Annotated in this window: 49 protein-coding genes and 1 riboswitch (1 of these 50 running past the window's edge); of the genes, 23 read left to right on the top strand and 26 right to left on the bottom strand. The window is 72.9% G+C overall.

Features of this window, described 5'->3' with window-relative positions; all coding sequences use genetic code 11:
- Positions 1–39 precede the first annotated feature (39 nt).
- Positions 40–2,019 (top strand): ricin-type beta-trefoil lectin domain protein, encoded by a 1,980-nt coding sequence (locus AAW13_RS25280; protein WP_046733407.1) that lies wholly within the window; start codon positions 40–42, stop codon positions 2,017–2,019.
- A gap of 73 nt (positions 2,020–2,092) precedes the next feature.
- Here AAW13_RS25280 and AAW13_RS25285 read toward each other — a convergent pair whose 3' ends face one another.
- From AAW13_RS25285 to AAW13_RS25290, 3 genes are all read right to left on the bottom strand, one after another.
- A complete protein-coding gene (locus AAW13_RS25285) occupies positions 2,093–2,941 on the bottom strand; it encodes a bifunctional 5,10-methylenetetrahydrofolate dehydrogenase/5,10-methenyltetrahydrofolate cyclohydrolase (protein WP_046733409.1) in 849 nt (282 codons plus the stop codon).
- A 35-nt stretch (positions 2,942–2,976) separates the two neighbouring features.
- A riboswitch (ZMP/ZTP riboswitch) is annotated at positions 2,977–3,059 on the bottom strand.
- Between the two features lie 17 nt (positions 3,060–3,076).
- Positions 3,077–3,244 carry a hypothetical protein gene (locus AAW13_RS46030; RefSeq protein WP_167391736.1) on the bottom strand — a complete coding sequence of 56 codons (168 nt, stop codon included), beginning with the start codon at positions 3,242–3,244 and terminating at the stop codon, positions 3,077–3,079.
- Complete coding sequence (locus AAW13_RS25290) at positions 3,232–3,597, bottom strand: nuclear transport factor 2 family protein (protein ID WP_046733406.1); 366 nt, start codon at positions 3,595–3,597, stop codon at positions 3,232–3,234. The genes AAW13_RS46030 and AAW13_RS25290 overlap by 13 nt, the downstream gene beginning before the upstream one ends.
- 172 nt (positions 3,598–3,769) lie before the next feature.
- Here AAW13_RS25290 and AAW13_RS25295 point away from each other — a divergent pair, with 172 nt between their 5' ends.
- Complete coding sequence (locus AAW13_RS25295; protein ID WP_046733405.1) at positions 3,770–4,066, top strand: hypothetical protein; 297 nt, start codon at positions 3,770–3,772, stop codon at positions 4,064–4,066.
- Positions 4,067–4,266: 200 nt separating this feature from the next.
- On the opposite strand, the gene AAW13_RS25300 is transcribed toward AAW13_RS25295, so the two are convergent.
- On the bottom strand, positions 4,267–6,036 hold the full coding sequence (locus AAW13_RS25300; protein WP_046733404.1) for an ABC transporter ATP-binding protein: 1,770 nt from the start codon (positions 6,034–6,036) through the stop codon (positions 4,267–4,269).
- Positions 6,037–6,251: 215 nt separating this feature from the next.
- Between AAW13_RS25300 and AAW13_RS25305 the strand changes: the two genes are divergently transcribed.
- Both AAW13_RS25305 and AAW13_RS25310 read left to right on the top strand, forming a co-directional pair.
- Positions 6,252–7,340, top strand: a complete 1,089-nt coding sequence (locus AAW13_RS25305) for an S-(hydroxymethyl)mycothiol dehydrogenase (RefSeq protein WP_046733403.1) — start codon at positions 6,252–6,254, stop codon at positions 7,338–7,340.
- Positions 7,340–7,969 carry an MBL fold metallo-hydrolase gene (locus AAW13_RS25310; protein WP_046733402.1) on the top strand — a complete coding sequence of 210 codons (630 nt, stop codon included), beginning with the start codon at positions 7,340–7,342 and terminating at the stop codon, positions 7,967–7,969. The genes AAW13_RS25305 and AAW13_RS25310 overlap by 1 nt, the downstream gene beginning before the upstream one ends.
- Positions 7,970–8,032: 63 nt before the next feature.
- Here the strand turns inward: AAW13_RS25310 and AAW13_RS25315 are convergent, their stop codons facing one another.
- Positions 8,033–8,569, bottom strand: coding sequence for a hypothetical protein (locus AAW13_RS25315; protein WP_046733401.1), 537 nt, complete (start codon positions 8,567–8,569; stop codon positions 8,033–8,035).
- Between the two features lie 50 nt (positions 8,570–8,619).
- Between AAW13_RS25315 and AAW13_RS25320 the strand changes: the two genes are divergently transcribed.
- Positions 8,620–9,438 (top strand): SDR family NAD(P)-dependent oxidoreductase, encoded by an 819-nt coding sequence (locus tag AAW13_RS25320; protein WP_046733400.1) that lies wholly within the window; start codon positions 8,620–8,622, stop codon positions 9,436–9,438.
- On the opposite strand, the gene AAW13_RS25325 is transcribed toward AAW13_RS25320, so the two are convergent.
- Entirely contained in the window at positions 9,424–10,821 is a 1,398-nt protein-coding gene (locus AAW13_RS25325) for a pyridoxal phosphate-dependent decarboxylase family protein (RefSeq protein WP_046733399.1), read from the bottom strand. The two genes, AAW13_RS25320 and AAW13_RS25325, sit on opposite strands and share 15 nt — an antisense overlap.
- 193 nt (positions 10,822–11,014) lie before the next feature.
- Between AAW13_RS25325 and AAW13_RS25330 the strand changes: the two genes are divergently transcribed.
- Complete coding sequence (locus AAW13_RS25330) at positions 11,015–11,710, top strand: L,D-transpeptidase (protein ID WP_046733398.1); 696 nt, start codon at positions 11,015–11,017, stop codon at positions 11,708–11,710.
- Between the two features lie 32 nt (positions 11,711–11,742).
- On the opposite strand, the gene AAW13_RS25335 is transcribed toward AAW13_RS25330, so the two are convergent.
- Entirely contained in the window at positions 11,743–12,945 is a 1,203-nt protein-coding gene (locus AAW13_RS25335) for a Gfo/Idh/MocA family protein (protein WP_046733397.1), read from the bottom strand.
- Between the two features lie 140 nt (positions 12,946–13,085).
- Between AAW13_RS25335 and AAW13_RS25340 the strand changes: the two genes are divergently transcribed.
- Both AAW13_RS25340 and AAW13_RS46035 read left to right on the top strand, forming a co-directional pair.
- Positions 13,086–14,234, top strand: a complete 1,149-nt coding sequence (locus AAW13_RS25340; RefSeq protein ID WP_046733396.1) for an ROK family transcriptional regulator — start codon at positions 13,086–13,088, stop codon at positions 14,232–14,234.
- Between the two features lie 99 nt (positions 14,235–14,333).
- Positions 14,334–14,522, top strand: a complete 189-nt coding sequence (locus AAW13_RS46035) for a hypothetical protein (RefSeq protein WP_046733395.1) — start codon at positions 14,334–14,336, stop codon at positions 14,520–14,522.
- 12 nt (positions 14,523–14,534) lie between these two features.
- Here the strand turns inward: AAW13_RS46035 and AAW13_RS25350 are convergent, their stop codons facing one another.
- Complete coding sequence (locus AAW13_RS25350) at positions 14,535–15,908, bottom strand: S1 family peptidase (protein ID WP_046733394.1); 1,374 nt, start codon at positions 15,906–15,908, stop codon at positions 14,535–14,537.
- A 190-nt stretch (positions 15,909–16,098) separates the two neighbouring features.
- On the opposite strand from AAW13_RS25350, the gene AAW13_RS25355 reads away from it, so the two are divergent.
- Positions 16,099–17,271: a MalY/PatB family protein gene (locus tag AAW13_RS25355; RefSeq protein WP_046733393.1), complete on the top strand. Its 1,173-nt coding sequence runs from the start codon at positions 16,099–16,101 to the stop codon at positions 17,269–17,271.
- Positions 17,272–17,321: 50 nt separating this feature from the next.
- Positions 17,322–17,717 carry a PPOX class F420-dependent oxidoreductase gene (locus tag AAW13_RS25360; RefSeq protein WP_046733392.1) on the top strand — a complete coding sequence of 132 codons (396 nt, stop codon included), beginning with the start codon at positions 17,322–17,324 and terminating at the stop codon, positions 17,715–17,717.
- 31 nt (positions 17,718–17,748) lie between these two features.
- Here AAW13_RS25360 and AAW13_RS25365 read toward each other — a convergent pair whose 3' ends face one another.
- From AAW13_RS25365 to AAW13_RS25375, 3 genes are all read right to left on the bottom strand, one after another.
- On the bottom strand, positions 17,749–20,511 hold the full coding sequence (locus AAW13_RS25365; protein WP_046733391.1) for an alpha/beta hydrolase: 2,763 nt from the start codon (positions 20,509–20,511) through the stop codon (positions 17,749–17,751).
- A gap of 152 nt (positions 20,512–20,663) precedes the next feature.
- Positions 20,664–21,083 (bottom strand): Zn-ribbon domain-containing OB-fold protein, encoded by a 420-nt coding sequence (locus AAW13_RS25370; RefSeq protein WP_046733390.1) that lies wholly within the window; start codon positions 21,081–21,083, stop codon positions 20,664–20,666.
- Positions 21,084–21,273: 190 nt separating this feature from the next.
- Positions 21,274–22,059 (bottom strand): TetR family transcriptional regulator, encoded by a 786-nt coding sequence (locus tag AAW13_RS25375; RefSeq protein WP_046733389.1) that lies wholly within the window; start codon positions 22,057–22,059, stop codon positions 21,274–21,276.
- A gap of 182 nt (positions 22,060–22,241) precedes the next feature.
- Between AAW13_RS25375 and AAW13_RS25380 the strand changes: the two genes are divergently transcribed.
- Entirely contained in the window at positions 22,242–22,997 is a 756-nt protein-coding gene (locus tag AAW13_RS25380; protein ID WP_046733388.1) for a peptidoglycan-binding protein, read from the top strand.
- A 19-nt stretch (positions 22,998–23,016) separates the two neighbouring features.
- On the opposite strand, the gene AAW13_RS25385 is transcribed toward AAW13_RS25380, so the two are convergent.
- From AAW13_RS25385 to AAW13_RS25415, 7 genes are all read right to left on the bottom strand, one after another.
- Positions 23,017–25,359, bottom strand: a complete 2,343-nt coding sequence (locus AAW13_RS25385; RefSeq protein ID WP_046733387.1) for a SpoIIE family protein phosphatase — start codon at positions 25,357–25,359, stop codon at positions 23,017–23,019.
- A gap of 108 nt (positions 25,360–25,467) precedes the next feature.
- Positions 25,468–25,851: a hypothetical protein gene (locus AAW13_RS25390; RefSeq protein WP_046733386.1), complete on the bottom strand. Its 384-nt coding sequence runs from the start codon at positions 25,849–25,851 to the stop codon at positions 25,468–25,470.
- A gap of 419 nt (positions 25,852–26,270) precedes the next feature.
- Positions 26,271–27,194 carry a MurR/RpiR family transcriptional regulator gene (locus tag AAW13_RS25395; protein ID WP_046733385.1) on the bottom strand — a complete coding sequence of 308 codons (924 nt, stop codon included), beginning with the start codon at positions 27,192–27,194 and terminating at the stop codon, positions 26,271–26,273.
- 131 nt (positions 27,195–27,325) lie between these two features.
- Positions 27,326–29,086 carry an ArnT family glycosyltransferase gene (locus AAW13_RS25400; protein ID WP_240528733.1) on the bottom strand — a complete coding sequence of 587 codons (1,761 nt, stop codon included), beginning with the start codon at positions 29,084–29,086 and terminating at the stop codon, positions 27,326–27,328.
- A gap of 36 nt (positions 29,087–29,122) precedes the next feature.
- On the bottom strand, positions 29,123–31,054 hold the full coding sequence (locus AAW13_RS25405; protein ID WP_046733383.1) for a phosphatase PAP2 family protein: 1,932 nt from the start codon (positions 31,052–31,054) through the stop codon (positions 29,123–29,125).
- 104 nt (positions 31,055–31,158) lie between these two features.
- Complete coding sequence (locus AAW13_RS25410; RefSeq protein WP_046733382.1) at positions 31,159–31,431, bottom strand: hypothetical protein; 273 nt, start codon at positions 31,429–31,431, stop codon at positions 31,159–31,161.
- A complete protein-coding gene (locus AAW13_RS25415) occupies positions 31,418–32,323 on the bottom strand; it encodes a BadF/BadG/BcrA/BcrD ATPase family protein (protein ID WP_046733381.1) in 906 nt (301 codons plus the stop codon). The genes AAW13_RS25410 and AAW13_RS25415 overlap by 14 nt, the downstream gene beginning before the upstream one ends.
- 568 nt (positions 32,324–32,891) lie before the next feature.
- Here AAW13_RS25415 and AAW13_RS25420 point away from each other — a divergent pair.
- The 6 genes from AAW13_RS25420 (at position 32,892) to AAW13_RS25445 (ending at position 41,162) form a co-directional block, all read left to right on the top strand.
- The gene (locus tag AAW13_RS25420) at positions 32,892–34,025 is read left to right on the top strand and encodes an ROK family transcriptional regulator (protein ID WP_240528734.1); all 1,134 of its coding nucleotides are present in this window, start codon (positions 32,892–32,894) and stop codon (positions 34,023–34,025) included.
- Between the two features lie 275 nt (positions 34,026–34,300).
- On the top strand, positions 34,301–35,623 hold the full coding sequence (locus AAW13_RS25425) for an extracellular solute-binding protein (RefSeq protein ID WP_046733379.1): 1,323 nt from the start codon (positions 34,301–34,303) through the stop codon (positions 35,621–35,623).
- A gap of 124 nt (positions 35,624–35,747) precedes the next feature.
- Entirely contained in the window at positions 35,748–36,662 is a 915-nt protein-coding gene (locus tag AAW13_RS25430) for a carbohydrate ABC transporter permease (RefSeq protein ID WP_046733378.1), read from the top strand.
- On the top strand, positions 36,659–37,561 hold the full coding sequence (locus tag AAW13_RS25435; protein ID WP_046733377.1) for a carbohydrate ABC transporter permease: 903 nt from the start codon (positions 36,659–36,661) through the stop codon (positions 37,559–37,561). The genes AAW13_RS25430 and AAW13_RS25435 overlap by 4 nt, the downstream gene beginning before the upstream one ends.
- Positions 37,562–37,563: 2 nt before the next feature.
- Positions 37,564–39,294, top strand: coding sequence for a hypothetical protein (locus tag AAW13_RS25440; RefSeq protein ID WP_046733376.1), 1,731 nt, complete (start codon positions 37,564–37,566; stop codon positions 39,292–39,294).
- Between the two features lie 50 nt (positions 39,295–39,344).
- On the top strand, positions 39,345–41,162 hold the full coding sequence (locus AAW13_RS25445; protein ID WP_046733375.1) for a hypothetical protein: 1,818 nt from the start codon (positions 39,345–39,347) through the stop codon (positions 41,160–41,162).
- Here AAW13_RS25445 and AAW13_RS25450 read toward each other — a convergent pair.
- The gene (locus AAW13_RS25450) at positions 41,159–41,527 is read right to left on the bottom strand and encodes an antibiotic biosynthesis monooxygenase family protein (protein WP_046733374.1); all 369 of its coding nucleotides are present in this window, start codon (positions 41,525–41,527) and stop codon (positions 41,159–41,161) included. The two genes, AAW13_RS25445 and AAW13_RS25450, sit on opposite strands and share 4 nt — an antisense overlap.
- 75 nt (positions 41,528–41,602) lie before the next feature.
- Positions 41,603–42,253 carry a nucleoside/nucleotide kinase family protein gene (locus AAW13_RS25455; RefSeq protein ID WP_046733373.1) on the bottom strand — a complete coding sequence of 217 codons (651 nt, stop codon included), beginning with the start codon at positions 42,251–42,253 and terminating at the stop codon, positions 41,603–41,605.
- Positions 42,254–42,330: 77 nt separating this feature from the next.
- Between AAW13_RS25455 and AAW13_RS25460 the strand changes: the two genes are divergently transcribed.
- Both AAW13_RS25460 and AAW13_RS25465 read left to right on the top strand, forming a co-directional pair.
- Complete coding sequence (locus AAW13_RS25460) at positions 42,331–43,065, top strand: beta-phosphoglucomutase family hydrolase (protein ID WP_046733408.1); 735 nt, start codon at positions 42,331–42,333, stop codon at positions 43,063–43,065.
- Complete coding sequence (locus AAW13_RS25465; RefSeq protein ID WP_046733372.1) at positions 43,062–45,407, top strand: glycoside hydrolase family 65 protein; 2,346 nt, start codon at positions 43,062–43,064, stop codon at positions 45,405–45,407. The genes AAW13_RS25460 and AAW13_RS25465 overlap by 4 nt, the downstream gene beginning before the upstream one ends.
- A gap of 160 nt (positions 45,408–45,567) precedes the next feature.
- On the opposite strand, the gene AAW13_RS25470 is transcribed toward AAW13_RS25465, so the two are convergent.
- Positions 45,568–46,461 (bottom strand): M48 family metalloprotease, encoded by an 894-nt coding sequence (locus AAW13_RS25470; protein WP_046733371.1) that lies wholly within the window; start codon positions 46,459–46,461, stop codon positions 45,568–45,570.
- Complete coding sequence (locus tag AAW13_RS25475) at positions 46,458–46,841, bottom strand: BlaI/MecI/CopY family transcriptional regulator (protein WP_046733370.1); 384 nt, start codon at positions 46,839–46,841, stop codon at positions 46,458–46,460. Before AAW13_RS25475 ends, AAW13_RS25470 begins: the two co-directional genes overlap by 4 nt.
- 260 nt (positions 46,842–47,101) lie before the next feature.
- Here AAW13_RS25475 and AAW13_RS25480 point away from each other — a divergent pair, with 260 nt between their 5' ends.
- Positions 47,102–48,052, top strand: a complete 951-nt coding sequence (locus AAW13_RS25480) for a lysylphosphatidylglycerol synthase domain-containing protein (RefSeq protein WP_071659682.1) — start codon at positions 47,102–47,104, stop codon at positions 48,050–48,052.
- A gap of 29 nt (positions 48,053–48,081) precedes the next feature.
- On the opposite strand, the gene AAW13_RS25485 is transcribed toward AAW13_RS25480, so the two are convergent.
- Entirely contained in the window at positions 48,082–48,783 is a 702-nt protein-coding gene (locus AAW13_RS25485) for a phosphatase PAP2 family protein (protein WP_046732186.1), read from the bottom strand.
- Positions 48,780–49,439 (bottom strand): DedA family protein, encoded by a 660-nt coding sequence (locus tag AAW13_RS25490; RefSeq protein ID WP_046732187.1) that lies wholly within the window; start codon positions 49,437–49,439, stop codon positions 48,780–48,782. Before AAW13_RS25490 ends, AAW13_RS25485 begins: the two co-directional genes overlap by 4 nt.
- A gap of 298 nt (positions 49,440–49,737) precedes the next feature.
- On the opposite strand from AAW13_RS25490, the gene efeU reads away from it, so the two are divergent.
- The 3 genes from efeU (at position 49,738) to nicT (ending at position 54,514) form a co-directional block, all read left to right on the top strand.
- Positions 49,738–51,885 carry an iron uptake transporter permease EfeU gene (gene efeU / locus AAW13_RS25495; RefSeq protein WP_046732188.1) on the top strand — a complete coding sequence of 716 codons (2,148 nt, stop codon included), beginning with the start codon at positions 49,738–49,740 and terminating at the stop codon, positions 51,883–51,885.
- Between the two features lie 59 nt (positions 51,886–51,944).
- Positions 51,945–53,216 carry an iron uptake transporter deferrochelatase/peroxidase subunit gene (efeB, locus tag AAW13_RS25500; RefSeq protein ID WP_046732221.1) on the top strand — a complete coding sequence of 424 codons (1,272 nt, stop codon included), beginning with the start codon at positions 51,945–51,947 and terminating at the stop codon, positions 53,214–53,216.
- A 140-nt stretch (positions 53,217–53,356) separates the two neighbouring features.
- Complete coding sequence (nicT, locus tag AAW13_RS25505; protein ID WP_206306280.1) at positions 53,357–54,514, top strand: Nickel transporter NicT; 1,158 nt, start codon at positions 53,357–53,359, stop codon at positions 54,512–54,514.
- 27 nt (positions 54,515–54,541) lie between these two features.
- On the opposite strand, the gene AAW13_RS25510 is transcribed toward nicT, so the two are convergent.
- Both AAW13_RS25510 and AAW13_RS25515 read right to left on the bottom strand, forming a co-directional pair.
- Positions 54,542–55,501: a hypothetical protein gene (locus tag AAW13_RS25510; RefSeq protein ID WP_046732189.1), complete on the bottom strand. Its 960-nt coding sequence runs from the start codon at positions 55,499–55,501 to the stop codon at positions 54,542–54,544.
- A gap of 12 nt (positions 55,502–55,513) precedes the next feature.
- On the bottom strand, positions 55,514–56,834 hold the 3' portion of the coding sequence (locus AAW13_RS25515) for an APC family permease (protein WP_046732190.1). It continues 152 nt past the right edge of the window; only the last 1,321 of its 1,473 coding nucleotides appear in the window; its start codon lies off the right edge, out of view; it ends in the stop codon at positions 55,514–55,516.

Here is a 56,834-nt window from a genome sequence, read left to right on the forward strand (position 1 = left end):
CCCCCCCGCACACCCCTGCACCCCCTGTGGAGGAGCCGCATGTACCCCCCGCCCCGATCGACCGGCAGCGGTCTCGTACGACACCTTCGGGCCGCTGTCGTACGCACCCTCGCCCTGGCCCTCGCAGCCGCCGCCGCGCTCCTCTTCGTCACGCCGGGTCCGGCTCGGGCGGCGACGGTCTCCCAGGTCCCGGTGCCCGCCGCCCCGATGGGCTGGGCCTCCTGGAACAGCTTCGCCGCGAAGATCGACTACGACGTCATCAAGGCGCAGGTCGACGCGTTCGTCGCGGCCGGACTGCCGGCCGCCGGCTACAAGTACATCAACATCGACGAGGGCTGGTGGCAGGGCACCCGCGACAGCGACGGCAACATCACCGTCGACACCGGCGAGTGGCCCGGCGGCATGAGCGCCATCGCCGACTACATCCACAGCAAGGGCCTGAAGGCCGGCATCTACACCGACGCCGGCTACAACGGCTGCGGCTACTACTACCCGACCGGCCGTCCCGCCGCCGCCGACACGGGCAGCGAGGGGCACTACGCCCAGGACATGCTCCAGTTCTCGAAGTGGGGCTTCGACTTCGTGAAGGTCGACTGGTGCGGCGGTGACGCCGAGGGCCTGGACGCGGCCACCACCTACAAGTCGATCAGCTCGGCCGTCACCACGGCCGCCGCCACCACCGGCCGCCCGCTGACCCTGTCCATCTGCAACTGGGGCTACCAGAACACCTGGAACTGGGCGACCGGCCTCGCCCCCATGTGGCGCACCAGCACGGACATCTACTACTACGGCGGTACGGCCTCCCAGTCCGCCGTACTGTCCAACTTCGACCAGGCCCTGCACCCGGCGGCGCAGCACACGGGCTACTACAACGACCCCGACATGCTGACCGTCGGCATGACCGGACTCACGGCGGCCCAGAACCGCACCCACATGGCCCTGTGGGCGATCTCCGGCGCCCCGCTGCTGGCCGGCAACGACCTCACCACCATGACCGGTGAGACCGCCGCCATCCTCAAGAACTCCGACGTCATCGCCGTCGACCAGGACGCGCGCGGCCTCCAGGGCGTGAAGGTCGCCGAGGACACCACCGGTCTCCAGGTCTACAGCAAGGTCCTCTCCGGCACCGGCAACCGCGCGGTCGTGCTGCTCAACCGCACCTCCTCGGCGGCGAACATCACCGCCCGCTGGTCCGACCTCGGCCTGACCAGCGCCTCCGCGACGGTCCGCGACCTGTGGGCGCAGTCCAACCTCGGCTCGTACGGCACCGGTTACACCGCGAGCGTCCCGGCCGGCGGCTCCGTGATGCTCAAGGTCAGCGGCGGCACCGAGGCGACGAGCACCGGCTACAGCGCCTCCTCCACCGGTAAGTACACCGGCGTGAGCGCCGCGAGTACCGGCCTGGACGTCGTCGACGTCGCCTACACCAACACCGGCTCCACCGCCGTCACCGGCACGCTCCAGGTGAACAGCCAGACCGCCACGACGGTCTCCTTCCCGCCGACCGGATCCTCGCAGGGCACCGTCTCGGTCCAGGTCGACCTGAGCAAGGGGTCGGCCAACTCCCTCACGTTCACCGGGAGTTCCCTCCCGACGCTCGGTTCGATCGCGGTGAGCCCGATACCCGGGACCAACGGCACCCTTCTCGTGGGCAAGGCGTCCAGCCGCTGCGCCGACGTCTACAACAACACCGTCACCAACGGCACCCAGGCGGAGATCTGGGACTGCAACGGCGGCCAGAACCAGGCCTGGACGTACACCTCCCGCAAGGAGTTCGTCGTGTACGGCAACAAGTGCCTGGACGCTTACGACAAGGGCACGACCAACGGCACCAAGGTCGTGATCTGGGACTGCAACAGCCAGACCAACCAGCAGTGGAACATCAACTCCGACGGGACGATCACCAACGTCAACGCCGGACTGTGCCTGGACGCGTACAACGCGGCCACCGGCAACGGCACCTCGCTGGTCCTGTGGACCTGCAACGGCGGGACCAACCAGCAGTGGAGCCGGAACTGAGCCGTCAGCCGGGCCCGGCCGAGAGCGGACCACAGCTCTCGGCCGGGGAGTTCGCACCCCTCGGCCCGTGAGGTCACACCCCGAGCTGCCGGGCGGCCGCCGTCACCGTCTGTTCCAGCAGTACGGCGATGGTCATCGGGCCGACGCCGCCCGGCACCGGCGTGATCAGCGAGGCCCGCTCCACGGCGGTGTCGAAGTCGACGTCACCGACGTTGCCCTCGTTGTAGCCGGCGTCGAGCACCACCGCGCCCGGCTTGATGTCCTGGCCCCGGATCAGCCGGGGCCGGCCGACCGCGGCGACCACGATGTCCGCCTCGCGCACGGCCGCCGACAGATCCCGGGTGCGGGAGTGGCAGTAGGTGACGGTGGCGTCCCGGGCGAGCAGCAGCATGCCGGCCGGCTTGCCCAGGATCGCGCTGCGGCCCACCACCACCGCGCGCTTCCCGGCCGGGTCGACGTCGTAGGCGTCGAGCAGGCGCAGGATGCCGCCGGGCGTGCAGGAGACGAAGCCCGGCAGGCCGAAGCTCATGGTCGCGAACGACGCGAAGGTCACGCCGTCCACGTCCTTCTCCGGGGCGATCGCCTCGAACGCGGCCCGCTCGTCGACGTGTTCGCCGACCGGGTGCTGGAGCAGGATGCCGTGCACCGCCGGATCCGCCGACAACTCCCGTAGCACGCCGACGAGTTCCGCGGTGGTCGTGGTGGCGGGCAGGGCCACGTGCCGGGAGGCGATGCCCGCCTTGCGGCTGCGGTTCTGCTTCATCCGGACGTAGGTGACGGACGCGGGGTCCTCGCCCACCAGCACCGTCGCCAGACACGGCGTGACACCGGTGCGTGCGGTGAGGCCGGCGGCCCGCCGCGCGGTCTCCTCGACGATCCGGCGGGCGACGGCGGTTCCGTCCATGAGACGGGCCTGGGCGATCTGGGTCATAGGGCACACTCCTGGGCTGCTGCGAGGTTCATCGCCCAGGCGCACGGCATCGACGGTACGGACCGCTCCCCGGTGGTGCTCCACCTCAGCGCCAGTCACGGCCCGCCCCCAGGGTAACCGAGGCCGTCAGCGCCGCCTGCGGCGACGGGCGGCCCGCAGGACGGCCCGCAGCAGCGCCGGTGACGGCCGCGGAGAGCTGCGGCGGGTGTGTCCCAGCCCCGCGTGCGCCGAGAAGGTCCAGGTCACGCGGGTGCTGACCTGGACCCTCCCGCCTCGGCCGACTACTCGTCCCATGCCTGGATCATGATCTGCTCGGCGATCTTGCCGTCGCGCAACGTGATCATCGACTCGGCGAGTACGCGAACGCCGTCTGCGTACTCGCAGGACTCGCTGTACGCGGCCCGGTCGCCCTGCACGACGCACCGGTCCAGCCTGTGCGTCATGTCCCGGCTGTAGACGTCGTCCAGCATCGCCGCGATGTCCGGGCGGCCGTGCAGGACCTTGGGATGGCTGGGCTGGGTGTTGCGGTCGACGATGCGGATCTCCGCGTCGTCCGCGTAGAGCGCGAGCAGCGAGTTCCCGGTGTTGCCCTCGATGGCCCGGCGCAGTGTGTCCGTGTCGAACGTGGAGCCTGTCGCGGTGCCCATGATGACCTCCTGCGGGGCCCGCGACCCGACGCGGAGCGGGCGGCGAGAGCCCCTCACTCCGAGGCTCCTCCGCCGCGCCCGGCTCGGCAAACGCAGGCCGGGCGCTCCTCCTGACGGGTGAGCGCGGTCCGCTGCCCGTGTCCGGGCCGCCGCCGGCGCCGTTGCTGAGGACATGATCTCAACACGACGTATCGTCGCCGCCGTCGGTCTGGCCGTCGGGGTCACCGGCCTCGCCGCGCCGCTGGCGAACGCGGCCGACACGAGCGCGCAGCACCCCGGGAAACTCACCGCGCTCGGCGTGCTCGACTCGGTCTCCAGCAGCAACATCCCCGCGGAGTACCAGGACCGGATGCCGAAGGTCTCGGAGCAGGTGCAGGGGCTCAACGGAGTCCACAAGCTCAGCGAACTGCACCAGGTCACCGACCTGGCCGCGCCCGCCACGGGACTGCTGCCGGGCATCGAGGCCTGACCCCACCGCACACCGAGGGCCGCCCCGGCAAGGGACGGCCCTCGCGGCTCTCACGGCCTCCGCGGCTCTCACGGCCTCCGCGGCTCTCACGGCCCCTGCGGCGCGGCTCTCACGGTCCCTGCGGCTTTCACTGCCCCTGCGGCTCCCGTGGTCCGTGCGGCCGGCGCGGCCCGCAGGGCTCTGCCCCGGCTTCTCCTGGCTCAGTGCTCCGAGGCCAGGAACTGGGTCGCCGCCAGCTCCGCGTACAGCGGGTCCGCCGCCACCAGCTCGCGGTGCGTGCCCACCGCGCGGACCCGGCCCGCGTCCATCACGACGATCCGGTCCGCCATCGTCACCGTGGACAGCCGGTGCGCGACCACCAGCACCGTGGTCGACCGTGCCACGTCGGCGACCGTGTCCCGGAGGGCCGCCTCGTTCACCGCGTCCAGCTGCGAGGTCGCCTCGTCCAGCAGGAGCAGCCGGGGCCGGCGCAGCAACGCCCGTGCGATCGCGACCCGTTGGCGCTCACCGCCGGACAGCTTGGTCCCGCGGTGCCCGACCAGGGTGTGCAGCCCCTGCGGCAGCCGGGCGACCAGACCATCCAGCCGGGTCGTCTTCACCACCCGCGCCACCGCGTCCTCGTCCGCCTCCGGATTGCCCAGCAGCAGGTTGTCCCGCAGCGACCCCGACAGCACCGGCGCGTCCTGCTCGACGTACCCGATGGCCGAGCGCAGCAGCGGCAGTTCCCACTCGTCCAGCGGGCGGCCGTCGACGGCGATCGTGCCGGACTCCGGGTCGTAGAACCGCTCGATCAGCGAGAACACGGTGGTCTTGCCCGCGCCGGACGGCCCGACGAACGCCGTCATGCCCTGTGCCGGAACGTCGAAGCTCACCCCGTGATGGACGTACGGCAGGTCGTCGGCGTAGCGGAAACGCACGTCCGTGAAGGTGACGGAGGCCGGTTCGGCGCCGGCCGACGGCAGCTCGGCGGGCGCGGACGGCGGTTCGGCGGGCAGCCGCAGCGCCTCCTGGATCCGGGCGAGCGCGCCGGCACCGGTCTGGTACTGCGTGATCGCCCCGACGACCTGCTGGATCGGCTGCATCAGGTAGAACACGTAGAGCAGGAACGCCACCAGCGTGCCCACCCCGATCGCGCCGGTCGCCACCCGTGCCCCGCCCACCGCCAGCACCGTGATGAACGCCAGCTGCATCGCGAGCCCCGCCGTGTTGCCCGCCGCCGCGGACCACTTGGCGGCCCGCACGCTCTGCCGCCAGGACTCCTCGGCCGCCGCGTGCAGGGACTGTTCCTCCCGGTGCTCGGCGCCCGACGCCTTCACCGTGCGCAACGCGCCCAGCACCCGTTCCAGCGAGGCCCCCATCACCCCGACCGCGTCCTGCGCCCGGCGGCTGGCCCGGTTGATCCGCGGCACGATCGTGCCCAGCACGGTGCCCGCGGCGGCGATCACCACGAGCGTGACGGCCAGCAGCACGGGGTCGACCACCCCCATCATCACCACGGTGGCGACCAGGGTGAGTCCGCCCGTACCCAGTGCCACCAGCGAGTCCGTGGTCACCTCGCGCAGCAGGGTGGTGTCCGAGGTGATCCGCGCCATCAGGTCACCGGGTTCGGTACGGTCCACCGCGGCGATCCGCAGCCGCAGCAGGTACGACGACAGGGTCCGCCGCGCCCCCAGCACCACCGACTCGGCGGTGCGCCTGAGCACGTAGGCGCCCAGCGCGCCCACTGCGGCGTTGGCCACCACCAGCGCCGCCATCGCCAGCAACTTCCCGGTGATGGAACGGTCGTGGGAGAGATCCTCGATCAACCCGCGGGCCACCAGCGGCAGCAGCAGCCCGGTCGCGCCCGTCACCAGCGAGAGCAGCGCGCCCGCCAGCAGGGCCCACCGATGCGGCCGTACGTAGGACAGGAGCAGCCGGAACACGGACGGACCGCTCCGGTCTGTCGGCGGAACTGCGGTTGCGGCGGTCACGGTGCTCCTCGTCCGGGCGGTGGGCGGCGCCCCACCGGCAGCCCCCAGGCTACGACGGCCCCTCCCGGTCCTGACGCCGGCTCGGCCCCCGGTGCGACCCGGTCGCGGCCGGGACGGAAAGATCAGGAAGGACGGACGTGCTCCGCGCCGTTACCGATCGGTCACGCGTAGGGTCGGAAGACAGCACGTCAGCAGAGCGACGAAAGGTCAGGACCATGGCGCAGGAAGTACGCGGCGTGATCGCACCGGGCAAGGACGAGCCGGTGCGGGTCGAGACGATCGTGGTGCCGGACCCCGGCCCGGGCGAAGCCGTCGTACAGGTGCAGGCCTGCGGGGTCTGTCACACCGACCTGCACTACAAGCAGGGCGGGATCAATGACGAGTTCCCCTTCCTGCTCGGCCACGAGGCCGCCGGTGTGGTGGAGGCGGTCGGCGAGGGCGTCACGGACGTGGCGCCCGGTGACTTCGTGATCCTCAACTGGCGTGCCGTGTGCGGGAACTGCCGGGCCTGTCTGCGCGGCCGCCCCTGGTACTGCTTCAACACCCACAACGCGAAGCAGCGGATGACCCTCGCCTCGACCGGGCAGGAGCTCTCCCCGGCGCTCGGCATCGGCGCCTTCGCCGAGAAGACGCTGGTCGCGGCCGGCCAGTGCACCAAGGTCGACCCGACCGTCTCCCCGGCCGTCGCCGGGCTGCTCGGCTGCGGGGTGATGGCGGGCATCGGAGCCGCGATCAACACCGGCAACGTCGGCCGGGGCGACTCGGTCGCCGTGATCGGCTGCGGCGGGGTCGGCGACGCGGCGATCGCCGGGTCGAACCTGGCGGGCGCCGCGAAGATCATCGCCGTCGACATCGACGACCGGAAGCTGGCGAAGGCCCGCACCCTGGGCGCCACCCACACGGTCAACTCCCGTGAGGGCGACCCGGTCGAGGCGATCCGCGAACTGACCGGCGGCTTCGGCGCCGACGTCGTGATCGAGGCCGTCGGGCGTCCGGAGACGTACCAGCAGGCCTTCTACGCCCGCGACCTCGCCGGCACCGTCGTCCTCGTCGGCGTGCCCACCCCCGAGATGAAGCTCGAACTCCCGCTCCTGGACGTCTTCGGCCGCGGCGGCGCCCTCAAGTCCAGCTGGTACGGCGACTGCCTGCCGTCCCGGGACTTCCCGATGCTCATCGACCTGCACCTCCAGGGCCGGCTGCCGCTGGACGCCTTCGTGACCGAGACCATCCAGCTCGACGAGGTGGAGAAGGCCTTCGAGCGGATGCACGGCGGCGACGTGCTGCGTTCGGTGGTGGTGCTGTGATGACCACGCGCATCGAACGACTCGTCACCTCAGGGCAGTTCACCCTCGACGGCGGCACCTGGGACGTCGACAACAACGTGTGGATCGTTGGCGACGAACGTGAGGTGATCGTCATCGACGCCGCCCACGACGCCGAGGCCATCGCCGAGGCGGTCGCCGACCGCACGCTGAAGGCGATCGTCTGCACCCACGCCCACAACGACCACATCGACGCCGCGCCCGCCCTCGCGGACCTCACCGGGGCCAAGATCTGGCTGCACCCCGACGACCTGCCGCTGTGGAAGTTCACCCACCCCCACCGCGACCCCGACAACCACCTGTCCGACGGGCTGGTCATCGAGGCCGCGGGCGCCGACCTGACCGTGCTGCACACCCCCGGTCACGCGCCCGGCGCCGTCTGCCTGTACGACCCCGCCCTGGGCGCCGTCTTCACCGGCGACACCCTCTTCCAGGGCGGCCCCGGCGCGACCGGGCGGTCGTACTCCCACTTCCCGACGATCATCGACTCCATCCGGGACAGGCTGCTCACCCTCCCGCCGGAGACGAAGGTCCTGACCGGCCACGGCGATCCGACCACCATCGGCGCCGAGGCGCCCCACCTGGAGGAGTGGATCGCCCGGGGCCACTGAGCCGCAGGTGACGCCGGCTTCCGCGGCGGGCCCGCCCCGGCCACCGCGGAACCGGCACGCCCCTCAGCCGTCGGACACCGGCCGGGTGGGCCAGAGCGCGGGGTGCCCCGGGGGCAGCGCGAGATCCTCGCGTACGGCGGTGTAGTAGCGCTCCCGGCAGGCCCGCTGCCGCGCCAGCAGATCCTGCCAGGCCTCGGGGTCGACCGTCCCGGAGCGCATGAACCGCTCCATGGCCATCACCGCGGTCACCCACTCCCGTGCCTGCTCCACCACCTCCCGGCTGCCCAGCATGATCAGCGCCTCCCCGGCCGGATCACGGCCGTCGGTGGCCGCCGCCAGCTGCGGCTCGGCCTCGGCCGGGGAGATCGGGTGCGGATGCGGGTCGTTGCCCAGATGGGCCGCGACGCGATAGGTGAGGTTCACCGTCCTCTTCAGCGCCCGCGCGTACTCGCTGTACACCGCCAGCCGCCGCTCCTCCCAGCGCGCCTCCTGCTCCCGCCGGAACCGCGCCCGGTCACCCCGCACCACGGCGAGATACGAACCGAGCGCGCCGATCACGACGCCTATCAGGGCCGGGAGTTGCTGCAAGAAGGCGGACATGTGCGCACGGTATCTGTCCTGTTGATCGTCGCGCCCGTACGGTCGTCGTCATGACCGGACTCAATCGCTTTGCGGGACACCGGATTCTCGTCACGGGCGCGGCCCGCGGCATCGGCGCGGCCGTCGCCCGGCGGCTGACCGAGGAAGGCGGCCGGGTGCTGCTGACCGACCGCGACCTGCCCGAGGCCGGGCGGACGGCGGCCGGGCTGCGCAACCAGGGCCTGGCCGCCGAGGCGTTCGCCTGCGACGTGGCCGACCGGGACTCGGTGGAGGCGGCCGTCGACCACGCCGTCGCCTCCTTCGGCGGACTCGACGTGCTGGTGAACTGCGCCGCGCACTGCACCCCCGACCTGCCGCTCTTCGAGGACCAGCCGGACGACGCGTGGGCCCTCGACCTGGACGTCACCCTCACCGGTGTGCACCGCTGCTGCCGCGCCGCCCTCCCGCACCTCGCCGCCTCCGGCCGCGGCGCGATCGTGAGCATCGGCTCCGTCAACGCCGAGGCCGACTTCGGCAACCACGCCTACAGCGCGGCCAAGGCGGGGCTGGTCTCGCTGACCCGCACCCTCGCCGGGCACGCGGCTGCCCGCGGGGTCCGGGTCAACCTGGTGGAGCCGGGCACGGTCCGCACCTCCGCCTGGGAGGGACGCGACGACGAGGTCGACGCCCTCACCGCGCTCTACCCCCTGGGCCGGGTCGGCGAGCCGGCCGACGTCGCCGCCGCCGTCGCCTTCCTGGCCTCCCGGGACGCCGCCTGGATCACCGGTACGACCCTGCGCGTCGACGGCGGCCTCACCGCGGTCCACGGCGGATTCCACGCGGCGCTGCGACCGCACCGGGAGGCCCGGCGCGCCTCAGAGGGCCGCTGACACCGTCGCGAGCGCGGCCAGCACCCGCCGGGTGTCGTCCTCGGTGGTCCGCCAGTTGCTGAAGGCCGCCCGCAGCGCGGGCACCCCGGCGTACACCGTGGGTGTGACGAACGCCTCCCCGGACGCGGCGACCGCCCCGGCGAGCGCCGCCAGCCGCTCGGGCGTGGGCCGCTCGGCGAGCGTGAAGCAGACCACGTTGAGCCGGACGGGCGCGAGCAGGCGCAGTCCCGGGAGCGCTTCGACGCCCGCGCCGAGGCGGCGGGCCTCGGCGACGTTGCGCTCGACGACCTCCCGGTGCCCCTCCAGGCCGTACGCCGTCAGTGAGAACCAGGCGGGCAGCGCCCGCAGCCGGCGGGAGTTCTCCGGGGTGAGGTGCAGGAAGTCGGGTTCGTCGGCGGGCGGGCCCAGATACGGGGACTCGTTGTGGAAGACGGCCACCTGGAGGTCGCGGCGGCGGGTGAACTGCACGGCCGCGTCGTAGGGGACGTTCAGCCACTTGTGCAGGTCGACGCAGACCGAGTCGGCCACGTCCAGGCCGGCGACCAGGTGGGCGTGGGCCGGGGAGAGGGCGGCGAAGGCGCCGAACGCGGCGTCCACGTGCAGCCAGAAGTCGTACCGCTCCCTGAGGGCGGCGATCGCCCGCAGGTCGTCGAAGTCGACGGTGTTCACGGTGCCCGCGTTGGCGACCACGATCGCCGGCCGCCCGTCGAGCGCGGCCAGCGCCGCGCCGAGCGCGGTCACGTCCACCGCCTCCCGGCCGTCCGGCAGCAGCGGCACCGGCCGCAGCCGGTCCCGGCCGATGCCGAGCACCGAGAGCGCCTTGCCGACACTGGAGTGCGGGCTGCCGGAGAGCACGTCGACGGGGCCGAGTGCGGCGGCGCCCGCCCGGGAGACGTCCACCCCGAGCCGTTCGCCGAGCCAGGCGCGGCCGATCGCCAGCCCGACCGTGTTCGACACCGTGGCCCCGGTCACGAAGGCCCCGCTGTGGGCCTCGCCGAGCCCGAACAGCTCACCCAGCCAGGACACGGTCTCGCGCTCCAGGGCGGCACCCCAGGAGCCGGCCGCCCCGGACAGGTTCTGGTCGTACGCCGAGGTCAGCCAGTCCCCGGCCAGGGAGGCGGGGGTCACACCGCCGGTGACGAAACCGAGGTAGCGTGGCCCGGCCGAGGCGGACATACCCGGCGCCCACCGCTCGGTGAACCGGGCCAGCGCGCCGGCCCCGCCCTCCCCCCGCTCGGGCAACGGCGCCCGCGCGGGAGCCGGCCCGAGTGCTACGACCGGCCGCTCGGCCGCTGCCCCGGACACCTCCCGGGCTGCCATGTCGCGTGCGGACCGGAGGAGTTCGGGAAACCGGGCGAGATCGTCGGCGAGTGCGGGGTGCATGCCCCGCACACTAGGTCGGCCACGACGCTGTGGCGCGGGCCACTTCCGGGTAGGTGGACCGATGCCGGCCAGGGCGGCCGAGGCGGGTAAGTTAACCGTTTCGTCACAGCCCGCCCCGGGCTACAACCAATGCCGCGCATCGGGCGGTCCAGTACGACGAGACCACAGCACAGGAAAAGGAGACGGACGTCATATGGGGGACATACGCAGACGAAGTGCCGTAGTGCTCGGTGTCACGGGCCTTGTGGCGCCGCTCACGCTCGCACTCACCTCCGCCCCGGCGCAGGCCGCGAGCTGCACCACGCAGGCCGGGCCGTACCAGAAGCAGGTCGAGAAGTTCCTCGGCCGGCCGGTCGACGGGAAGCAGTCCACCGCCGACTGCAAGGCGATCCAGGCGTTCCAGAACAAGCACGGGATCACGCCCGCCATCGGCTACGCCGGTTCCGTCACCTGGGGCGTGATGGACCTGATGAACAAGCAGAAGGCCGTCGGGAACACGCCCAACAAGGACGGCAAGTGCCCGACGAACAAGGGCCGTATCGCCTGTGTGAACCTGACCCTCCAGCTGAGCTGGATCCAGGACGGCAACAGGCTCGTCTACGGCCCCGTCCCGGTCCGCACCGGCCGCAAGGGGTTCGCGACCCGCACCGGCCTGAAGAAGATCTACTGGCGTGACATCGACCACGTGTCGTCCGTCTACAACGTGCCGATGCCCTACAGCCAGTTCTTCGACGGCGGCCAGGCCTTCCACTCGGTGAACCTCAGCATGTGGAACCCGCCGGGCTCGCACGGCTGCGTCAACATGACCCCCACCACCGCCAAGAAGTACTGGTCGCTGCTGAAGACCGGCGACGACGTCTACGTGTACGGCCGCAAGCCGGGCACCTGACGGCACCCGGCCCCGGCCTGCGGGCCCCCGGCTCAGCTCTCCGGGGCGTCCCCGAAGTCCGGGATCTCCAGCCTGGCCCCGCCCTGCCGCGCGGACTCGTGCGCGATGATGCCCGGCAGGGTGTAGCGGGCGGCCACCCAGGCGTTGACGGACGGCAGCGCGCGCGAGTTCACGGCCGTCACGAAGTCGTCGACCAGGAAGTGGTGGCTGCCCTCGTGTCCGTTGTGCAGGGTGTCGAACTCGCGCGGCAGCCGCTCCCGGTCGTGCACCGGCGCCGACCCGGAGGTGAAGGCCGCCCGCAGCTCGGGCGCGATGTGCTGGAGCGAGGGGTCGTCGGGGGACATGGTGGACTTGGGCTCCAGGAGCTCACTGATGTCCTGCACGCCCTTCTTGTCCTGCCACAGGGCCACCGTCGCCAGCTGCTCCATGCTGGCCTCGGTCCCGAAGAACCGGAACCGTGACTCACGGATGTGGGACGGGTAGCCCACCCGCCGGAACTCGTTGGTGCGGAACGACCCGCCGCCCGCGACCTCGAACAGCGCGGTGGCGTTGGACACGTCGTTGCCGAACTGGCTGACGTCCTTGTCGAAGACGCCGTCCCCGCGCTGGTCCACCACGCCGATCGCCGACACGCTGACCGCGTGCGTCTGCCAGGCGCCGAGCACCCCGCCCACCGCGTGCGTCGGGTACAGCAGCGGGGGATAGCTGGCGGTCGCCTTCCAGTTCTCGCCGCCGCTGTAGCGGTAGGCGTCGTAGAAGCCGAGGTCCATGTCGTGGACGTAGTCGCCCTCGGCGTAGAACAGCCGCCCGAAGGCGCCCTCGGCGATCTGGTTGCGGGCGTGCACGGTTGCCGGGTTGTACTGGCTGGTCTCGCCCATCATGTACGTCAGCCCGGTCGCCTTGACCGTGTCGATGATGGCCGCGATCTCCTCCGTCGTGATCGCCATCGGGACCGCGGAGTACACGTGCTTCCCGGCGTTCAGGCCCTGCACCACCAGCGGGCCGTGGGTCCAGCGCTGGGTGAAGATCGCGACCGCGTCGACGTCCGGCGACTCCAGCATGGCGTCGTACGACGGGAAGGTGCCCGCCAGGTTCTGGGCGGCGGCGAGCTGTTCCGCCCGCTCGGGCAGCAGGTCGGTGACGTACACGTCGCCGACGCCGGGATGGGCCTGGAACAGCGTGGCGAACTGGCCGGAGAACTGACCGGCTCCGACGATGCCGAGTGAGAAAGTCATGGGATTACTTTTGCGGCGGAAGAATCTCGGCGTCAAGGGGCGGAAGGAAGTAGGAAAGACATCAGCGGGGCGCTTCTGCGGCGCACCCGGCGCACAGTAGGGTGACCGGGTTACTTCAGTTCCGGAAGAAAAGGGATGCCGTGAGCGACTGGCTGCCGCTGAGCCCCGCGGAGCGCTCCGTGGCGATCGAGGTGCTGGTCCACGGCCCGCTCTCGCGGACCGAACTGGCCCGCCGGCTGGACCTCTCCCAGGGCAGCCTCACCCGCCTCACCAAGCCGCTCATCGAGTCCGGCCTGCTCGTCGAGGCCCCCTGGGCGGGTGCTCAGGCGGAGGCGCGCCAGGGCCGTCCCTCGCAGCCGCTCGACGTGGTCGCCGAATCCCGCTCCTTCCTGGGCTTCAAGATCACCGACGAGATGGTCTACGGCGTCGTCACCAGCCTCAGGAGCGACATCGTCGCCCGCCTCGACCGGCCCCTCACCGGCCACGACCCCGGGTACGTCGCCGATCTGGTGGCCGAGATGACCGCCGAACTGGCCGACCGGCACCCCACGGTCGCGGGCATCGGCATCGGTGTCGGCGGGTTCGTGCGCGCGCACGCGGTGGTCGGCGAGTCGCCGTACCTGCGCTGGCGCGACGTACCGCTGGCCCAGCTGGTCCGGGAGCGCACCGGCCTGCCGGTCGTCGTGGAGAACGACGTGGCGGCCCTGGTCGAGGCCGAGACCTGGTTCGGCGCCGGCCGCGGACTCGACCGCTTCGTGGTCCTGACCATCGGCGCCGGGATCGGCTACGGACTGGTGCTCGGCGGCCGCCGGGTCCCGTACGCCGAGGAGGACCGCGGCTTCGGGCTGCACTGGATCATCGACCCGCAGGGCCCGCTCACTCCGCAGGGCGAACGCGGCAGCGCCGTGTCGCTGCTCACCGTCCCCAGCATCCGCTACCAGGTCCGGGCCGCCACCGGCCGCGACGCGTCGTACGAGGAGATCCTCGCCGGTGCCGCGGCGGGTGAGCCGATGGCCGCGCGGGTGATCGGCGAGGCCGGGCGGGCGCTGGGCGTCCTGCTCGCCCAGATCGCCAACTTCGCCATGCCGCAGAAGATCCTGCTGGCCGGAGAGGGAGTCGGCCTGATGGACGTGGCGGGGGACGAGGTGTGGGACGCCGTCCGCTCCCACCGGCATCCGCTCGCCGCCCCGATCGGCCTGGAGACCAAGGTCTCCGACTTCCACGACTGGGCGCGCGGCGCCGCCGTGCTGGCGATCCAGGTACTGGTGCTCGGCGCCGCGGGCGGCTGAACTGCCGCTGTCGCCCGACGCATTGACGTGATGAGTAACACGGTCCGATATGTCCGTATCGGTCGTACTTACTCACGGCGCCTTCACGCCCATCGGCATATGCTTCACACCATGTCCACCACTGTTGAAGCCGTCACCGAGCGATCGGCCGACGAGGTCAACGAGGAGATCCGGGCCCTGTGGCTCCGGTCGGGCGGGACACTGACCACCGAGCAGCGCGAGGAGTACCAGCGGCTCGTCCTCGAGTGGGCGGCGGCGTCCCCGCACCAGCCGGACCGGGCGGCCTGACCACCTCTCCCGTCAGCCCCAGGTCGCCGAGTAGTAGCGCTGGTACGCCTTGCGGTCCTGCTCCGCGCGGATGAAGCGGGTCCCGACCAGGGCGATCAGACTGCCCCCGATCACCAGCAGACCCGGGCCCACGTTGCGGGTGTCCGTGAGCCGGGCGACCAGACTGGTGTCCTGCGAGGTGCCGACCGACGCGGCCGAGCCCGGCGAGGCCCCGTTCGGGGCGATCGCGCTGTGGGTGGCCGAGGTGGACGGCGCCGCCGAGGCACCCGTCCCCGTGGCGGCCTGCTTGGACACGATCAGCTGGACGTTCAGCGCGGCCATCGCGCGGGTCACCGGCTGGAAGAACGTCACCCCGCCCGCGGTGCAGTCACCGCTGCCGCCCGAGGTCACGCCCAGCGCGATGCCCTCGGAGAACAGCGGCCCGCCGCTGTCGCCCGGTTCGGCGCACACGTTCGTCTGGATGAGCCCGGTGACCGTGCCCTCCGGGTAGTTGACGGTCGCGTTGAGCGCGGTGACCGTGCCGTCGTGCAGACCACTGGTGCTGCCGCTGCGGAACACCTTCTGCCCGACCGTCGGATCGGCGGCCCCGGTGATGTGCACCCCCTGGCCGTTGCCGATCGCGACCACGTCGGCGTTGTCACCGGCCTTCCCGTTCGCGTACTGGATCAGCGAGAAGTCGTTGCCCGGGAACTGCGTGTTGATCGTGGTGCCCAACTGGGTGTTGCTGCCCTGGCCCTCGTCGAACCAGATGGTGTTCGCCGGACCGCAGTGACCGGCCGTGAGGATGAAGTCGGTCGTCCCGTTGGTGACGTTGAACCCCGCCGAACACCGGCCGCCCGTCGACAGGATGGGCTGCGCCCCGTTGAGCCGGGGAGTGAAGGTGCCCGAGGACCGCTGCATCCGCACGTAACTGCCGATGCCCGCCGCGACCCGGCTCAGGTCCGACCAGTGGGCGGCGGAGACCGTGCTGTCGGCCTCCACCATCACCCGGTTGGTCCGGTAGTCCACCGCCCACGCGGTACCGGCCACCCGGGGCGCGGCACGCAGCGTGGCGGTCGCCGCCTTCAGCTCGTTCATGCTGTGCGAGACCATCTTGGGCTCGGCACCCGCCTGCCGGACCGCCGCCGCGGCCCGCTCGTCGGTCACCGCGACCACCGGCTTGCCGTCCGCGCCGATCCAACTGCCCGCCGTCCGGGCCGTGCCGAGCTTCGCCACCAGCGCGGCACCGGTGTCACCGGCCGCCGAGGCCGAGCTGAACGGGACGGCGGACGTGCCGGGAGTCTCGCTCGCCATGGCCGTCGTGACCATCGCGCCTCCCAGAAGGAGTCCGCCGACCGCCGCCAGCTGTGTCCCCCGCCGGACGACCCGTCGTCGTGCGTGCCTCATCCATGGCTCCCGAAACCCCGAACGCGCGGTGCGGACACCGCGGGGCCCTCCGGTCGTCGAGCGCCCGGCTCTTCATACGAGGCCCGGCACAAGGGCGTTCACCAGGGTGGTGATCTTTACGATCCCGTGGCGGTACGACGTGACCGCCCGCCTCGTTCCCGGGTCCGTACCGGCCGCCTATCTTGAGGCCATGACCAGCACCCCGCAGGAGAACCCGGGCGAACCGAACCCGCTGCGCGCCCTCACCCTCGACCGGCTGCGACGTCGTACCAGCATGAAATGGCGCACCTACCCGCAGGACGTACTCCCGGTGTGGGTGGCCGAGATGGACGTGCCGCTCGCCCGAGCGGTGGTCCGCGCGGTGACCGACGCGATGGAACTCGGCGACACCGGCTACCCCGCGGGCACCGCCTACGCCGAGGCGCTCGCCGCGTTCGCCGCGAAACGCTGGGGCTGGGACGGGCTGGACGTGTCCCGCACCGCGATCGTCCCCGACGTGATGCTCGGGGTCGTCGAAATGCTCAGGCTGGTGACCGGGCCCGGCGACCCCGTCGTCGTCAACTCACCGGTGTACCCGCCGTTCTACCAGTTCGTCGGGAACCTGGACCGGAGGGTCGTGGAGGCCCCGCTCGGCGCCGACGGGCGTCTCGACCTCGGCGTCCTCGAGGACACCTTCCGCGGACTCGGCGGCGCCCGCGCCGCCCATCTGCTGTGCAGCCCGCACAACCCGACCGGCACCGTGCACACCGCCGGGGAGCTCACCGCCGTGACGGCCCTCGCCGAGCGGTACGGGGTGCGGGTCGTCGCCGACGAGATCCACGCCCCGCTGACCGCGCCCGGCGTCGGCTTCGTGCCGTACCTGAGCGTGCCGGGCGCGGAGCGCGGGCTGTCGCTGATGTCGGCGTCCAAGGCCTGGAACCTCGCCGGACTCAAGGCCGCCGTCGCCGTCGCCGGACCCGGGGCCGCCGCCGACCTCGCCCGGCTGCCGGAGGAGGTGAGCCACGGCCCGAGCCATGTCGGCGTCCTCGCCCACACGGCGGCGCTGACCGACGGCACCGCCTGGCTGGACGCGCTGCTCGCCGGCCTCGACGAGAACCGGCGGCTCCTCGCCGGCCTGCTCGACCGCCACCTGCCGGGCATCGGGTACCGGCCCTCCGAGGCGACCTACCTCGCCTGGCTCGACTGCCGCGCCCTCGGTCTCGGCGACGACCCGGCAGAGGTGTTCCTGGAGCGCGGCCGGGTCGCCGTCAACTCCGGGATCCCGTTCGGGACGGGCGGCGCCGGACACGTCCGGTTCAACCTGGCCACCTCGCCCGAGGTGATCACGGAGGCGGTACGGCGCATGGCGACGGCACTGGGCTGAGCCACCCCGGCCGGCCCGCCCGGACAGCCGGGGCCGCCTACACTTCCGGCATGGACGACACCTCCGGGACGGCGCTCGACCGGCTCGGCGCCGGCAAGTACCTGCTGATCACCAGCTACCGCAAGGACGGCACCCCCGTCCCGACCCCGGTGTGGGTGGTGCGGGACGGGGACGGCCTCGGCGTCTGGACGACCACCGACAGCTGGAAGGTCAAGCGCATCCGCCGCCGCGCCGACGTCCAGGTCGGCCCCTGCGACCTGCGCGGGCGCCCGACCGGTGAGCCGCTCCCGGCCACCGCCGAGATCGCCGACGCGGCCACCACCGCCCGCTACCGCGCCCTCATCGCCCGCAAGTACGGCGTCACCGGCCGCCTCACGCTCCTCGGCAGCAGGCTGCGGCGCGGCCTGGACGGCACCGTCGGCATCCGGGTGACGCTGACGCCCTGAGGAGGCCGCCGCCTCCCCAGGGCGAACGTGCCTACGGGGCGTCCAGCACCGTGCCGTTGAGCGCGAGCCCGTCCGGCAGCGGCCGGCCGTCGTCGCCGGTCTGCCGGAAACTCACCGACTCGGCCGGCTCCCCGACCCGGTCCCGGACGGTGGGCACGGCCACGTCCAGGGCCGTCTTCCCGGCGGGCACGTCCAGCCACAGATACAGGCCGTCCACCTTCGACAGCGGCCGCTCCGGGTCCGGTCGCGCCCCGGAGACCCCGGCCAGCCAGGCCGGGTCGACGTCCTTGGTGGACAGCTCCGCGCCGCCGTCGACCGGTACCGGCACGAACAGCGCGCCGATGTCCGTGTCGGCGGCCTCCGACAGCGAGATCCGCCACTTCAGGGCCGCGCCCTCGGTCACCCGGTCCGCGAGCGGGGTCACGGTGACCTTCGGCGCCGGGTCGTCGTCGTGCACGGTCACCCCGCCCCGGTAGGAGCCCACCACCGCCCCGTGCACCGCCTTGACCAGCACGTCGTGCGGCACGTCGAGGCCGTACCGGGTGTTGCCGGTCACCCGCACCGGCACGTCGACGTCATGGCCGCCGGGCCGCACGGTGACCAGACGGTCCTCGGCGGTGCCGGTCGCCGGGTCGACGACGTACACCCGGACCTGGCCGCTGCCCCGGCCGGACACCCGCACCGGGACCCGGTAGGTCCGTGCCCCGGAGTCGCCCTCGTCGACCGTGAGCCGGCCGACGTCCACGCGCGGCAGCTCGGCCGCCCGGACCGCCGGGGTGCCGGGCCGCCAGCCCCAGGCGTCCATCAGCCAGGCCTGACCGGACGCCGAACGCGGCGTCAGTTCGAGGGAGTCGACGGACCGCAGGTCCAGCCGGGCGCCGCGGGCGCCGGTCAGCGGCAGGCGCACCTCGCGCGCCCAGTAGGACGCGGTGCGGTCGCTGCCGGGCAGCCCGTCGACCGTGACCCGGCCCAGCCTCGCCCGCCGCCCGTGGCCGTCGGTGACGGACACGTCGAGCTGCGTGCCCCGGGAGTTCGGCGGCACGAAGACCCGCAGCGCGAGTGCCTTGGCACCGAGCAGGGAGACCGGCCGGGCCGGCCGCACCCGCGCCGGAGCACCGGCGGCCGTCCAGCGCAGCGCGATCGCGTGCCGTCCGGACTCGCGTGCCGTCTGCCACTGCGCGAAGTGCGGTGAGGCCCCCCGGGCCCCCTGGCCCAGGCAGGCCGCCGCCGGGTCGGGGTCGACCGCCGAGCACAGCCGGCCGCCGGTCACGGTCACCCCGCCGTCCGGCAGGAACCCGGCGCCGCGGTTCGCGCCGACCGCGTGACTGAGCACCCGCGCCGGATCCGCCGACGGCGCCCGCCGCCCCGAACCGTCCAGCAGCGGACGCACCCTGTCGTCCCCGGCGACGAACAGCCGGGCCGCGGCGGCGATGTAGGCCGATCCGGCGCGGTGCTGGCGGTCGGCGGTCAGCCGGGTCGCCGTACCGGGGGAGCACACCGGGTCCCGGTGGTCCGGGTCGTCGTAGAAGTCGTCCTCCGCGGGTGCCTGCGCCTGCCCCGGCGTCCACTCCGTGTTGAAGAAGTTGTGGTCGGCGCCGATCACGTACACCGCGCTGTGCAGGGCCCGCCCGGTGCTGACGGCGCGTGTGCCGTCGACGTACACCTCGCCCTGGAGGTCGGAGACGTCGCCGTCACAGCCCGGCAGGATCGTGAGCGAGGGCACGTCCGGTACCGGGTTCTGGCCGAAGACGGTCGGACCGATCAGCACGGTCCCGCTGATGTGCCAGCGCACCGCGCCGTGGTAGCCGTCCTGTGCGGCAGGCGGCGGGTAGAGGCTGTCCAGCGCGGCCCGGTTCACCCCCTCGCCGCCCCGCGAGTGACCCACCAGCAGCACCCGGGAGAGGTCGGCGCGGGGTGCCTCGCGTACGATCCGCGGTGCCTGCCGGGGGTGCCGCGCCCAGTCCGCCCAGTGCGCCAGGTGCAGTCGCACCAAGGACGAACGGGCCTGGGCGCCGCCGTCCTCGGCCTGCCAGTCCTGGCCGTTGATCCCGTTCGCCGAGACGGACACGGTCACATAGCCCTGGGAGGCCAGCAGCCGCTGGTCGCGGAGGTAACCCCGGTGGCTGGGGATCGGGAGCGTGCCGGCCGGGCACGGCCAGGCGCCCGAGACGCCGTCGGCGCCGCCGTGCGGGGTGTAACAGGTGGCGTGCCGGCCGTGCAGGAACAGCGCGAGCGGACGGGCGCCGGGTGCCCCGGCCGGTGCGACCACCACGGCGCGCATCTCGACCGGCACGGAGAATCCGGGCAGCCGCACCGACGTGAGCCGGTACGAGCCGCTGACCGTGCGATAGGGGCCGGGTCTGCCAGGATCCACCGGGCCCGCGGGCAGCGGTGCGGGGAGCGGGGCCGCCCCCGCCCCGGGTGCGGCGGTGGCCTGGTGACGGTCCAGCCGCCGTCCGCCGGACCACACTTGAAGACCTCTCAGCGCGCCGGCTCGCGTGCCCGCCAGCCCCAGCCGGAAGGTGCGGCCGTCCCGTTCCGGCTTCGGCACCCCCAACAGGCGCCCGTCAGCACGGAACTCCACCCGCGCGTCCCCCATGGGCACCCGGCTGCCCGACCGCCACACCAGCTCGGGCGCCGACCGCCCGTCGTCGAGGCGCCAGCCCGGTGGCAGCTGTCCGCCGGACACCGCTGTGGCCGGGGCCTGTTCGGCGTGCGCGGTGGTGCCGGACACTCCTCCCGCGAGCGCGAGCACCGTCGCCACGGTGACCCATATTCGCCCGGTACGGACCAATGTTCCCCTCCTCGAAAGGCGAGCACGCCCACCCCGGCCGTCCCGGGAGGCCCTCGCGTCCCGGAGGACGGAGCCGGCAGTCTGTGGGTTGCCTGTGAGGAAGGGGGGATCGGGTCAACGGGGCGAAGGGAGGGGGCCGTCCGCCCCGGCCGTCAGCTCCAGGCGCGGTACGGCTCGTCGAGGAGCTGGAAGACCGGCTCGCCCCGTACCGGGTCCTTGGCGGTGGAGAGCCGCACCCGGTCGCCGCTGTGGATGCCGATCGGCGGGCCCATGACCCGGCCGCGTACGACGAAGCCCTCGGCCATCTCGATGAGGGAGACGTTGCGCGCGGCGGGCGTGTTGCGGTGCACCACCGTCGAGTGGCGGACCGTGCCCACCCCTTCGCTGCGCTCCGCGCGCAGGTCGCTGCCCTGGCACACCGGACACAGCAGGCGGTGGTACATCGCGGTGCCGCACCAGGTGCAGCGCTGGAAGGTGATGGCGTCCTTGGGGTGGTCCGCGGGCCTGGGGTCGAGAACGCTCGTCGCGAATCCGACCGCCGACTGTGCGGCGCTCGCCGAGTGGTGGTACACGCTGGTCAACTCCCTGCGCTCGCCCGGAATCCGGAATCGCGCACCGGGCCCGGCCGGGCGCGCGTGTGCCCGGTTCGCCGTGCCACCGTGCACGCCGACAGAGTATGGCACTCAGTGCCAGTCGTAAAGGTACTGGGTGCCCTGAAATTGAGCGTGCCGATCGGCCACGCCGGGCGCGGCGGTGCCTCCGTCAGGCGCGGCCGAACGCGGTCTCGATCTCCTGCACCACCCGCCACAGCGGGGCGTCCCGCCGGGAGACCAGTACGACGACGTCCTCCGGGTGCTCCGCGGTCCCGCCGAACAGCGCGGCCGACGGCGCCCCGCCGGGAGCGACGAGGGCTTGCCGGGGGCCGTCCGGGGGCTCCTCCCGGATCCCGCCCTGCTCGGTGCCGAACGCGGCCTGCACATAGCCGAGGGCGTGGTCGACCGCCTCGCCCGCGTCGCCCTGTCCGTCCGAACGCAGCCATGAGCGGAGCGCGTTGTTGTGCGCCGCGACCACCGCCGCCGCCACCACGTCCGCGCGCAGCGTCCCGTCCGGCCGGCCGGCGTAGCGGCCGCGCAGGTACGCGGCGAGCGCCCGCTCGTAGCGCCACACCACCGACAGCTCGTACGCGCGCAGCCCCGGGACCTGCCTGGTGAGCCGGTAGCGCTGGACGGAGAAGGTGGGATTCTCGGCGTACATCCGCAGGACCAGCCGGGCCGCGTCGCACACCCGTCGTACCGGCTCGGCCCCCGGGTCGCTCGCCGCCAGGAAGGCGGTCATGTCGGCCAGGCACCCCTCGTGGTCGGGGAAGACCACGTCCTCCTTGGACGGGAAGTAACGGAAGAACGAGCGGCGCCCGACCCCGGCGAGGGCGACGATGTCGTCCACGGTCGTCTGCTCGTAGCCGCGCTCCAGGAAGAGCCGGAAGGCCGCCGCGACCAGGGCGTCCCGCATGGGCGGCTTGGCGGGCGGTGCCGCACTGCTGGAGCTCATGGACGCGAACGTAGCATTCCGGCCGCCCTCATGGCACTCAGTGCACGCCATACGGGGAACTGAGTGCACTGCGGCCCCGCTCTCCCGGTCGGGCTGAACCGGTGGGCCGCTCTCCCCGTATGTGTTCTCGGGGATCGCGGACACCCGTGCGCACGGGACACGGGACGTGGAAGGAGAGCAGTGTGTCGACACCGCCCGACCCTGAACAGCCGCACCGCGGACCGGTACTGGAACCGGTACGGGTGCTGCGCCCGCGCCGGCTCGACGCCCTCGCGGAGCTGATGCGGGAGATCCGCGAGGAGGCGGAGGCCGACGAGAAGGAGAGGACGGCCAAGGGCGCCCGGGGCCCGGCGGACTTCGAGGCGTTCGACTCCGCGCGTGCGCCCGGCGGCGGCACGGAGGACGAGACCCAGGAACTGCCGCCCGTCACCGACGGCCCGCGCACCGGGTACGGCGCCCGCGGCCGAGGACACGGCCGGGTCGGCGGCCCGTCCCGCGCCTTCGGCTTCGGACCGGGACTGCGCCGGGCCGCCGTGGTGGTCGCGGTCAGCGCGGCCGCCCTGGTCGGCTTCGGCAGCGCGCTCCTGCTGCCCGGCCGGGAGGGCACCGCGGCCGCCGCCCAGCCGTCCGAGTCCGCCGGCACGGCACCGGCGAGCACCCCGCCGGCCTCGGACTCCACCGACGACCCCGACGGCGCCGGCACCCTCCGCCGGGGTGACACCGGCCCCGAGGTCGTCGAACTGGAGCAGCGCCTGCTGCGCATCCCGGACGTCTACCGCGACGGCTCCACCGGCGGGACCTACGACGCCGCCCTCACCGCCGCCGTGGAGCGCTTCCAGATCTGGTACGGCATCAGCGGCGACGAACGCGGCGTCTACGGCGACGACACCCGGCAGGCCCTTGAGTCCCGCACGACCCTCACCACCACCGACGGCTGACCCGCCGGCCGGCCCGTGGTCACTCCTCGTCCTCCAGCGGCACCCGGATGTCCAGCACGCACACGTCGTCGCGTCGTTCGCCGACCAGCATCGCGTCGAGCAACGCGGCCAGGGAGTCGGGTTCGGCGGCGCGGACGGCCTCGGCCAGCCGGTTCAGGCCCGCGTCGATGTCCTCGCCGGGCCGTTCCACCAGGCCGTCGGTGTACATCAGCAGCCGGTCGCCGGGCTCCAGCCGGAACTCCGCGGACCCGTAGGACGGTTCGGCGTGGGCCCCGAGGAGCATGCCCTCCGGACGGTCGAGCCGGCGCACCTCGCCGTCGCGCACCAGCAGGGGCGGCAGGTGACCCGCCTGGGCCCAGACGAGACGGTGTTCGGCCGGTTCGTAACGGGCGAGGATCAGGGTCGCGGTGGACTGGCTGTCCCGGGAGTGCAGGAGCAGGAAGTTCAGGCGGGCCAGCGCACCGGTCAGCGAGGAGCCGGTGGACACCATGCCCTTGGCCGTGAACCGGAGCTGGGCCATGGTCGCGACCGCGTCCACGCCGTGCCCCGCCACGTCGCCGACCACGAACAGCGCCGCGTCGCCGGGCAGTTCGACGGCGCTGAACCAGTCGCCGCCGACATGGACCCCGGCCTGCGCGGGCAGGTAGGCGACCTCGACACGCAGTCCGCACAGCCGCACCGGCTCGCTGGGCAGCGGCAGCAGGGCGTGCTGGAGCCGGGTCGCCAGCGCGCGTTCGGCGTCGAGGACACCGCGCTGCACGAGGATCGCCCGTTCGCTGTCCACCAGGGCGAGTTCGGCGCTGCGCTGTGCGGTGAGGTCCTGCACGAAGCCGTGCACCTCGACGACCGTACCGTCCGGCGCGTTCACCGTCTCGGCGACGGCCCGCAGATGCCGGACGGCGTTCCCGGACCTGACCCGGAACGGCACGTCCAGCCGGCGGCCGGTACGGGCGAGTTCGGCGACGCCCCGGGCCAGCGTGTGCGCGTCCTCGGGCAGCACCAGGTCGGGCAGCAGGTCCAGCGGGACCGCTCCGCGCCCCGGGTCGCGGCCCAGGATCGTGTACACCTGCGAGGACCAGGTGACCTGACGGGTGACCAGGTTCCAGTTCGCCCAGCCGAGGTTGCCCAGCCGCTGCATGTCCGCAAGCCGCTGTTCCTGGCGCTCCTCGGGGTCGTGCCGCAGCCAGCTCACCAGCAGGCCCTCGCCCAGGCGTGCGGCCCGCACCGAGTAGGTGGCGGTCAGTGGCACCCCGGCGACGATCTCCTCGTAGACGAACGGCTCACCCTCGTACGGCTCCCCGCCGAGCGCCTTCAGGTACCCCTGCCACAGGGACTCGCCGGCGACCGAGGGATAGCTCTCCAGGATGTGCGCGCCGATCATCTCGTGGCCGGTGCGGCCGAGGATGTCCACGGCGTCCGGCGTGGCCGCGTCGATGCGGTAGTCCTCCACCGTCCCGCCGGGGGAACGGAGCGGGGTCAGCAGGACCACCGCCCCGGGCAGCGCGTCCAGCACGCTCTGGACCGCCCCGGAGAACCCCGAGGGGACCGGCGCGGCGGGCGCGTCCAGGGTGCTGAGCCGCCCGGCGCACAGCCGGGCGACGGCCGTCAGCAGCTCGCGGTCGGCGGGCTGGAAGGCGCTCCGGTCCCGGCGGAGCACACCGAGGGCCGCCTCGGTCCCGCCGCCCGCCGTCATCGGCAGCCAGGCCCGGGACCGCCAGCGCCCGTGCGGCTCGCCGATGAGCTGGTAGTGCCGCCGGTCCTCGGTGAAGTGCTCCAGCCAGAGCGGTTCACCCGCCTTGATCGCCTCCAGCGGGGCGATCCCGCTCAGCGGGGGCACCAGCCGCCACTGGTCGGCGAGGGCCGCGTCGATGCCCGCGTCGGCGACGAGTTCGAGTCCGTTCCCCGGCAGCCGCCGGTACAGCAGCACCGCGTCGGCGCCGAGCCGGGGCGCCAGGTGTTCGAGGAGTGTCCCGGCCAGTTCCCGCGGGGAGGTGACGCGCACCAGGGCCCTGCCGAGCCGGCCGAGGATCTCGGCGACCTCGGGCACGGCCAGGGACGTCCGCTCACCCGCCGGGTCGGGCGGTTCCGCGCCGGGGGCCGTGGCGGGCGGCGTACCGGGCATCAGGGCGCCGAGGGTGAGCCAGCACTCCTCCAGCAGGGTCCGGTGGCCGGCCTCGGCCCGCCTCACCAGCGCCTCGTGCGCGGCGTCGGGGGTGCAGCCCGTGGTGGCCATCAGCGCCCCCTTGGCCCGCTCCACCACGGCGGAGGTGGCCACCGAGTCCCGTAGCCGGTCCAGCTCGGCGCGTTGCCGCGACACCACCTTGGCCAGCGCTGCCGCCTGGGCGGCGGAGCCGGTGTCCACAGCGGAAACGTGCTCGCTCGTCACGGGTCGAGCATGGCACAGGAAGGCGCTTCCGATCACACCCGTGCGGGATCTGTGAAGCCGCTGCGGAGCCCCGGACCGGCAGGGTCAGCGGCCGGTGCTGTGTCCGACCAGTGCCTCGGTGACCACGCGGACGCTGCGCGCGATGTGCTGGAGCTGCATGACCTCGGCCGCGTACAGCTTGATCGTGTGCTCGATGACCGACTCGGGCAGGCCCAGCAGCGGCAGTTCGGCCCGCGCCGTCTGGAGCGCCGTGCGCGCCACCCGGACCTCGTGCTGGACCTGGATCTGCGCGTGCCGGGCGAGCAGCACGGGGTGCCGGATCAGCGCCGGGTAGCTGGCGTAGCGGGCCGGTACCAGTTCCCGCAGCCACTTGGCCGCGGAGCGCTCCCAGTCGTAGCTGCCCGGCGCCTTGACCTGGCAGGGCCAGTCGGGGCTGATGCGCGTGGTCGTCGTCAGAGTCATGATCATCGCTTCCGGGTGTGCGGCGTCGTGGGGGTGGTCGACGGATGTCTCGGCGGCTCCGGCCTAGGGGATGACCGGAGCCGCCGCGGGCGAATCGCGCAGGCGATGCCCGTTCGAACACCCCGGGCGCCGACGCGGGTAGGAGACGGCGGCTGGGGGTGTCCGTGCGAGGGCCCCGGGAACCGGCCGCCGGCACTGCGGGTGGTGCTGCGTGCGCATGGGCGGTCCGTCGGCTTTCTCGGGGCGGGGGCGGGCGGTGCGTCCTCGGTGCGGAACGTGCCCGGGAGGTGCCGGGGTGATCCGTGAGCAGTATTTATATATGCGATCCGCTTTGCAAGACGTATGAAAACATTCATGCGCGAAATGCCGTGAATAGTCCCCCTGGTGTGTCATGTGACGGGAAAGGGGGAGACGTCCGGTTCCGCTCAGTCCTTGAGGAAGAACTGGTGCTCCTCGGCGACCTGTTCGTACTCCTCCAGGCGCGCCTGGGTGCGCTCGGGATCCGCGTCGGTCATGGCCTGGAGCAGTGCCGCGGCCATCAGACCGGGCGCCGCGTAGGTGTCGAACACCAGGCGGGAGCCGATACCGGTGCTGAAGGTGACGTCGGCCTCGTCGGCCAGCGCCCCCAGCGCCAGGTCGGTCACCAGGGCCACCCGCAGCCCCGCGGTGCGGGCCACCCGGATCGCGGTCAGCGTCTCCTGCGCGTGCCGCGGCATGCCGAACGCCAGCACCCAGGTGCCGCCCGCCTCGCGCGACTGCAACAGCGCGTCGTAGGCCACGCTGCCGCCCCGGGTCACCAGCCGTACGTCGGGGTGGATACGGCGGGCGGCGTACGCGAAGTACTCCGCCAGCGAGACGGAGATGCGCAGGCCGAGCACGGTCAGCGGGGACGACTGCGACAGCTCGCGGCCGATCCAGATCACCCGGTCCGGGTCGGCGAAGTCCCGGCGCAGGTTCTCCAGGTTCTCGATCTCGGCGTCCACGGCCGCCTGGAGCTCGTTGCTGCGGTGCTCGGTGGTGGGTCCCGTGCCGCCCGCCAGGGTGCGCAGCGCGATCGACTGGAGCCGCTCGCGCAGCGCGGGATAGCCGTTGAACCCGACCGCGCCCGCGAACCGGGTCACCGACGGCTGGCTGACCCCGGCCCGCTCGGCGAGATCCGTGATCGACAGGAACGCCGCCTCGGTGATGTGGTCGATCAGGTACTGGGCGATGCGCCGCTGCCCGGGGGAGAGCCGGGGGCCGTCGAACAGCTCGCGGAGCTGGGAGGTGGGTGCGGCCTCCGCCTCCGGCACGGTCTTGCCCGAGGTGATCGCGGATGCCTGAGCGCGTGCCTGCTGCGGCGATGGCACCGAAGCGCCTCCTTTGTCTCCCACGAGGACTCAACATAGCTCACGGCCCGTGGTGACCAGGGGTTGTGCGCCGTACCGAACCGCCCCGCCGGCGAACGCGCGCGGTGCGCGCACGGCACCGGTGCGCGCGATCACCGCCGGTAGACGGTGATCGAATGGCCGACCTCGTCGACCGCCCTGCTGCTTCTGATCAACTCGGCCAGCCGGCCTCGCGCCTTGGCGACCCACGAGTCCGACACGACCAGCAGCCCGTGCACCTCGCCCTGCGGCACCTTGCGGGGGTCGGAGGCGTGGATGCCGTAGTACGCCGGGACACCGCTGCCCTTGTAGACCAGCCAGACGCGCTGTCCCGGATAGCGGTCCCGCAGCCGGTCGGCGAGCCTGCCCAGGTCCTGGCCCCAGTCCACGTTGGAGTCGTGCAGCCGCAGGTGCGTCCGCGCCGGACCGCCGAACGCCTCGTTGGAGTACGGCAGATAGAACGGGAACGTGCGCAGCGAACTCACCGCGACGAACAGCACCAGCGCCCCGGCCGCCGGCCGCGACCAGCGCCACCGCACCGCGAGCACCGAGGCTCCGGCCACCGCCAGGAACATCGGCACGAACAGCGCGTACCGCGTGCCGAAGTCCCGTGATCCGGTCATCGCCGAGGCGAGCAGCACGGCCGGCGGCAGCAGCAGGTACGGCGCGGCCGGCCGCAGCCGCCGTACCGCCACCACCGCGACGGCACCGGCCGCCCACAGCGCCAGCATGCCGAGCGGCGTCTTCACCAGCAGGGCGGCCGGCAGGTAGTACCAGCGGGAGCCCGTGTAGAGGTGCCCGAACAGGAAGCCCTGCCACGGCAGGTCCTCCAGGGCGAACTGCACCCGCATCCCGGCCCGGTAGGCCTCCGGGAAGGGCATCAGGCCGACCAGGGCGCCCCGCAGGCCGTGCACCGCCGGCACGGGTGCGGCGGGCACGAAGCGCAGCCGGGGATCGACCGCCAGATAGGAGAGCCACACCACGGCGACCGCCGTCACCGCCATGACCGCCCCGGCCGCGACGGCGCGCCGCGCACGGCCCGCGCGCGGGCCCCACACCGAGAGCACCGCCAGTGCCATCAGCACCGGGATGGCGGGCAGCGCGCTCATCTTCGTCGCCACCGACGCGCCCAGCGCGGCCCCGGCGAGCGGCAGGTACAGCCGGGGCCGGCGGCGCGCCCGCCACACCAGCCAGGCCGACGTCAGCACGAACCCGGTCGCCGGCACGTCCAGCGTGGCCAGCGAGCCGTGCGCGATCAGGTCGGGGGAGAAGCAGTACAGCGCGAGGGCCAGCAGCCCGGCCGCCGTACCGAGGAGCTCGCCCGCGAAGGCGAACACCACCAGCGCGAACAGCAGCGTCAGCGCGATCACCGGCAGCCGGGCCCACAGCATGACCCGCCAGGGGTCGTTGCCCGACGAGTACAGCAGGTGCCGGCCCACCTGCCCCTGGTCGCCCCGGTAGGAGGGGTCGTAGTGCGGGCCGGCGACCGCGATGCCCGCCATGATGACGAGCTTGCCGAGCGGCGGGTGCTCGGGGTTGTAGCGCAGCCGGTGCTCGTGCAGGTAGTCGGCGGCCGTGGCCACGTAGACCGGCTCGTCCACGGTGGGCGTCTGCTCGACGGCGGTGGTCACCATCGCCACCGCCATCTGGGTGAGCAGCAGCACCACCAGGACCGGCACCAGCCACCGGCGGCGGGCGCGCAGGGCGGCGGTCAGCCGGGCCGCGGGGGCGGGCCGTGGGGCGCGCCCGGAACCGGCCGGGCCGACCCGGACACCGGGGACGTCGGGTTCGAGGACCGACTGCTGTTCGCTTGCCATCATCCGCCCCGCGGGGACGCCGGGCCCACGGTGCCGGGAGCGATCTTGGGCGGTCATGGCCCTACTGTCGCACCGCTCCCGCCACCGGGCGCGTCACCGCTTCACGAGTCGTACCGACAGACCCTCTGCCGTGTACACGGGTACGGCCCGCAGCGCGGTGGAGTTCAGCTCCACCTTGTCGAACTGGCCGCGCAGCCGCGGTGCGTCCAGGACGGCGAGGGTGCTGCCCGCGGCCGGCGGGTGCTCGGTGCCCAGGTTCAGGGTGAGCGTGGTGCCCCTGCCGAGGACGGCCAGGTGCTTCACCGCCAGCGGCGCCTTGCGGCCCTTCGTCAGGGTGACCTCCAGGGCGCCCGCGTCCTGCGTGTACGTGCCGCGCACGAACAGCTCCCCGGCGACCCGCAGGGTGCCGGCCGAGACCCGGACGTCACCGCGGCCGAGCGCGTCCTCGGAGGCGGCGACCAGCGTGCCGCCCGCCAGCACGGTGCCGCCCCGGTAGCGGTTGCCGCCGCTCAGGGTCAGCGTGCCGGTGCCCTTCTTGGTCAGACCGCCGTGGCCGTCGATGTCGTTGCGCCAGCTGTCGGCCGCCGCGAAGCCGCCCGCCGCCGCGTCCAGGGTGACCGTGACGTCGGAGTCGAAGGCGCCGTACCCGTCCGCCGCCGCGAACAGGTTCAGGCGGCCCCACTGCTCCGGGCCGTCCAGCAGTACGTACCCGGAGGGCAGACCGGTGGTCCGCAGCACCTCGCGGCGCTGGTCGGCGCTGAGGTACGGCTGGCGGGTCTCCAGCAGCACCTCGGCGCCCTTGGGCACGGTGAGCGGCAGGTCGCGGCCCTCCCGGCGCAGGACGTACGTCAGCCGGGGGGTGAGCGCGCGCTCGTTCGCCTCGCGGTCGGCGTACGGGTCGGTGGCGGCGCCGGCCGAGTGCGCGTAGGCGTACAGGGTGTCCGCGGTGGCGCCGGTCCGCGCCTCGAAGTAGGCGAGGGCCTGGGCGCGGGCCGCCTTCTTCAGGTCGGCGTTGGCCGGGTCGGCGAGGGTGGCTGCGGCCAGCGCGGTGGCCATCACCCGGCCGCCGAGCACGTCGACCGTGTTGTGCATGCCCGCGACGATGCGGGTGTCGCTCAGCTCCAGGGCACGGGTCACCAGCTCCTGGAAGCGCTCCGGCACCGCGTACGCGTAGGCCAGGCCGGCCAGGTGGAAGGCGTTGGTGTGGCCCGACGGGAAACCGCCGTCGTCGGTGGGGGAGGTGCCGCGCTGGCGCAGCAGCTGCGGGGCGACGACCACGTCGGACTCGTAGACCGGGAAGCCGAAGGCGTCGGTCCTCCCGGTGTCGACGACCTCGCTGTCCTCGTTCATCCGCCAGGGACGCGGGTACTGGTAGGCGTACTTGGACGGGTTGCCTGAGGCGTAGTTGCCGCGCACCGTGTCCACCAGTTCGGCCACCTTGCCGAGCGCCGAGTCGTGCGAGCCCGCGCCGAGCGCCGAGCCCGCCGGGGCGTCGGCCGGCACGGCGTCGCTGACCGTGGTGGCGGGCGTGGTGTCCGGCGCGCTGGTGATCGAGGTGACCGCGAGGGAGCCGGCCTTGTACAGGTCGGCGAGCGGGCCGAGGCCGGCGATCATCGCGTAGCTCTGGTGCTGGCGGTCGTAGAGGAACGCCGTCTTCGCCTCGGCGGCGGTGCGCCGGGTGGTGACGCGGGCGCAGTACCGCATGTTGGCGCGCAGGATGTCGGCCCGCAGCACGCTGCCGGTGTTCCAGGCCGAACCGGTCTTCCAGATCCGCGCGAAGCCGCCGAGGATGCGGACCACCGCGTTGGTGTCGGCGGTGAGGTTGGTGCTGATGTTCGTCTTGTAGTCGTCGACGAACGCGAGGGCGGTCGCGGCCTTGGCGTCGGCGGCGGCGAGCCAGCTGACGAGGGTCGGGGCGGCCACCATGCCCGCCGACGCGCCGAGCGAGGTCTTCAGGAATCCCCGTCGGCCGACGGCGAGTCCACGGGCCGGAGAAGGGGAGTGGTGCCCGGCAGGTGACGGCATGGAGGTGCCTCTCTTGAGTTCTACTGGGAGTTCACGAACGGATCGGTGCGCTCCACGCGCGCGTGTGCGGGTGCGCGCGGGAGAAGAGCTGACCGAGCGAAGTTCTAGGACCGGCCCGTGTCCCGGCGGTCATGGTCCGACGACCGCCACATGGCCCGGAGTTGAACGGCAGCCCGGTGGTTCACAGGAAGCAGCGCCGGGACCTGGGTGTTCGCGGTGCCGAACGGCTTGTGGTCCGCGCCCGCGGTGCCGAACGGTCCGTGGTCCGCGCCCGCGGAGCCGAACGGTCCGTGGTCCGCGCCCGCGGTGCCGAACGGCCCGTGGTCCGCGCCCGCGGAGCCGAACGGGCCGCGGCCGGCGTCGTCACAGGACGGCACGCGCGAGGGCCACCGCGCCCGCCACGGGCGGACTGCGCAGCGGCTGCGGCCGGGCGCCGGGCACGGCCTCGGCGAGCGCGGCGGCGAAGGCGTCGTACAGCCGCGGCTGGGAGAGGATCGTGCCGCCCGCCACCACCACGTCGTCCACGGCGAGACCGCGGGCGGCGAGCCGGGCCACCAGGGCGGCCAGCGCGCGGCCGCCGTCGGCTATCACGTCCCGGGCGATCCGCGAGCCCGCGTCGGCCGCCGCGAACAGCACCGGCGCGTGCCGGCCCCACTGGGCCGAGACGTCGGTGGCGCTCTCCAGGGCGGCGCCCAGCGCGGGTACCTCGGCCACCTCGAAGGCGGCGACCAGGCCGGCCGCGAGGGCGTCGGGTGCCTCGCCGCGGTCGTGCGCGGCCCAGGCGGCGCGGGCGGCCTCCCGGACGAGTCCGGCGGCGCCGCCCTCGTCGCCGAGCACCGCGCCCCAGCCGCCGACCTGCACGGGGCTGCCGTCCGCGAGGCGGCCGACGGCCACCGAGCCGGTGCCGGCGACCAGGCCGACGCCCTTGTCCAGGCCGGCGGCGGGGACAAGGAGCTCGGCGTCGCCCACCACCCGGACCGGCACGCCGAGCGACGCGCCCAGCGCGGCGGCTATCCCGGCGCACTGGCGGGGCGTCTCACAGGCGTGCCCGCCGACCGCCAGGGCGGCGGGGCGGGCGTCCGCGGGCAGGGCCTCACGGACCAGCGCGGTGAGCCAGCGGGCGGCGGCGTCCGTGTCGTGCGGCCGCCAGCCGCTGCTCGGGCGGACATGGTCGGCGACCTGCTCGGCGCCGGCGAGCGCGCGGAGGTGGGTCTTGGTGCCGCCCACGTCGATACCGACCAGGAGCGGGGAGGAAGGAAGGTCCTGCACGGATCCTCTTTCGTCGTCTGGGCGCAGGGCGCCGGAGATGACGGCGCCCAGGGCCCGGCCGACGGATCCGGCCGCAGACGCGGGGTGTGGCACGCGCCGCTCACCGGCGCTGACAGCCGCCGCTGAGTTCCTGCGACCTGATCCGCCGGCCGGGCCCCAGGTCCTGTCGTCACGTTCCCGTCGTCGCCCGGCGGGCGGCCCTGCGGCGTCGGATGCGTGATCTTGGGGTCTCCCGGCCGGAGGCTGGGAGAGTGCACGGCGTCGCGGGGCAGGCGGGAATCCGACGGCAGGGGGTACCTGCGACGGCGGGCGAACCGCGCCTGGCCGGACAGGAGTTGAGCGAATCGGGAAGCCCCGGGACGGGCTTCTTGCGGAGCACGGCAGACGAGTACCGTGTACTTCGTTAGGAAGTTAACTAACGAAGTACAGTGCGTCAAGAGTTGTCGCGCTCTCGATCGACGGGCCGCTGTCGAGGACAGAACCGCGCGGCACGAGGGCACCGCATCGCCGCGTCCCGCGACATCCGGGAGCGCGGCCCCTGACCCATGGGGGAACTGTGGAACACGTCGTGGCTGAAGCCCCCCGTCTCACCGAGAGCGCCGGAGCCGTGTTCGCCGTGCTGGCCCAGGCCGGCAGCGCCACCAGGCCGCAGCTGGCGAGTCTCGCGGGCCTGTCCAAACCGACGGTCTCCGCCGCCGTCGCGGAACTGGAGGGGGCGCGGCTGGCCACCCACTCCGGCACCGCCTCCAGCGGCACCGGCCGCTCCGCCGCCGTGTACGGCCTCGGTCCCGCCTCCGGCTCGGTGCTCGCCGTCGACCTCGGCCCGGCCCGCACCCGGGTGCGCGGCTGCGCCCTGGACGGCACCCTGCTGGCCGAGGCCAGCACACCGCGGGCCCGGGCCGCCGACGCGGTCCGCGAGGCGCTGGACGCGCTGCCGCCCGGCGCGCCGCTGCGGGCCATCGTGGTCGCCGTCGGTGACGTCACCGAGCCCGACCGGACGAGCGGCGCCATGCGCCCGGCCACCGCCAAGGCGGGGCCCGTCTTCGACGCGGTCTCCGTCGCGCTGCCGCCGGGCGTCCCCGTCCACCTGGAGAACAACGTGAACTGCGCGGCCCTCGCCGAACTCCACGAGGGGGCCGCGCGGGGCCGCCGCACCTTCGGCTATCTGCGGATCGGCGTCGGTATCGGCCTCGGCATCGTCATCGGCGGCCAGGTGCTGCGCGGCGCCAACGGGGCCGCCGGTGAGCTCGCCCGGCTGCCGTACCCCTGGGACGACGACCGGGAGCCCCGCCAGGAGGCCCTGGAGGCCTACGTGGGCTCGGGGGCCCTGCTGCGCCGGGCCGCCCAGGCCTGGGGGGCCTCCGACGGCCCCCGTCCGCGCACCGCCGACCGGCTCTTCGCGCTGGCCGCCCAGGGCCGGGAGCCCGCCCGTGCCCTCGTCGCCCGGCACGCCGCCGACGTGGGACGGCTGGCCGCCGCCGTGACCGCCGTGCTGGACCCGGGGCTGCTCGTGCTGGGCGGCAGCACGGGCGCCGATCCGCAGCTGCTGCCCGGCGTGCGGGCCGAGCTGGAGCGGCTGAGCTGGCCCACCGAGGTGGTGAGCAGCCAGATCGGCGATCTCGGTACCGTGGTGGGTGCCGCCCGGCTCGCCGTGGCGCAAGGAGTCCAAAACGTGACCGAAGGCGCGCAGGTGAAGGATTGACGGCCTCCGAGTTGGTCTGCCAATGTCCGGACAAGCGCTTTCTAAGTCGGTCGGGACGCCGGCTTGGGGTGAGCCTCCCAGCCCGTACACGACGTACGGCAACCGCACGAGGGCGTGCCCGTGCGGTGACGGCCAGGACGGCCGGGGATCTCGCCCCGCGTGGACGATGCGGCCGGGCGAGGCCGCACCCCCGGAAAGTGACTTTTCCTTCAAAATGCACCCGTGCCGCCTCAGCCGGCGCCGTGCTCCGTCCCTCCGAAGAAATGGGATCGAAGATGACCACTGTGGGTGTGCGGCGCTCCCGCCGACTCGGCCGCGGCGGTGTGCGCCGCCTGGTTCCCCTCGCTGCCGTGGCCTCGGCCGGCGCCCTGCTGCTCTCCGCCTGCGGCGGGGGCTCCGACTCGGGCGGCAGCTCCAAGTCGCTGACGTTCTGGATCTCCACGGTCCCGGGCCAGGACGCGGGCTGGAAGAAGCTGGTGGCGCAGTACAAGAAGGAAACGGGCGTCAACGTCAAGCTCGTCAACATTCCGTACGACGGCTACACGACGAAGCTGCACAACGCCGCGCAGGCGAACTCCCTGCCCGACGTCGCCGACGTGCCGGCCCTGGACCCGATCTGGTCGAACAAGCTGGTCGACCTCAGCTCCATCGCCAACAACAAGAGCTACAACATCAACGGCAACTTCCTCGCCAAGGACTCGTCCGGCAAGGTGCTGTCCATCCCCTCGGACGTCACCGCGTCCGGCCTGTTCATCAACAAGACGCTGTTCAAGAAGGCCGGCGTCGCCGTCCCGGCCACCCCCAAGGACACCTGGACCTGGACCGAGTTCATCGCGGCGGCCAACAAGGTCCGCGAGAAGACCGGCGCCAAGTACTCCCTGACCTTCGACCAGTCGCCGTCCCGGCTGCGCGCCATGGTGTACGAGATGGGCGGCAAGTACGTCCACGCGGACTCCTCCGGCAAGTTCTCGGTGGACGACGCGACCAAGAAGGCCGTGAACACCTTCGTCGGCTGGAACGACGACAAGGTCATGCCGAAGTCGGTGTGGACCAGCGGCGCCGACCCGTCCGCCATGTTCCAGAGCGGTGACGTGGTCGCCTACTGGTCCGGCGTGTGGCAGGTCGCCTCGTTCGCGGACAGCATCAAGAAGTTCGACTGGGCGAGCGTCCCGACCCCGGCCCAGCCGGTGCAGGCCAGTGACGTCAACAGCGGCGGCATGATGGTCGGCTTCAACAACAACGGCGCCGCCGCCACCGCCGCGAAGAAGTTCATGTCCTGGGTGTACGACCCGAAGCAGTACACCGAGCTGGTCGAGACCTCCGGGTTCCTCCCGGTCGAGAGCGGCCTCAGCCCGAAGTACCCCTTCACCTCCGCCGCGGCGCAGGCGGCCTTCAAGCTGTACAACGAGGAGATCCCGCTCTACGCCCCGATCTCCGGCTACTTCAACAACGCGCAGACCGCGTGGGTGCTGAAGGGCAAGAGCCTCACCACCGACCCGACCAAGACGGAGCTCGGCAAGGCGATCAACGGCCAGCAGTCGGCCGACAAGGCCCTCCAGAACATCGTGGACGGCTACAACCAGCAGGTCGGCGGCTGATCACCGGCCTGAGGGCCGGGGCGGCGGGGTCGAGACGCCGCCGCCCCGCCCTGGCCGCCCACACGGTCCCGGGCTCATGGCGTGAGCCCGCCGCAATCCATCCCCACAGCACGGAGTCAGGAAGATGACCAAACGCGCCTCGGACGTGTCCGGGAGCCCGCCCAGGCGACGCCGCAACAAGTACACCTTGGCGCCGCTCGTCCTCATCGCGGCCAACGTCGTGCTCTTCGCACTGTTCTTCGTGTGGCCGGCGGTGATCGGGCTCGTCTACTCCTTCACGAACTACACGGGTGTGGGGGCGTTCCAGTTCGTCGGACTGGACAACTACACGAACCTGTTCGGGGACTCCACCTTCTACGACGCGCTGACACGGACGCTGCTGTACACCGTGCTGGTCGTGCCGCTGAACTTCGTGCTCTCGCTCCTCATCGCCAACCTGGTGGTGAGCAAGCAGGCCAAGGGCGCGTCGATCGCCCGTGTCGTCTTCTTCATCCCGTGGCTCATCTCGCCCATCGTCGTCGGCGTCCTGTGGCGGTGGCTGTTCGGCGAGAACTTCGGACTGATCAACTACGTCATAGAGAAGCTCGGCGGACACGCGATCGCCTGGCAGTCGAACGCGGACCTGTCGCTGGGCGTGGTCGTGATGGCGGGCGCCTGGTGGGGGACGGCCTTCTCGATGCTGCTGTTCATCGCGGCGATCAAGAACGTGCCGACCTCGTACTACGAGGCCGCCTCGCTGGACGGCGCCGGCCCCTGGCGCCAGTTCATCAGCATCACGCTGCCGAGCATCGCGCCGACGTCCTTCATCGTCATCCTGCTCAACACGATCAACGCGATGAAGGAGTACCCGCTGTTCGTCTCCCTCAACAACGGCGGACCGGGTACGTCGAACAACCTGCTCGTCCAGTACATCTACGAGACCGGATTCAACCGGGGCCAGATCGGCTACGCGAGCGCCGCGTCGTTCGTGCTCATGCTCATCCTGATGGCCGTCGCGATCATCCAGCTGATCGCCAACCGGCGGATGGAGAACCGATGACCACCACAGACACGCCGCGTCCGGTCGATGCCGGATCCGTGAAGGCCCTCTCCAAGAAGCGGTCCCGCGGCGGGCGCGAGGGCGGGCTGCGGCGCGCGGTACCCGCGACGACACTGCTGTGGATCCTGGCCGCCCTCTACGGGCTGCCGGTGGCGTGGTTCGTCCTCAGCTCCTTCAAGCCGGCCGGGGACCTCTTCTCCCTGCCGCTCACGGTGATCCCGCACAACCCCACCCTGTCGGGTTACAAGGCGGCCTGGGACAGCGCCAACTTCTCCCAGTACTTCATCAACACGGCCATCGTGTGCGTGATCACGACGATCCTCACGGTGGGCGTCAGCTGCTGCACCGGGTACGCGCTGGCCAAGTACGACAACAAGTGGCTCAAGGCCTTCTTCATCTGCATCCTGGCCACCACGATGCTGCCGTCCGAGGTCATGCTCGCCCCGGAGTTCCTGGTGGTCCGTGACCTCGGCCTCTACAACTCGTTCGGCGGCATCATCCTCCCGGCCGTGCTCACGGCGACCGGCTGCTTCATGTTCCGCCAGTTCTTCCTGACGGTCCCCGACGAACTCGTCGAGGCCGCCCGCATCGACGGCGCTCGTGAACTGTCGATCTTCCTGCGGATCATGGTGCCGATCTCCCGGCCGATCATGCTGACCCTCGCCATCCTGTCCTTCCAGTGGCGGTGGAACGACTACATCTGGCCGCTGCTGATGCTCAACGACCCCAACAAGTTCACCGTGCAGATCGGCATCCAGAGCCTCGTCGGGGCGCAGAACATCAACTGGTCGGTGCTGCTGGGCGGATCGGTCATCTCCATGATCCCGCTGATCCTCGTCTTCCTGGTGTTCCAGCGGTACGTCATGAGCGCCGACATCAACGCCGGACTGAAGGACTGACCGTGTCCACGCCGCTCCACCACGAGATCGACCATGACTTCGTCCGTGCGGCGGCCCGCGCCGCGGACCGGCCGGCCGCCCCGCTGGCGGCCGGCCCCGACGAGGAACCGGCCGGCGTTTCCCACCGCGCCCTGGCGCGCCGGGCCAAGATCCTGATCGCGGCGTACCGGTCCCCGGACTCGGCACTGCACGGCAGCGGCCGGGCCGTCGCCGCCGCACTGACCCACCTCCGCGCCCTGCGGGCCGTGCAGACGTCCACCGGCCTCTTCGCCGGCGGCGACAACGTGCAGTCACCGCCCGACTCCGCGTTCACCGTCAACGACGTGTGCGACGCGCACGTCCTGGCGGCCGGCGCGGGACCGGAACTGGACGAGGTGACGGCCGTACTCGCCGAGATCGCCGGCGCCGCCACCGGCAGTCTCCTGACCGGTGGCGTGCACACCCCGAACCACCGCTGGGAGCTGTCCGCGGCACTGGCCCGGCTGCACCGGTCGTTCCCGGACGACCGGCTGCTCGACCGGGTGGCGCAGTGGCTCGCCGAGGGCGTCGACATCGACGCGGAGGGCCTGTACTCGGAGCGGAGCGCCAACTACGCCGCCCACGTGTCCAACCCGTCGCTCCTGCTGCTGGCCGACGTCCTCGGCCGCCCCGACCTGCGGGACGCCGTCGAACGCAACCTCACCGCGACGCTGGACCTCATCAGGCCGGACGGCACGGTGGAGACCGTCCACTCGCGACGGCAGGACCAGAACCACCCGTTCCCGCTGGCGCCCTATCTGCCGCACTACCGACTGCTCGCGATCCGCACCGGCCGGGGCGACCTCAGCCGGGCGGCACGACTGGCGGCCGCCGGCGGCATCGACGACCCCGGCCTGCTCGCGGAGACCATCCTCACCCCCGACCTGTGCCGCCCGCTGCCCGCGCCGGACCCCGAACCCCTGCCCCGCCACCGGTACCTCACCACGGCCCGGCTCGCCGCCCGCGCCTCCGCCACCGCGCACGGCGTCGTGTACGGCGGCTCGGACGTGCCCGAGCACCGGCGCATCCGCTCGGGCCTCGCCTGCAACCCCACCTTCCTGCGCCTGTTCGCCGGCGACGCCGTCCTCGACGCGGTCCGGCTCTCGCGCGGGTTCTTCGACCTGGGCCCGTTCCGCGCCGCGGACCTGGAGCAGCTCGCCGACCACCGGTACCGGCTCACCGAGACCCTCACGGCCGCCTACTACCAGCCGCTCCCGCCGGACCACCGGCGGGACGACGGCGCCTACCGGGTGGCGGACGAGGGACGCTTCTCGGCCGCCATGGCCTTCCCCGACCGGCCTCGGGACGAGGTCTCCCAGACCACGCGCGTCGAGGTGGACCTGCGGGAGGACGGCGCCGACCTGCGGATCGACATCAGCGGACCCCGGGTGCCCTGGTCCCTCGAACTGACCTTCCGGCCGGGTGGCGTACCGACGGGCGCCCTGCCGATCGGCGACGGACGCTGGTGCCTGACCAGCGGGCCGATGACCTACCGGGTCGGCGAGGACGAGATCCGGGTCGAGGCCGACGTCGAGGCGGGCGAACCGCTCGCCGGCCCGGACCGCGGGGAACTGCTGCGGTACGACCCTGGCCAGGACCACACCGTGGTGGGCGGCACCGACGCGACCACGGGAGAGCGCGTCTACCTCGGCGGGCAGGGCCCGCAGACACTGAGAGTCGCACTGCGGGCCCACCACCCCGCACCTGTCGCCTGAACCCGGCGACCCACCAGGCCACCTCCGGACCGAAGGGCTGACCACCTCCCATGCACCTGCCGCGCCAGCTCGGCCCGCTGCACGACCTGCCGGACACCCCGGAGGCGTACGACGCGGTCCTCGCCGACGTCACCGAGCAGGCCCTGGCCCGCCTCACGGCCGAGGGCAGCCTGGAACACCCCGACGCCGACGACGACATCGGCGACACCTCCCTCGGGGTCACCTCCCTGCTGGCCCTCGCCTGGCAGCGCACCCGGGACCCCCGGCTGCCCGCGGCGGTGCACCGCAGTCTCGCCTTCCATCTGCGCGAACGCGTGTACACCGAGGACAACCCCGGCTACCCGAACCTCACGGTCCGCGACTCCGGCCTCCCGTACGCCCGTTACGTCCTGGCGGCGGGCGCACACCCGATCGGGGACTGGCCGAGCACCGTGTGGGCGCTGCTCCAGGCCGTCGACATCCTCGACCTGTCGGACGGCCTGGTCGACGACGGACAGCGCACCGAACTCCTGGAGCTGGCCCGGGGCTACTGGCGCTGGCTGACCGAGGCCACCTTCTTCAACCCGCAGGAGGCCGGCAACCAGGCGATCGGCTGCGTGGTCGGCGGTCTGATGCTGGCCCGCCATCTGCCGCCGGCGGAAGCGACAGCGGTCCGCGAGCGGGCACTGGCCCTGTACACCGAGAGGATCCGGGCCCACCGCGTCCTCGACCGGGGTGCCCTGCTGCCGCCCGAGCACGGCGGGGCCTACGACAACAACTACGGCCCGATCTCCCTCTCCTTCCTCGCCCAGGCCCACCGGATCAGCGGCGCGCCGATGTTCGCCGAGGACGGCGACGCCCTCGCCCGGTACATCGACGCCCGGCTGCCGAACGGCGGCTACGACAACGGCGGCCCCCGCTACAGCGAACAGCACTCCGCTTTCGAGTCGGTGCTCGGCCTCCGGTACTTCGGCGCCCGGATCGGCTCCGACCTGGGCCGCTACCGGGGCGACACCCGCTGGGGCCGGCACGCGGTCAGGCCGGACGGCGGGGTCGACGGGCACTTCGCCTGGATGCTGGTCTGGCAGATCCAGGACGACACCTACTGGCACCGCACACCGTCGACCGCTCCGGCCCGCCACCAACTCCGCGCGGGCACCGTCTCGGTGGCCTTCGACAGCCGGATGACCCCCGCCCTGATCGAGACGGCCGGCACCTACCTCCTCCCCGCGGCGGTGAACCGGCAGCACGGTTTCGGCCCGGTCCTGGACGGCTTCGTGTACTGCCGGCCGATGGGCGAGGTCAGGGTGCGGGACGTCACCTCCGGCGGCCTCACCGCCAAACTGGTGACCAAGCCGGTCGTGGGCCGCGACCACGTCCTGCGCCACGTGCGTTCCCTGTACGTCACGGACGGCACCGCCCTGTGGGTGACGGTGGCCGTGGAACGCCTCGACGGAACGCCGTACCTGCTGGCCGGACTGCCGTACGCGGCGGACGACGGCGACCGGGTGCGCCGGACCGCCGCGGCCGAGGTCGCCGCGGCGGGTGCCCTGCGCCTGACACACCCCGAGCGGCAGGGCGCCGACCACTTCGACGCCCGCGCCGAAGTCACCCAGGAGCAGGCCGCGTTCGCACTGGCCGCCGACCCGCGCGGTTACGGCGACCCGGACGAGGGCTGGCGCCACCTGGTCTCCTCCAGCGCCTACGAGGCCGGACCGGCGCCCCGCGCGCCCGAACACCTGCACGTGTTCGCCGTACGGTACGGACCCGGCGGTGACTTCACCCCGTCGTTCGAGGGCGACCTGACGGTGCACACCGAGGCGTTCACGGCCGTCATCGGCGCCGAGGACGCCCACGGCGACCCCGGACTCACCCTCGTCGCGCGTTAGTTCCGGGTGGTGCCGGGGCGCGTGAACCCGTGGCTGCGTTCCACCTTCGCCACGTGCAGGGTGTAGCTCTGGTACCACTCGGCCCGGCCGCGCCGTTGCGCCGCGCGGTGTTCGGCGTCGGTCCGCCACTCGGTGAGGGCGTCGGCGTCGCGGAAGTACCCGACCGTGATGCCCAGCCCGCCGGGGGTCTGCGCGTGATCCATCCCCAGGTACCCGGGGATGTCCTTCACCAGCTCCTCCATGCGGGCGTTGGTCTCGCCGTAACCGCTCTGGTCCTCGGTCCGTACCGTGCTGAACACGGCCACGTAGTAGGGGGGTTCGAAGGCCTCGACGGGCGCGACAGGTGCTTCCGGGTGATCGCTCATGTCGCCACCGTAAGGCGCCCCGCGGCCGCCGGGCCAGCGGCTTTCCCGAACGGGATGACGGAGGGATCGAGCTCTTCACCGGAGCACGGGCAGCGCGGTCTCCGGGACCACCAGGTCCGCCCGGTCCCGGGTGGCCGTGACCAGGTCGGCGTTGAGCTGGTCGGTGCCCGCCACCCAGGCCACCGCCTCCTCGTGGCCCTTCCCGAACTCCTCGTGCCGGGCGACCAGTCGACGTACCCGCTCGGCCTCGTCGATCTCGCAGAACCACACCTCGTCGAGGGCTGGCCGTACCCGTGCCCAGGAATCGTCCCCCAGCAGCAGGTAGTTGCCCTCCGTCACTACCAGCCGGGCCGTGGGCGGCACCGGGATCGCGCCCGCGATCGGCTGCTCCAGCACCCGCTCGAAACCCGGCGCGTACACCACGTCGCCGCTGTCCTCGCGCAGCCGCCGCAGCAGCGCCGCGTACCCGGCCGCGTCGAAGGTCGCCGGCGCGCCCTTGCGGTCCCGCAGGCCCAGCCGGTCCAGCTCGACGTCGGCCAGATGGAAGCCGTCCATGGGCACCTGCGCCACCCACGGCTCGCCCGTGCCGTTCAACTCGCGCACCAGATGCCCGGCGAGCGTCGTCTTCCCGGCGCCGGGGCTGCCCGCGATGCCGAGGATCGCGCGCGGACGCCGTCCGGCGAGTGAACGGGCGCGGTCGAGGAGGTCGTCGAAAGTCAGCGGCACGCAAAAAGTGTGACACCGGCCCCGGGATGTGGCGCACGCCACCCCCTCGTCTCCGCCAGGTGGGGAAGATGCCGGACATGACTGCACTCGGTCTGCCCGACACCATTCAGGCCTGTCTCTTCGACCTCGACGGGGTCGTCACCAAGACGGCCGTCGTGCACGCCGCGGCCTGGAAGGAGACCTTCGACTCCTTCCTGCGCGGCTACGACGGCCAGCGGCCCTTCGACGCGGTCGCCGACTACGACGAGTACGTCGACGGCCGCCCCCGCGCCGACGGCGTCCGCGCCTTCCTCGACTCCCGGGGCATCCACCTGCCCGAGGGCACCCCGGACGACCCACCGGACGCCGCCACCGTGCACGGCCTCGGCAACCGCAAGAACGAACTGCTCCTGGCGAAGATCCGTACCGACGGCGTCGAGGCCTACGACGGCACCCTGCGCTATCTGGAGGCGGTCCGGGCCCAGGGGCTGCGGACGGCGATCGTCTCCTCCAGCGCCAACTGCCGTGACGTGCTCCGCTCGATCGGCGCCGAGCACTTCTTCGACGTCCGCATCGACGGCGTCGTGGCCGCCGAGCGGCACCTGCCCGGCAAACCGCACCCGGACACCTTCCTGGCCGCCGCCCACGACCTCGGCGTCGAGCCCTCCCGGGCGGCCGTCTTCGAGGACGCCCTCGCCGGGATGGACGCGGGTCGCGCGGGCCGTTTCGGGTACGTCGTCGGCGTGGACCGCGTCGGGCAGACCGACGCCCTGTACGCCCACGGCGCGGACACGGTCGTCAAGGACCTCGCCGAACTGGGAGGCAACGAGTGATCACGCACCGGTCGTACGCCGTGGAACCCTGGGCGGTCCGCGAGACCGCGCTCAACCTCGACGTGCTCGCCCAGAGCGAGTCGGTGTTCGCGCTGTCCAACGGACACGTCGGCTGGCGCGGCAACCTCGACGAGGGCGAACCGCACGGACTGCCGGGCAGCTACCTCAACGGCGTCCACGAGGTGCACCCGCTGCCGTACGCCGAGGCGGGCTACGGCTACCCGGAGTCCGGGCAGACCGTCATCAACGTCACCAACGGCAAGATCCTGCGCCTGCTGGTCGACGACGAGCCCTTCGACCTGCGCTACGGCCGGCTCACCGCGCACGAGCGGGTGCTGGACCTGCGCCGGGGCGTCCTGGAACGGACCTGCGAGTGGACCTCGCCCGCCGGGTCCACGGTCCGGGTGCGCTCCACCCGGCTGGTGTCCCTGACCCAGCGGGCGGTGGCCGCCGTCGCCTACGAGGTGGAGGCTGTCGGCCGGCGCTGCCGGATCGTGGTCCAGTCCGAACTCGTCGCCAACGAGCAGCTCCCCGAAGCCAACGGCGATCCGCGCGCGGCGCTGGCCCTTCAGTCGCCGCTGGAGCAGGAGGACGACTTCGCCGCCGGGCGCCGGCTGCGTCTGGTGCACCGCACGAAACGCAGCGGACTACGGGTCGCGGTCGCCGCCGACCACACGGTCTCCGGCCCTGAGCGGACCACCACGCACGCCGAGAGCGACATCGACGTGGCCCGGCTGACGGTCACCTCCGTGCTGGAGCCGGGACAGCGGCTGCGGGTGGAGAAGTTCGTCGCGCACGGCTGGTCAGGGGTACGGTCGCTGCCCGCCATGGCCGACCAGGTGGACGCGGCCCTCGCCGCCGCCGCGCACGAGGGCTGGCAGGGGCTCGCCGACGAGCAGCGCGGCTACCTGGACGACTACTGGTCCCGTGCCGACGTGGAGGTGGACGGCGACGAGGAGGTCCAGCAGGCCGTCCGCTTCGCCCTCTTCCACGTGCTACAGGCCGGGGCCCGCGCCGAACAGCGGGCGATACCCGCGAAGGGGCTGACCGGCTCCGGATACGACGGGCACGCCTTCTGGGACACCGAGATGTTCGTGCTGCCCGTCCTCACCCACACCGCCCCCGGCGCCGTCGCCGAGGCGCTGCGCTGGCGGCACAACACGCTGCCCGCCGCCCGCGAACGCGCCACCCAGCTGGGCCTGGACGGGGCCGCGTTCCCCTGGCGGACCATCGCGGGTTCGGAGGGCTCCGCGTACTGGCCGGCCGGCACCGCCGCCTTCCACGTCAATGCCGACGTCGCCGACGCGGTGGTCCGCTACGTCGCCGCCACCGGAGACACCGACTTCGAACGGGACACCGGCGTCGAACTCCTCGTGGAGACCGCCCGGTTGTGGCGTTCACTCGGCCACCACGACAGCCGGGGCGCCTTCCACATCGACGGCGTCACCGGTCCCGACGAGTACAGCGCGGTCGCCGACGACAACACGTACACCAACCTGATGGCCCGGGCGAACCTGCTGGCCGCCGCCGACGCCGTGGAACGCCACCCGCGGCAGGCCGCCCGGCTCGGCGTGGACGCGGAGGAGTCCGCCGCCTGGCGGGACGCGGCGGAGGCCGTGCACATCCCCTACAACCACGAGCTCGGCGTCCACGAACAGCACGCCGGGTTCACCCGCTACCAGCGCTGGGACTTCGAGAACACCCGCCCCGAGCAGTACCCCCTGCTGCTGAACTTCCCCTACTTCGACCTGTACCGCAAACAGGTCGTGAAGCAGGCCGACCTGGTGCTGGCGATGTACACCTGCGAGGCCTACTTCGACGAGGAGCACATCGCCCGCAACTTCGCCTACTACGAGCCGCTGACCGTCCGCGACTCCTCCCTGTCCGCCTGCTGCCAGGCCGTCGTGGCCGCCCAGGCCGGTCACCTCGCCCTCGCCCACGCCTACACGGCCGAGGCCGCGCTGATGGACCTCGGCGACCTGGAGCACAACACGCGCGACGGACTGCACATCGCCTCCCTCGCCGGCACCTGGATGGCGCTCGTCGCCGGCTTCGGGGGGCTGCGCCACTACGACGACGGGGCGCGGTTCGCCCCACGGCTCCCCGAGCGGCTGCGCCGGCTGGCCTTCAACCTGCAACTGCGGGGCAGCAGGCTGCGCGTGGAGATCGGTGCGGACAAGGCGACGTACACCCTCCTCGACGGCCCGCCGCTCACCGTCCACCACCACGGGGAACCGGTCACCGTCGACACGGACACCCCGGCGGTACGAGCGGTACCGCCGATCCGCCCGGCCCCGACGCCGGGGCAGCCGCCGCACAGGGCACCCCACCGGCCGACGTGAGGACAGCGCCCCGTAGGGGCGCGGGGAACTGCGCGACCAGCCACGACGGCGCCGCGGACGACCGGGCCGCAGTGTCGACTGCCGGTCGAGTGTGGCCGATCGCGCAGTTCCTCCCCCAGCCTTCGGCCGGGGGCACCCCCAGCGCCCCTACGGGGGCGCTTCACGTGAGGGCGTCGGAGAGGAGGGTCACCAGGTCGGTGGTCGCGTCGGCGGCGAACAGGGCTGCCAGGGCGCCGAGCGCGAGGACGGGTGCCGCGGTCGGCCAGCGAGGCGGCGGTGGGGTCGTCCGGAGGGCCGCTATGCGGCGGGTCACCGCGCGGTCCGTGAAGTTCAGTGCGCAGGACGGGCGGGCGCGGCCCGCGCTGAGGGCGGCGCGGGCCAGCGCGCGGGCGGTGGTCCCGCGGTCGCCGACCGCGCTCGCGGCCTGCTCGTCCGCCCAGCGCTCCACCAGGAACGTCACGGCCGAACGGACCGGACCCAGCAGCGGGTTGGCGGCCGCGGCCAGGGTGACCGCCGTCACCAGGCGGCCGTGCCGGTGGGCCAGATGCGCCCGTTCATGGGCCAGCAGCACCCGCCGCTCCGCCGGTGCCAGCGCGCTCAGCATCGCCGAGGTGACCAGGATCCGTCCCGGCCGGCCCGGTATCGCGAACGCCTGCGGCACCGCGGAGGCGGCCACCACCAGTTCGGTGTCCCGCGGCTGCCCCTCGCACAGCCGCCGCAGCGCACGCCGGGTAGCGCGTTCGGCCCGGACCGCCCGCTGCACCCGCCACACCACCACGACCAGCGCGAGACAGGCGGCGACGCCGATCACCTCGGGCACCGGGTCGGCCAGCCGGTGGCCGTCCGCACGGGCCTCCCGGACCACCGGCGGGGCGTCGCCCAGCAGCGCGGTCGTCAGCAGGACGAGGGACCAGGTGGTCGCCGCGGCGGTCAGCACGGCGGCGGAGGTCAGGACCCGCGCCGCCAGCGCCGGTGCCACCCGGCGGCCGATCACCGGAGCGGCCGGCGACAGCAACAGGGCGACCAGCAGCGGGGTGTAGACGTCGAACCTCATACGCCGTCCCCGGCGAACAGGTTCCGCAGCGCCCGTTCCTCCTCGGGGCTGAGCCCGGAGACGAACTGCTGGAGCGCCGCGATCGGGTCCGGGCCCCGGTCCAGGGCCTCGTGCATGGCCTCGGCCGTCAACTGCGCCGCGTTCTTCGCCGGCCGGTAGGCGCCGCGCCGCCCGTCCGCGTCCCGCAGCACCAGCCCCTTGTCGTACAGCCGCTTCAGGATGGTGTGGACCGTGTTGTAGGCGAGCCCGCCGCCGATCTCGGACTGGATCTCGGCCGGGGTCAGCGGGTGTTCGGTCGCCCACAGGGCTGCCAGGACCTCGCTCTCCAGTTCTCCGGCGCTGCGCCGCTCCGCTCTGCCGCGGGACCCTGTGCCAGCCATGGCTCAACCTTACAAGCAGTAGGGCCACCGCCCTGTTGGGCGTGCCCGCACGGCAGATGCACACGGTACGCGTTAGTTTGATCGTGTTTGTCCACGAATCCGGCCCGTGGCCCTACAGGTTGTAGGGTGCTTGGCCCTACAGTCTGTAGGGGAACAGGGGTGGTTGTGTCGATGGCCGCGAGCGTGAACGCCGTACTCCGCAGCACCCGCCGGGCCGGCTCGCCGTGTGCGGTCCGCGCCGTACCGGCGGTGGCCGGGTCATGACCGCACCGCCGGAAGTCGCACCCGCCGCGGGCCGCCGGCAGGTCCCCTACTGGCAGGCCGGGCTCGGTCTCACCCTGCTGCTCGGCGGGGCCTACCTGGTGCGGCGCCACTGGCCCACGGTGGAGGACGGGGCCGTGCGGCTCGCCGTCGCCGACCAGGGATGGCTGCTGCTGGGGGCCCTGGCCGCGATCGGGACCTGGGCGTCCTCCGCCCTCGCCCAGCAGGGCGCGGTCACCGAGAGGCTGCCCGGCGGCCGTCTGGTGGCCGCGCAGTTCGCCGCCTCGGCCGCCAACCACCTGCTGCCCGCCGGGCTCGGCGCGGGCGCGGTCAACGTGCGCTTCCTGATGCGCTGCGGACTGCCGGCCGGCCGCAGCGCGTCGGCGCTCGCCGTCAAGGCGACCGCCGGTGTCGTCGTCCGGCTGGCCCTCATCGGCGCGCTCGCCCCCGCCTGTCCCGGCCTCCTGCGGATCCCGCACGTCCCGACGGCCGTGCTCCTGGCCGTACCCGCGGTGGCCGCGCTGGTCGCCGCCCTGTTCCGGACCCGGTGGTGGCCGCGCTGCCGGGGCGCGGTGGGCGCCGTGTCGGCCGACATCCGGGCCGTGCACGCCAGCCCCGCCCGGTCGGCCGCCCTGTGGGGCGGTTCCCTCGCCTTCGCCGCGCTGCACTCGCTGGTCCTGATCGCCGTCACCCAGGCGATCGAACTCCCGCTGTCCCCGGCCCGGGTGATGCTGCTCTACCTCGCCGCCAGCGGCGCCGCCGCCCTGCTGCCCACCCCGGGCGGCCTCGGCTCGCTCGACGCGGCCCTCGCCCTCGCCCTCACCGCCTCCGGCACCCCGGCCGCCGCGGCGGCCTCCGCCGTGCTCGGCTACCGGCTGCTGACCGTGTGGCTGCCGCTGCTGCCGGGCCTGCTGGTGCTCGGACTGCTGATCCGGCGCCGCGCGCTGTGACATGCCCTGAGACGGCGTCCGGACCCGCCCTAGCCGGTGGGCGCGGGCAGGTCCGGCGCGCCGGCCGGGGCGTCCGGGCCCGGCGGCAGCCACCGCCGCGGCAGCAGGCGGGCCGTCACGCACACCCACACCCCGAGCCAGCCGACGGCGAACAGCCAGCCGCCGAGCACGTCGGTGAACCAGTGCACCCCGAGGTACACCCGGGTCAGCCCCACGGCGAGCGCCCAGCACCCGACCGTCGCACGCCACCCCCACCGGCCGTGCGGGGCACGTACGGCCAGGGCGAGGAGCACCAGGCCGGCGGTGAGCGCGGCCGTCGTGCTGTGGCCGGACGGGAACGACCAGCCGGAGGCGTGCGTCTGCCAGTCCTGCTCGGGCGGCCGGGGGCGCGCGACCAGCTCCATCACGGCGTAGCGGGCCGTCTGCCCGAGGGCGAGACAGAGGACGCCTAGGAGGACGGCGCCCAGCCGGTGCCGAGCGGTCCGGCCCGTCAGCAGGCCGGCCAGGACGACGAGGGTGTAGGGGACGAGCCCGGTGCCGGTGACGGTGATGCCCCGGGCCACGGCCACCGCCATGTCCGGGCGGTGTCCGAGCGACCAGGCGTGCAGGGCCCGGTCCAGGGCGAGCGGGACGCCGTGCCGGCCGCTGACGACCAGGGCCAGGGCCCCGAAGGCGACCCAGGCGCCCAGCGCCGCGCTCCCGGCGAACTCCGTGACCCGCTTGCGGTTCACGACTCCCGCGCGGCCCTGCGGGACCGCAGCAGCTCGGCCGCCAGCGGGACCAGCGACACCACCACGATCAGGGCGATGATCGGCAGCAGGTACCGGTCCACGTTCGGGATCGACGAGCCCAGCGCGTACCCGGCGAGCGTCAGTCCGAGGCTCCAGGCCAGACCGCCGACGACCTGCCAGAGGGTGAAGGTGCGGACGGGCACCCCGAGGGCCCCGGCCAGTGGGTTGAGCACCGTGCGGACCACCGGGACGAAGCGCGCCAGCACGATCGCCTTCGCGTGGCCGTAGCGCTCCAGCAGCTCCTCGGCGCGCCGGGCCCCCTCGTGCAGCCGTGCCGATCCGCTCCGGGCCAGCAGCGCGCCGCCCGCCTTGCGGCCCAGCAGGTACCCGGTCTGCGAACCGGCCAGCGCGCCGACCGCCGCGGCGACCAGCAGTGCGGGCAGCGAGAGCCGCAGGCCCTGGCCGGAGGTGCCGGTGCAGAGCAGGCCCGCGGTGAACAGCAGCGAGTCGCCGGGCAGGAAGAAACCGATCAGCAGTCCCGTCTCGGCGAACATCACCACACCGACGCCCAGCACGCCGAAAGCGGCCAGCAGCGAGTGCGCGTCCAGTACGTTGACGGCGAGCTGCGAAGCCAGCGGGTGTGGGGGAGTGGTCATCGGCACGCGCCCTTTCGTTCCGGTCCGGCGGGGGCCGCGAGCGGAGCCCGCCGTCGACTACACCTCTGTAGACGGTCTGTCGCACTCTAGACGATGTCAGGCCCCGGTGGGTTCCCCCGCGGGGTCGTGTCCCTTCCGCGGGACGCCGTGCGCCGTCGCGGCTTTTGCCGCACCATTGCCCGTTCATGACCGGTTGACTACATGGGTGTAGTCATCATGGTCGAGCGGAAGTAAGGCATGCCTTCACTAAGTTCGAGCCAAGGGGCGGGGACGGGCCTGCCGGGGAGGGCTGCGGCGGATGTGGGACGACGCGTTTCCGAGTTTCCTGATCGGACTGAGGGAAGGCCTGGAGGCCGGGCTGATCGTCTCCATCCTCGTCGCCACGCTGGTGCGGGCCGGGGCCGGGAAACGGCTGCCGCAGGTGTGGACCGGCGTCCTCGCCGCGATCGCGCTGGCGCTGAGCTTCGGCGCGGTGCTCACCTTCACCGCCGCGTCGCTGTCCGCGACCGCCCAGGAGGCCTTCGGTGGCACGCTCAGCGTGATCGCGGTCGCCTTCGTCACCGCGATGGTCTTCTGGATGCGCCGCTCGGCCCGCGGTCTCTCCGGTGAGATCAAGGAGAAGGTGACCGGGGCGCTCGCCATGGGCTCGGGTGTCCTGGTGGTCACCTCGTTCCTCGCGGTGGGCCGCGAGGGGCTGGAGACAGCGCTGTTCCTGTGGACCACCGCCCAGGCGGCAGGCGAGTCCGCGGGCCCGCTGACCGGCGCCGGCATCGGCCTCGTCCTGGCGGCCGGCCTGTGCTGGGGCCTGTACCGGCGCGTCCTGCGGATCAACCTGACGAAGTTCTTCACCCGCACGGGCGCGGTCCTCATCGTCATCGCGGCCGGCGTCCTCGGCTACGGGCTGCGCGACCTCCAGGAGGGCGGGGTGCTGCCGGGCGGCACCGCGTACGCCTTCGACCTCGGCGGCAGCATCGACGCGGGCTCCTGGTACAGCACCCTCCTCCAGGGCGTCCTCAACATCACGCCGGCCATGACCTGGCTCCAGGTGGCCGGGTACGCCGGCTACCTCGCCGTCGTCATGACGCTGTTCGTGCGAGGAGTGCGTACGACCGCGCCGAAGCCGGCCGCCGAAGTGAACGACGCCGACGGCTCGGCGCCGCGGTCCGCGGCCGAGACGTCCGAGGACCCTGCCGCCGGCCGGCCCGAGTCGCGGTCCGCGGCCGACGGACCGGAACCGACGCCCGGCGCCGGCCGTCCCGGGCCGCGGCCGGCCAGGGCGGCGCGCCGCCGGCCCGCCTGGGTCGTCCCCGTCGCCGTGGTGGCCGTTCCCGCCGTGGTCGCCGGTCTCGTCGTCGCGCTCGCCCGGCCCAAGCCCGGCAGCGACCAGACCGTCGCCGTCTCCGAGACCGAGTGCGGCAAGGGCTTCACCGCGCCCAGGACCGGCCGGCAGACCTTCCAGATGCAGAACACCGGCAGCAAGACCTCCGAGGTGTATCTGATCGACCCGGGCAGCAACGCGGTCTACGGCGAGATCGAGGGCCTCGCCCCCGGCACCACCCGCTCCCTGGTCGCCACCGTCGCCGGGGGCACCTACGCCTGGCGCTGTGTCCCCACCGGCGGCAAGGCCGTCACCTCCAGGCCGGTCACCGTCAGCGGCCACGGAAGCGGCGCCAAGGCGGTCGTGCCGGTGTCCGAGAACGACCTGGCCGGACCGCTCGCGGCGTACAGGGCGTACGTCGGTCAGGGGCTCGCCACCCTCGTCGCGCAGACCCGCACGCTCGACGCCGACATCGAGGGCGGCCACCTCGGCCGGGCCCGCGGCGACTGGCTCACCGCCCACCTCACCTACTCCTCCCTCGGTGCCGCGTACGGCACCTTCGAGGACTTCGACCAGAAGATCAACGGCCGCGCCGACGGCCTGCCGGGCGGCGTCGCCGACAAGGACTTCGCCGGGTTCCACCGGATCGAGTACGGGCTGTGGCACGGTCAGTCCGCCGCACAGCTGACGGCTCCGGCGCGGGCGCTCGCGGACGCCGCCGCCGGGCTGCGGAAGGCGTTCCCCACCCAGGACTTCGACCCGGGCGACCTGCCGCTGCGCGCCCACGAGATCCTGGAGAACACGCTCCAGTTCGAGCTGACCGCCGACACCGACGAGGGCAGCGGCACCAACCTCGCCACCGCGGACGCCAACCTGGCCGGCACCCGGGAGCTGCTCACCGTCCTGAAGCCGCTGCTGACCACCCGGGCGCCGAAGCTGCTGCCGGCCGTCGACGCGGACGCCGCCCGGTTGCAGGGGCTCCTCGACGCCGAACACCGGGGCACCGTCTGGACCCCCGTCGAAAAGCTCGGCACCGGCACCCGGCAGCGGATCAGCGGCGCCACCGGGCAGCTCCTCGAGGACCTCGCGCCGGTGCCGGACCTCCTGGAGATCAGGAAGTCCGCCTGATGAACCCCGCGGCACACCAGCACCAGCACCCGCACCCGTACGACGAAGGGAACCCTCCGATGTCCGCTGCCGACACCCCGTCCTGCCCGATGGGCGCGGGCCGCCGCTCCTTCGTGCGGACCGCGCTGGGCGCCGGGGCCGCGGGCGCGGCGCTGGCCGGCGGCGGTTTCGCGCTGAGCCAGGCCGGCGGCACCGCCGAGGCGCGGGCCGCCGACGCGAGCGGCACCACGGAGGTCCCCTTCCACGGCGCCCACCAGGCCGGCATCCTCACCCCGGCCCCGGCCGCCGCCACCTTCGTCTCCCTGGACGTCATCGCCGGCAGCCGGCAGGAGCTCGCCGACCTGCTGAGAACGATCACCGCGCGGGCCCGGCTCCTCACCTCCGGCGGCACCCCGGAGGACCTCGGTGTCGGCGCGCCGCCCTCCGACAACGGCATCCTCGGCCCCGAGGTCCCCTCGGACGCGCTCACCGTCACCGTCGGCGTCGGCGCCTCCCTCTTCGACGACCGCTACGGCCTGGCGAAGGCCAGACCCGCCCGGCTGACGCCCATGCGGACCTTCCCGAACGACAACCTGAGGGCCGCCGAGTGCCACGGTGACCTCTCGCTCCAGATCTGCGCGAACAGCACGGACACCGTGCTGCACGCGCTGCGTGACATCGCCAGGCACACCCGCGGCGCGATGCAGATCAGGTGGCGGATCGACGGCTTCCAGAACGCCCCGCGGCCGGCCGGTGCCCAGCGCAACCTGCTCGGCTTCAAGGACGGCATCGCCAATCCGGACGTGCGCTCGGCCCGCGAGACCGACCGGCTGATCTGGGTCGGCGACGGCCAGGGCGAGCCCGCCTGGACCGCCGGCGGCAGCTACCAGGTGATCCGGATCATCCGGATGCTCGTGGAGTTCTGGGACCGGGTCTCGCTCAGCGAGCAGGAGCTGATGTTCGGCCGCCGCAAGGACACCGGCGCCCCGCTGGACGGGGCCAAGGAGACCGACATCCCCAACTACGCCAAGGACCCCAAGGGCAACGCCATCCCGCTGGACGCCCACATCCGGCTCGCCAACCCGCGGACGTCCGCGAGCGACAGCTCCCGGATCCTTCGTCGCGGCTACAACTACGACCGGGGGATCGACGGCGTCGGCAACCTCGACATGGGCCTGGTCTTCTGCTGCTACAACCAGGACGTCAAGCGGCAGTTCGAGGCCACCCAGACCCGGCTGATCGACGAGCCCCTCGTCGACTACATCTCGCCGACGGGCGGAGGCTACTTCTTCGCCCTGCCGGGTGTGCGGAACGCGAAGGACTGGCTGGGGAGCGGACTGCTGGCCGCCTGAACGGCCTTTGCCTTCCCATGGCGATCTCTTGGGGAAGGCCTGTCGCGGGCCTTGCTGCGAATGATGTGCAAGTACGGGAGGATGGCACAAGGCTGCCGTCGGCAGCTGCCCGTCGCTCGACCGAAGGATGCCACCCCCCGATGACGGCCGCCCCTGGTTCCGCTCCGTCCCTCCCCGCCCAGGCCGAGACCAAGCGCTCGGCCTGGCACCGTGTCCGCGGCTCCATGACACGGCAGGAGTGGATCAGGGTCGGCGGGATGGCCGGCTTCGTGCTCGCCCTGCACGTCATCGGCTGGGGCACCCTGGTCGGCATCATCGCCCCGCAGCACTTCAGCGTCGGCACCGAGTCGTTCGGCATCGGGATCGGCGTGACCGCGTACACACTGGGCATGCGGCACGCCTTCGACGCCGACCACATCGCGGCCATCGACAACACCACCCGCAAGCTGATGGGCGAGGGGCAGCGCCCGCTGTCCGTCGGCTTCTGGTTCTCCCTCGGCCACTCCAGCATCGTCTTCGGCCTGTCCCTGCTGCTCTCGTTCGGCATGAAGGCCCTGGCCGGACCGGTCCAGGACGACGGCTCGCACCTCCACGAGGTCACCGGCCTGATCGGGACGACGGTCTCCGGCACCTTCCTCTATCTGATCGCCGGCATCAACCTGGTGATCCTGGCCGGCATCTGGAAGGTGTTCCGGCAGATGCGCTCCGGCGCCTACGACGAGGCCGCCCTGGAGACCCAGCTCAACAACCGCGGATTCATGAACCGCTTCCTCGGCCGGGTGACCGGTTCGATCAGCAAGCCGTGGCAGATGTACCCGCTCGGCCTGCTGTTCGGCCTCGGCTTCGACACCGCCACCGAGATCGCCCTCCTGGTCCTGGCCGGCTCCGGCGCCGCCTCCGGGCTGCCCTGGTACGCCATCCTCACCCTGCCGGTGCTCTTCGCGGCCGGCATGTCGCTGCTCGACACCATCGACGGCTCGTTCATGAACTTCGCCTACGAGTGGGCGTTCTCCAAGCCGGTCCGCAAGGTCTACTACAACCTCACCATCACCGGTCTGTCCGTCGCCGTCGCCCTCATCATCGGCACCGTGGAACTCCTCGGCCTGCTCGCCGACAAGCTGGACCTGCACGGCGCCTTCTGGGACTGGGTGGCCGGCCTCGACCTGAACACCGTCGGCTTCGTCATCGTCGGCCTCTTCTTCGCGACGTGGGCCATCGCCCTGGGGGTCTGGAAGATGGGCCGCATCGAGGAGAAGTGGACTACGGGCCTCGCGCCGGCCGAGCAGACCGAGGGCTGAGCGGCGCGCCCCGAAAGGGCGCAGCACTCACCCCCGCAGCCTCAGATCCGCGTGCCACTTGACGATCTGCTTCTCCGGATCACCGGTGTACGACCACGGCGTCCGGGTGGCCCGGCGCCCCTGGAGCCGCAGCAGGTCCGCCGCGACGTCCGTGACGCCCGCCTGACAGGCCGCGTGCGTCAGATAGTTCAGGTCACGCAGCTCGCCCGGGGCGACCGGCCCCTCGCCGCGCTGGGCGATCCAGCGCTGCCAGGTCCGCCGTACGTCGCTGACCGCGCCGTCGTGCTTCCAGTGCTGGCTCAGTCCCACCGAGGCCTGCTGCCCCTGTGCCCCGTCCACCAGGTACCGGAACTCCTCGACGCGGGCGTACTGGACCAGCACCGGCAGCGCGCAGCCCGGCGGCGCGACCCCGGCCGCGTCGCGGGCGAAGTCGTACATCAGGCCGTGCGTGCCGTGCCAGCGCGCGGAGTAGTAGTGGAGCACCTGGAGATGGCCTTCCACGTTGTACGGGTCGCGCCGGTGCAACTCGTCCCACCAGCGGGCGAGTTCCTGCCGGCGTACCCCGGTCGGGTACAGCCGGGCCACCGAGATCAGGGAGACCCACGGGGTCGGGTCCTGGGGATGTGCCTCCGCGGCGGCCAGGCAGGCCAGCACGGCGGTGTCGATCCTGGACCGGTCGATCGGGGCGCCCCGGCCCGCCGAGATGGCCAGGGTGAACGCCCGTGCCGTCTCGGTCGCCGCCCGCAGCACCAGCGCGTCGGCGCTCTGCGGCTCGGCGGCCAGCCAGGACTCCGCCGTCGAACTGCCCGCGCAGGCCTGCGCCAGCAGCCGGACCCGGTGCCCGCGGACGAGCCAGTCGGGTCCCGTCGTCCGCAGTAGTGCCCGCAGGCCCTGCCAGCGGCCGATGACGATGTCCTGACGGGCCGAGGTGAGGGATTCGTCCCCGCAGTCCGGGTCGAAGTCGGGGGCGAAGCGGTCTCGCGCCATCGGACTCGTACCTCAGAAATCGGTGGGGAGGCCCTCGTAGGCCTGGGCCTGTGCGGTGGTGTGCTCGTCGGGGACCCAGTCGGCCTCGACGGTGCGGGTGGCGTCCAGCTTGGCCGGCCGGTAGTAGTCGCTGCCCTGCCTCCAGTACCAGAGCATCGGGATCAGGCCGACGGCCAGGCCGCCGATGCCGATCGCGATCGCCGCGCCGCTCAGCTCGCCGAGCGACTCGACGAAGATCCAGAACATGAACACGGCACCGAACAGCGGCCACAGACCGCCGAGCAGGAAGTTGCCCGCCGACTTGAACAGCATCTTGCGGTACGCCACGACCACCGCGAGACCGGCGAGACCGTAGTAGACGGCGATCTGGAGGCCGATCGCCGAGATGGCGTCCGAGAGGATCTCGCCCACCGAGCCGAGGGCGTTGGACGCGATGAACATCGCCAGCGCCACCGCGCCGACCACGGCGATCGCCACGTACGGGGTGTTCCAGGTGCGGTGCACCCGGCCCAGCGCGGCCGGCATCGTACGGTCGCGGCCCATCGCGAACAGCGAGCGGGTGACCTGGATGAGGGTGGTCTCCAGGGTGGCGATGGTGGACAGCATCACGGCGACGACGAGGAGCTTGCCGCCCCAGCCCGGCCAGATCTGGTCACCCAGCACGCCGAGCACGTTGGCGTCGTTCGCCGCGATCTGGTCCGAGGACAGGATCACGTTCACCGCGATGGTGAACACCTCGAACAGGGCGAAGACGATGCCGACCCCGATCAGGCCCGCGAGGCCGGTCGTCCGGCGGGAGTTGCGGGTCTCCTCGCTGAGGTTGCTGGTGACGTCCCAGCCCCAGTAGTAGAAGGCGGCGATCAGTGCCCCCGAGGCGAAGCCGGAGACACCGTCGAAGTGGCTGAAGCCCAGCCACGACCAGTCGAAGGTGCGGGCGTTGCCGGTGTGGAAGAGGGCCAGCACCGCGAAGAGCAGCAGGATCGCCAGCTCGATGCCGGACATCACCAGCTGGGCGCGCACGGTGAGGCGGGCGCCGCCGAGCACCACCGCCAGCATGATCACGAACCAGGCGGCGCCGACCACCGTCGAGAGCGCGACGTTGTCGGCGAGACCCTCGTCGAACAGGGACAGCGTCATCGAGCCGGCCGGCAGTGAACCGGCCACCATGAAGATGGTCGCGGACACCACCAGCGCCCAGCCGCTGACGAAACCGAGGAAGGGGTGCAGGGTGCGGCCGACCCAGGAGTAGCTCGCGCCGGCGTTCACGTCGATGCGGCCGAGGTAGCTGAAGGCGAGCGCGATGCCCAGCATCGGTATCGCGCACCACAGCAGG

The sequence above is a fragment of the Streptomyces humi genome (genome assembly GCF_001005085.2).
GTDB lineage: Bacteria > Actinomycetota > Actinomycetes > Streptomycetales > Streptomycetaceae > Streptomyces > Streptomyces humi.

What these genes read in the sequence shown, in the direction of transcription:
- AAW13_RS25290 (WP_046733406.1), bottom strand. Translation starts at nt 3,597, where the DNA reads ATGGGCACCGCGACAGGCTCCACGTTCGACACGGACACACTGCGCCGG.
- AAW13_RS25490 (WP_046732187.1), bottom strand. Translation starts at nt 49,439, where the DNA reads ATGACCACTCCCCCACACCCGCTGGCTTCGCAGCTCGCCGTCAACGTA.
- AAW13_RS25390 (WP_046733386.1), bottom strand. Translation starts at nt 25,851, where the DNA reads ATGATCATGACTCTGACGACGACCACGCGCATCAGCCCCGACTGGCCC.
- efeU (WP_046732188.1), top strand. Translation starts at nt 49,738, where the DNA reads ATGTGGGACGACGCGTTTCCGAGTTTCCTGATCGGACTGAGGGAAGGC.
- AAW13_RS25425 (WP_046733379.1), top strand. Translation starts at nt 34,301, where the DNA reads ATGACCACTGTGGGTGTGCGGCGCTCCCGCCGACTCGGCCGCGGCGGT.
- AAW13_RS25305 (WP_046733403.1), top strand. Translation starts at nt 6,252, where the DNA reads ATGGCGCAGGAAGTACGCGGCGTGATCGCACCGGGCAAGGACGAGCCG.
- AAW13_RS25330 (WP_046733398.1), top strand. Translation starts at nt 11,015, where the DNA reads ATGGGGGACATACGCAGACGAAGTGCCGTAGTGCTCGGTGTCACGGGC.
- AAW13_RS25350 (WP_046733394.1), bottom strand. Translation starts at nt 15,908, where the DNA reads ATGAGGCACGCACGACGACGGGTCGTCCGGCGGGGGACACAGCTGGCG.
- AAW13_RS25460 (WP_046733408.1), top strand. Translation starts at nt 42,331, where the DNA reads ATGACTGCACTCGGTCTGCCCGACACCATTCAGGCCTGTCTCTTCGAC.
- AAW13_RS25325 (WP_046733399.1), bottom strand. Translation starts at nt 10,821, where the DNA reads ATGCACCCCGCACTCGCCGACGATCTCGCCCGGTTTCCCGAACTCCTC.
- nicT (WP_206306280.1), top strand. Translation starts at nt 53,357, where the DNA reads ATGACGGCCGCCCCTGGTTCCGCTCCGTCCCTCCCCGCCCAGGCCGAG.
- AAW13_RS46035 (WP_046733395.1), top strand. Translation starts at nt 14,334, where the DNA reads ATGCTTCACACCATGTCCACCACTGTTGAAGCCGTCACCGAGCGATCG.
- AAW13_RS25320 (WP_046733400.1), top strand. Translation starts at nt 8,620, where the DNA reads ATGACCGGACTCAATCGCTTTGCGGGACACCGGATTCTCGTCACGGGC.
- AAW13_RS25400 (WP_240528733.1), bottom strand. Translation starts at nt 29,086, where the DNA reads ATGACCGCCCAAGATCGCTCCCGGCACCGTGGGCCCGGCGTCCCCGCG.
- AAW13_RS25335 (WP_046733397.1), bottom strand. Translation starts at nt 12,945, where the DNA reads ATGACTTTCTCACTCGGCATCGTCGGAGCCGGTCAGTTCTCCGGCCAG.
- AAW13_RS25360 (WP_046733392.1), top strand. Translation starts at nt 17,322, where the DNA reads ATGGACGACACCTCCGGGACGGCGCTCGACCGGCTCGGCGCCGGCAAG.
- AAW13_RS25480 (WP_071659682.1), top strand. Translation starts at nt 47,102, where the DNA reads ATGACCGCACCGCCGGAAGTCGCACCCGCCGCGGGCCGCCGGCAGGTC.
- AAW13_RS25450 (WP_046733374.1), bottom strand. Translation starts at nt 41,527, where the DNA reads ATGAGCGATCACCCGGAAGCACCTGTCGCGCCCGTCGAGGCCTTCGAA.
- AAW13_RS25315 (WP_046733401.1), bottom strand. Translation starts at nt 8,569, where the DNA reads ATGTCCGCCTTCTTGCAGCAACTCCCGGCCCTGATAGGCGTCGTGATC.
- AAW13_RS25405 (WP_046733383.1), bottom strand. Translation starts at nt 31,054, where the DNA reads ATGCCGTCACCTGCCGGGCACCACTCCCCTTCTCCGGCCCGTGGACTC.
- AAW13_RS25295 (WP_046733405.1), top strand. Translation starts at nt 3,770, where the DNA reads ATGATCTCAACACGACGTATCGTCGCCGCCGTCGGTCTGGCCGTCGGG.
- AAW13_RS25430 (WP_046733378.1), top strand. Translation starts at nt 35,748, where the DNA reads ATGACCAAACGCGCCTCGGACGTGTCCGGGAGCCCGCCCAGGCGACGC.
- AAW13_RS25355 (WP_046733393.1), top strand. Translation starts at nt 16,099, where the DNA reads ATGACCAGCACCCCGCAGGAGAACCCGGGCGAACCGAACCCGCTGCGC.
- AAW13_RS25310 (WP_046733402.1), top strand. Translation starts at nt 7,340, where the DNA reads ATGACCACGCGCATCGAACGACTCGTCACCTCAGGGCAGTTCACCCTC.
- AAW13_RS25445 (WP_046733375.1), top strand. Translation starts at nt 39,345, where the DNA reads ATGCACCTGCCGCGCCAGCTCGGCCCGCTGCACGACCTGCCGGACACC.
- AAW13_RS25435 (WP_046733377.1), top strand. Translation starts at nt 36,659, where the DNA reads ATGACCACCACAGACACGCCGCGTCCGGTCGATGCCGGATCCGTGAAG.
- AAW13_RS25510 (WP_046732189.1), bottom strand. Translation starts at nt 55,501, where the DNA reads ATGGCGCGAGACCGCTTCGCCCCCGACTTCGACCCGGACTGCGGGGAC.
- AAW13_RS25475 (WP_046733370.1), bottom strand. Translation starts at nt 46,841, where the DNA reads ATGGCTGGCACAGGGTCCCGCGGCAGAGCGGAGCGGCGCAGCGCCGGA.
- AAW13_RS46030 (WP_167391736.1), bottom strand. Translation starts at nt 3,244, where the DNA reads ATGGGACGAGTAGTCGGCCGAGGCGGGAGGGTCCAGGTCAGCACCCGC.
- AAW13_RS25280 (WP_046733407.1), top strand. Translation starts at nt 40, where the DNA reads ATGTACCCCCCGCCCCGATCGACCGGCAGCGGTCTCGTACGACACCTT.
- efeB (WP_046732221.1), top strand. Translation starts at nt 51,945, where the DNA reads ATGTCCGCTGCCGACACCCCGTCCTGCCCGATGGGCGCGGGCCGCCGC.
- AAW13_RS25375 (WP_046733389.1), bottom strand. Translation starts at nt 22,059, where the DNA reads ATGAGCTCCAGCAGTGCGGCACCGCCCGCCAAGCCGCCCATGCGGGAC.
- AAW13_RS25470 (WP_046733371.1), bottom strand. Translation starts at nt 46,461, where the DNA reads ATGAGGTTCGACGTCTACACCCCGCTGCTGGTCGCCCTGTTGCTGTCG.